The 57,671-nt window shown below is 40.0% G+C and carries 50 protein-coding genes and 1 other RNA gene (2 of these 51 cut by a window edge); 32 read left to right on the top strand and 19 right to left on the bottom strand.

The features are described from left to right. Both EQG61_RS06560 and EQG61_RS06555 read left to right on the top strand, forming a co-directional pair. Positions 1 to 302: the final stretch of an acetyl-CoA C-acyltransferase gene (locus tag EQG61_RS06560; protein ID WP_129461119.1), read on the top strand. It extends 877 nt beyond the left edge of the window; the window shows 302 of its 1,179 coding nt (coding positions 878-1,179); its start codon lies off the left edge, out of view; its stop codon occupies positions 300 to 302. 10 nt (positions 303 to 312) lie between these two features. Continuing rightward, on the top strand, positions 313 to 1,080 hold the full coding sequence (locus EQG61_RS06555; protein ID WP_129461118.1) for a C40 family peptidase: 768 nt from the start codon (positions 313 to 315) through the stop codon (positions 1,078 to 1,080). Between the two features lie 34 nt (positions 1,081 to 1,114). Here EQG61_RS06555 and EQG61_RS06550 read toward each other — a convergent pair whose 3' ends face one another. After that, positions 1,115 to 2,425, bottom strand: a complete 1,311-nt coding sequence (locus tag EQG61_RS06550; protein WP_164974900.1) for a tetratricopeptide repeat protein — start codon at positions 2,423 to 2,425, stop codon at positions 1,115 to 1,117. A 70-nt stretch (positions 2,426 to 2,495) separates the two neighbouring features. Further along, positions 2,496 to 5,051 (bottom strand): DNA gyrase subunit A, encoded by a 2,556-nt coding sequence (gene gyrA, locus EQG61_RS06545; RefSeq protein WP_129461116.1) that lies wholly within the window; start codon positions 5,049 to 5,051, stop codon positions 2,496 to 2,498. Between the two features lie 262 nt (positions 5,052 to 5,313). On the opposite strand from gyrA, the gene EQG61_RS06540 reads away from it, so the two are divergent. The 9 genes from EQG61_RS06540 (at position 5,314) to EQG61_RS06500 (ending at position 14,955) form a co-directional block, all read left to right on the top strand. After that, positions 5,314 to 7,857 carry an ATP-dependent Clp protease ATP-binding subunit gene (locus EQG61_RS06540; RefSeq protein WP_129461115.1) on the top strand — a complete coding sequence of 848 codons (2,544 nt, stop codon included), beginning with the start codon at positions 5,314 to 5,316 and terminating at the stop codon, positions 7,855 to 7,857. A gap of 76 nt (positions 7,858 to 7,933) precedes the next feature. Next, positions 7,934 to 9,298 (top strand): 30S ribosomal protein S6--L-glutamate ligase, encoded by a 1,365-nt coding sequence (gene rimK / locus EQG61_RS06535; RefSeq protein WP_129461114.1) that lies wholly within the window; start codon positions 7,934 to 7,936, stop codon positions 9,296 to 9,298. 114 nt (positions 9,299 to 9,412) lie between these two features. After that, a complete protein-coding gene (locus EQG61_RS06530) occupies positions 9,413 to 9,742 on the top strand; it encodes a hypothetical protein (RefSeq protein WP_129461113.1) in 330 nt (109 codons plus the stop codon). Positions 9,743 to 9,747: 5 nt separating this feature from the next. Further along, complete coding sequence (locus tag EQG61_RS06525) at positions 9,748 to 9,951, top strand: hypothetical protein (RefSeq protein WP_129461112.1); 204 nt, start codon at positions 9,748 to 9,750, stop codon at positions 9,949 to 9,951. 10 nt (positions 9,952 to 9,961) lie between these two features. Then, a complete protein-coding gene (locus EQG61_RS06520; RefSeq protein WP_129461111.1) occupies positions 9,962 to 10,471 on the top strand; it encodes a DUF421 domain-containing protein in 510 nt (169 codons plus the stop codon). Positions 10,472 to 10,611: 140 nt separating this feature from the next. Beyond that, positions 10,612 to 11,190 carry a TMEM175 family protein gene (locus EQG61_RS06515; protein ID WP_129461110.1) on the top strand — a complete coding sequence of 193 codons (579 nt, stop codon included), beginning with the start codon at positions 10,612 to 10,614 and terminating at the stop codon, positions 11,188 to 11,190. 6 nt (positions 11,191 to 11,196) lie between these two features. After that, positions 11,197 to 11,559 (top strand): DUF1304 domain-containing protein, encoded by a 363-nt coding sequence (locus EQG61_RS06510; protein ID WP_129461109.1) that lies wholly within the window; start codon positions 11,197 to 11,199, stop codon positions 11,557 to 11,559. Between the two features lie 68 nt (positions 11,560 to 11,627). Next, positions 11,628 to 13,775: a carboxypeptidase-like regulatory domain-containing protein gene (locus tag EQG61_RS06505; protein ID WP_164974899.1), complete on the top strand. Its 2,148-nt coding sequence runs from the start codon at positions 11,628 to 11,630 to the stop codon at positions 13,773 to 13,775. Further along, positions 13,750 to 14,955: an OmpA family protein gene (locus EQG61_RS06500; RefSeq protein WP_129461107.1), complete on the top strand. Its 1,206-nt coding sequence runs from the start codon at positions 13,750 to 13,752 to the stop codon at positions 14,953 to 14,955. The genes EQG61_RS06505 and EQG61_RS06500 overlap by 26 nt, the downstream gene beginning before the upstream one ends. Positions 14,956 to 15,006: 51 nt before the next feature. Here EQG61_RS06500 and hutH read toward each other — a convergent pair whose 3' ends face one another. Further along, complete coding sequence (gene hutH / locus EQG61_RS06495) at positions 15,007 to 16,506, bottom strand: histidine ammonia-lyase (protein WP_129461106.1); 1,500 nt, start codon at positions 16,504 to 16,506, stop codon at positions 15,007 to 15,009. A gap of 418 nt (positions 16,507 to 16,924) precedes the next feature. Between hutH and thrA the strand changes: the two genes are divergently transcribed. The 15 genes from thrA to EQG61_RS06420 all read left to right on the top strand — a co-directional run bounded on the left by thrA (position 16,925) and on the right by EQG61_RS06420 (position 31,374). Next, entirely contained in the window at positions 16,925 to 19,372 is a 2,448-nt protein-coding gene (gene thrA / locus EQG61_RS06490; RefSeq protein ID WP_129461105.1) for a bifunctional aspartate kinase/homoserine dehydrogenase I, read from the top strand. Between the two features lie 10 nt (positions 19,373 to 19,382). Continuing rightward, positions 19,383 to 20,318 (top strand): homoserine kinase, encoded by a 936-nt coding sequence (locus tag EQG61_RS06485; RefSeq protein WP_129461104.1) that lies wholly within the window; start codon positions 19,383 to 19,385, stop codon positions 20,316 to 20,318. 15 nt (positions 20,319 to 20,333) lie between these two features. Further along, positions 20,334 to 21,626 carry a threonine synthase gene (gene thrC / locus EQG61_RS06480; RefSeq protein WP_129461103.1) on the top strand — a complete coding sequence of 431 codons (1,293 nt, stop codon included), beginning with the start codon at positions 20,334 to 20,336 and terminating at the stop codon, positions 21,624 to 21,626. A 228-nt stretch (positions 21,627 to 21,854) separates the two neighbouring features. Further along, a complete protein-coding gene (locus tag EQG61_RS06475; RefSeq protein ID WP_129461102.1) occupies positions 21,855 to 22,913 on the top strand; it encodes a sensor histidine kinase in 1,059 nt (352 codons plus the stop codon). Beyond that, positions 22,906 to 23,583 carry a response regulator gene (locus tag EQG61_RS06470; RefSeq protein WP_129461101.1) on the top strand — a complete coding sequence of 226 codons (678 nt, stop codon included), beginning with the start codon at positions 22,906 to 22,908 and terminating at the stop codon, positions 23,581 to 23,583. Before EQG61_RS06475 ends, EQG61_RS06470 begins: the two co-directional genes overlap by 8 nt. A 181-nt stretch (positions 23,584 to 23,764) precedes the next feature. Continuing rightward, positions 23,765 to 25,741, top strand: coding sequence for a KUP/HAK/KT family potassium transporter (locus EQG61_RS06465; RefSeq protein ID WP_129461100.1), 1,977 nt, complete (start codon positions 23,765 to 23,767; stop codon positions 25,739 to 25,741). Further along, positions 25,728 to 26,009, top strand: a complete 282-nt coding sequence (locus EQG61_RS06460; protein ID WP_129461099.1) for a hypothetical protein — start codon at positions 25,728 to 25,730, stop codon at positions 26,007 to 26,009. Before EQG61_RS06465 ends, EQG61_RS06460 begins: the two co-directional genes overlap by 14 nt. A gap of 15 nt (positions 26,010 to 26,024) precedes the next feature. Beyond that, positions 26,025 to 27,356 (top strand): outer membrane beta-barrel protein, encoded by a 1,332-nt coding sequence (locus EQG61_RS06455; RefSeq protein ID WP_129461098.1) that lies wholly within the window; start codon positions 26,025 to 26,027, stop codon positions 27,354 to 27,356. Positions 27,357 to 27,393: 37 nt separating this feature from the next. Then, positions 27,394 to 28,101, top strand: coding sequence for a hypothetical protein (locus EQG61_RS06450; RefSeq protein WP_129461097.1), 708 nt, complete (start codon positions 27,394 to 27,396; stop codon positions 28,099 to 28,101). A gap of 61 nt (positions 28,102 to 28,162) precedes the next feature. Then, positions 28,163 to 28,546, top strand: coding sequence for an SMU1112c/YaeR family gloxylase I-like metalloprotein (gene gloA2, locus EQG61_RS06445; RefSeq protein ID WP_129461096.1), 384 nt, complete (start codon positions 28,163 to 28,165; stop codon positions 28,544 to 28,546). 422 nt (positions 28,547 to 28,968) lie between these two features. Next, positions 28,969 to 29,292, top strand: coding sequence for a hypothetical protein (locus tag EQG61_RS06440; RefSeq protein WP_129461095.1), 324 nt, complete (start codon positions 28,969 to 28,971; stop codon positions 29,290 to 29,292). A gap of 9 nt (positions 29,293 to 29,301) precedes the next feature. Beyond that, positions 29,302 to 29,877 carry a peptidoglycan recognition protein family protein gene (locus EQG61_RS06435; RefSeq protein WP_129461094.1) on the top strand — a complete coding sequence of 192 codons (576 nt, stop codon included), beginning with the start codon at positions 29,302 to 29,304 and terminating at the stop codon, positions 29,875 to 29,877. A 51-nt stretch (positions 29,878 to 29,928) separates the two neighbouring features. Continuing rightward, positions 29,929 to 30,300 (top strand): DUF2200 domain-containing protein, encoded by a 372-nt coding sequence (locus EQG61_RS06430; RefSeq protein WP_129461093.1) that lies wholly within the window; start codon positions 29,929 to 29,931, stop codon positions 30,298 to 30,300. A 14-nt stretch (positions 30,301 to 30,314) separates the two neighbouring features. Beyond that, a complete protein-coding gene (locus EQG61_RS06425) occupies positions 30,315 to 30,821 on the top strand; it encodes a hypothetical protein (RefSeq protein WP_129461092.1) in 507 nt (168 codons plus the stop codon). Next, positions 30,814 to 31,374 (top strand): hypothetical protein, encoded by a 561-nt coding sequence (locus tag EQG61_RS06420; protein ID WP_129461091.1) that lies wholly within the window; start codon positions 30,814 to 30,816, stop codon positions 31,372 to 31,374. Before EQG61_RS06425 ends, EQG61_RS06420 begins: the two co-directional genes overlap by 8 nt. 23 nt (positions 31,375 to 31,397) lie before the next feature. On the opposite strand, the gene EQG61_RS06415 is transcribed toward EQG61_RS06420, so the two are convergent. Together EQG61_RS06415 and EQG61_RS06410 are read right to left on the bottom strand one after the other, a co-directional pair. Further along, positions 31,398 to 32,081, bottom strand: coding sequence for an SIMPL domain-containing protein (locus tag EQG61_RS06415; protein WP_129461090.1), 684 nt, complete (start codon positions 32,079 to 32,081; stop codon positions 31,398 to 31,400). A gap of 48 nt (positions 32,082 to 32,129) precedes the next feature. Continuing rightward, positions 32,130 to 32,768, bottom strand: a complete 639-nt coding sequence (locus tag EQG61_RS06410; protein WP_129461089.1) for a rhomboid family intramembrane serine protease — start codon at positions 32,766 to 32,768, stop codon at positions 32,130 to 32,132. Positions 32,769 to 32,863: 95 nt separating this feature from the next. Here EQG61_RS06410 and EQG61_RS06405 point away from each other — a divergent pair, with 95 nt between their 5' ends. Then, positions 32,864 to 33,745 (top strand): lysophospholipid acyltransferase family protein, encoded by an 882-nt coding sequence (locus EQG61_RS06405; RefSeq protein WP_129461088.1) that lies wholly within the window; start codon positions 32,864 to 32,866, stop codon positions 33,743 to 33,745. A gap of 43 nt (positions 33,746 to 33,788) precedes the next feature. On the opposite strand, the gene EQG61_RS06400 is transcribed toward EQG61_RS06405, so the two are convergent. After that, on the bottom strand, positions 33,789 to 35,402 hold the full coding sequence (locus tag EQG61_RS06400; protein ID WP_129461087.1) for an ABC-F family ATP-binding cassette domain-containing protein: 1,614 nt from the start codon (positions 35,400 to 35,402) through the stop codon (positions 33,789 to 33,791). 75 nt (positions 35,403 to 35,477) lie between these two features. Beyond that, entirely contained in the window at positions 35,478 to 36,245 is a 768-nt protein-coding gene (locus EQG61_RS06395; RefSeq protein ID WP_129461086.1) for a TlpA family protein disulfide reductase, read from the bottom strand. A 144-nt stretch (positions 36,246 to 36,389) separates the two neighbouring features. Here EQG61_RS06395 and EQG61_RS06390 point away from each other — a divergent pair, with 144 nt between their 5' ends. Continuing rightward, on the top strand, positions 36,390 to 37,802 hold the full coding sequence (locus tag EQG61_RS06390) for a TlpA family protein disulfide reductase (RefSeq protein ID WP_129461085.1): 1,413 nt from the start codon (positions 36,390 to 36,392) through the stop codon (positions 37,800 to 37,802). 38 nt (positions 37,803 to 37,840) lie between these two features. Here EQG61_RS06390 and fsa read toward each other — a convergent pair whose 3' ends face one another. From fsa to ffs, 6 genes are all read right to left on the bottom strand, one after another. Further along, positions 37,841 to 38,497: a fructose-6-phosphate aldolase gene (gene fsa, locus EQG61_RS06385; protein ID WP_129461084.1), complete on the bottom strand. Its 657-nt coding sequence runs from the start codon at positions 38,495 to 38,497 to the stop codon at positions 37,841 to 37,843. A gap of 318 nt (positions 38,498 to 38,815) precedes the next feature. Beyond that, positions 38,816 to 39,007: a hypothetical protein gene (locus EQG61_RS06380; protein WP_129461083.1), complete on the bottom strand. Its 192-nt coding sequence runs from the start codon at positions 39,005 to 39,007 to the stop codon at positions 38,816 to 38,818. Between the two features lie 315 nt (positions 39,008 to 39,322). Beyond that, the gene (locus tag EQG61_RS06375) at positions 39,323 to 40,126 is read right to left on the bottom strand and encodes an SDR family oxidoreductase (protein ID WP_129461082.1); all 804 of its coding nucleotides are present in this window, start codon (positions 40,124 to 40,126) and stop codon (positions 39,323 to 39,325) included. A 102-nt stretch (positions 40,127 to 40,228) separates the two neighbouring features. After that, a complete protein-coding gene (locus tag EQG61_RS06370; protein ID WP_235829036.1) occupies positions 40,229 to 40,600 on the bottom strand; it encodes a VOC family protein in 372 nt (123 codons plus the stop codon). A 26-nt stretch (positions 40,601 to 40,626) separates the two neighbouring features. Continuing rightward, positions 40,627 to 41,625 (bottom strand): enolase C-terminal domain-like protein, encoded by a 999-nt coding sequence (locus EQG61_RS06365; protein WP_129461081.1) that lies wholly within the window; start codon positions 41,623 to 41,625, stop codon positions 40,627 to 40,629. A 39-nt stretch (positions 41,626 to 41,664) separates the two neighbouring features. After that, positions 41,665 to 41,763, bottom strand: an RNA gene (gene ffs, locus EQG61_RS06360) — signal recognition particle sRNA small type. A gap of 87 nt (positions 41,764 to 41,850) precedes the next feature. Between ffs and EQG61_RS06355 the strand changes: the two genes are divergently transcribed. Next, positions 41,851 to 42,894: a glutaminyl-peptide cyclotransferase gene (locus EQG61_RS06355; RefSeq protein WP_129461080.1), complete on the top strand. Its 1,044-nt coding sequence runs from the start codon at positions 41,851 to 41,853 to the stop codon at positions 42,892 to 42,894. Then, positions 42,895 to 43,128 (top strand): hypothetical protein, encoded by a 234-nt coding sequence (locus EQG61_RS06350; protein ID WP_129461079.1) that lies wholly within the window; start codon positions 42,895 to 42,897, stop codon positions 43,126 to 43,128. It abuts the gene before it with no gap. Between the two features lie 226 nt (positions 43,129 to 43,354). Here the strand turns inward: EQG61_RS06350 and EQG61_RS06345 are convergent, their stop codons facing one another. The 4 genes from EQG61_RS06345 to EQG61_RS06330 all read right to left on the bottom strand — a co-directional run bounded on the left by EQG61_RS06345 (position 43,355) and on the right by EQG61_RS06330 (position 54,119). Then, positions 43,355 to 46,375: a DUF7619 domain-containing protein gene (locus tag EQG61_RS06345; protein WP_129461078.1), complete on the bottom strand. Its 3,021-nt coding sequence runs from the start codon at positions 46,373 to 46,375 to the stop codon at positions 43,355 to 43,357. Between the two features lie 406 nt (positions 46,376 to 46,781). Further along, positions 46,782 to 49,673, bottom strand: a complete 2,892-nt coding sequence (locus EQG61_RS06340) for a DUF7619 domain-containing protein (protein WP_129461077.1) — start codon at positions 49,671 to 49,673, stop codon at positions 46,782 to 46,784. An 844-nt stretch (positions 49,674 to 50,517) separates the two neighbouring features. Next, positions 50,518 to 52,404, bottom strand: a complete 1,887-nt coding sequence (gene dnaK / locus EQG61_RS06335) for a molecular chaperone DnaK (protein ID WP_129461076.1) — start codon at positions 52,402 to 52,404, stop codon at positions 50,518 to 50,520. A gap of 848 nt (positions 52,405 to 53,252) precedes the next feature. Further along, positions 53,253 to 54,119 (bottom strand): EamA family transporter, encoded by an 867-nt coding sequence (locus tag EQG61_RS06330; protein ID WP_129461075.1) that lies wholly within the window; start codon positions 54,117 to 54,119, stop codon positions 53,253 to 53,255. A 236-nt stretch (positions 54,120 to 54,355) separates the two neighbouring features. Between EQG61_RS06330 and EQG61_RS06325 the strand changes: the two genes are divergently transcribed. Then, complete coding sequence (locus EQG61_RS06325; RefSeq protein ID WP_129461074.1) at positions 54,356 to 55,780, top strand: L-serine ammonia-lyase; 1,425 nt, start codon at positions 54,356 to 54,358, stop codon at positions 55,778 to 55,780. On the opposite strand, the gene EQG61_RS06320 is transcribed toward EQG61_RS06325, so the two are convergent. Together EQG61_RS06320 and EQG61_RS06315 are read right to left on the bottom strand one after the other, a co-directional pair. Continuing rightward, positions 55,777 to 56,805 carry an outer membrane beta-barrel protein gene (locus tag EQG61_RS06320; RefSeq protein ID WP_129461073.1) on the bottom strand — a complete coding sequence of 343 codons (1,029 nt, stop codon included), beginning with the start codon at positions 56,803 to 56,805 and terminating at the stop codon, positions 55,777 to 55,779. The two genes, EQG61_RS06325 and EQG61_RS06320, sit on opposite strands and share 4 nt — an antisense overlap. Then, positions 56,802 to 57,239, bottom strand: a complete 438-nt coding sequence (locus EQG61_RS06315) for a nuclear transport factor 2 family protein (protein ID WP_129461072.1) — start codon at positions 57,237 to 57,239, stop codon at positions 56,802 to 56,804. Before EQG61_RS06315 ends, EQG61_RS06320 begins: the two co-directional genes overlap by 4 nt. A 106-nt stretch (positions 57,240 to 57,345) precedes the next feature. Here EQG61_RS06315 and panB point away from each other — a divergent pair, with 106 nt between their 5' ends. Continuing rightward, positions 57,346 to 57,671 carry the 5' end (the start) of a 3-methyl-2-oxobutanoate hydroxymethyltransferase gene (panB, locus tag EQG61_RS06310; protein ID WP_129461071.1) on the top strand. The gene runs 493 nt beyond the window's last position, so only the first 326 of its 819 coding nucleotides appear in the window; its start codon is at positions 57,346 to 57,348; the stop codon falls past the right edge of the window.

The following is a 57,671-nucleotide window of genomic DNA, read 5'->3' as shown; positions in this document are numbered from 1 at the left end:
CAAAAGCATTACCTAAAGCTTTGTCAAAAGCAGGAATTGCTATTGACGAAGTTGATTATTTCGAATTCAACGAAGCGTTTTCTGTAGTTGGATTGGCCAATGCCAAAATACTTAATTTGGATAATGAAAAGGTGAATGTTAACGGTGGTGCGGTTTCATTGGGACACCCTCTGGGATGTTCGGGTGCGCGAATTATTGTTACTTTGATCAATGTTTTAGCCCAAAATAATGCAAAAATTGGAGCTGCCGCTATTTGTAATGGTGGTGGTGGTGCTTCAGCATTAGTCATCGAACGATTATAATCCTAGTCTAATGAACAAGTTTGCCATTTGTAATCTTTCCGTCATTCCATTGCGCGCTGAAGCCAGCGATCGCAGTGAAATTGTCTCGCAAGTTTTATTTGGCGAACATTTTGAGATTCTTGAAAAGGACCGTCAATGGTCCAAAATTCGTTTGCAATTTGACCAATACGAAGGTTGGGTCGACAGCAAGCAATACCAAGAAATTTCAAAAGAGAATTATGATAAACTATCCAATGATGCTGTAATTCTTAATGCGGATTTGGTAGAATATGCGATTACTCCTGAGAACCAACTCACTCCGCTGACTTTGGGTGCGTCTTTATCATTTTTACATCATCCTGAAATAAATAGTGCCAATTACAATTTTGAAGGATTGAAAGTCAGTGGGATAAAACCTAAAAATGAATTGATTGCAACCGCATTTATGTATTTAAATGCACCGTATTTATGGGGTGGAAAAACACCTTTTGGCATTGACTGTTCCGGTTTTACGCAAATGGTGTACAAATTAAATGGATATTCTTTATTACGTGATGCTTCTCAACAAGCCACACAAGGCGAAGTGTTGAGTTTTATTGAGGAAAGCGAACCGGGTGATTTGGCATTTTTTGATAATGAAGAAGGGAAAATCATCCATGTGGGCATTATGTTAGAAAATAATTACATCATCCATGCCAGTGGAAAAGTTCGCATCGACCGTTTAGATCATTTAGGCATATACAATGCAGAGCAAAATCGGCATACCCATCGACTACGAGTAATAAAAAAAATTATATAAAAAAAGCGTCCTAAATTTTTAGGACGCTTTTTTATTATTTACTTTCTTTCAATTGCTTTACTTTATCACTTAATTCTAAAAACCTGTAAACTGATAACAAGTTGGTTTTAACTATATCATTTGAAGGATCTAATTGATATGCTTTTTCCAAAATAGGCATTGCTTTATTAAACAAGGCTTGTCTTTCTGCTTTCAACGCTTCATAGCGCTTTTGATCTTTAGCAGTTGTCCCCAATTTATTCATTTCTTCAACCATTTTTGCATCTGGTCTTAAAACAATATCCGATAAATTTAGGTAGGCATTTATATAATTAGGATCGATTTTTATAACTTGATTGTAATATTTCTCTGCTTCAGCGAGTTGATTATTATTTCCACTAGTTACACCTAAATTATATAGCAAAATGTGATCGTTCGGATTTTTATCCAATGCTTCTTTAATTAGCGATTGATATTTTGCAATGTCATTCATTTTAAGATAAACATCGGCCTCAGCAATAATCAAATCCGTATCATTTGGATTTTCCACTCTTGCTTCAGCTAATGCCGCTTTTGCCTCGTTTGATTTTCCTGTTTCAATTAAGATTAACGCGTAATTTCTATAAATCTCACCTTTTCGAGAGGGGATTTTTTCTTCTTTAGGATTGGTGTAATTCCCAAGTGCTACAAGCTTATCACGTACTTCTTTATCGCCAAAAGTTTCAAATTCATTGGTTACTTTATTCTTCGCCAAATATTGTGTTGCTTCACCGGTATATTTAATATCCTTTAATTCTTTAAAATATTTTAAAGCAGATTCGTAATCTTTTGCTTGAATTGCATAATTAGCGGCATAATATAGGTTGTCTGCCACTTTGGTATCCAACAAATAAATGGAATATAAAATCTCAGCAGACTCCTTATATTTTTTTACATTTCCAAAATCAATAGCAATATTTAATAATTGCGGCTTAATTAGATTGATTTTTTCGGCAATGTCATCAGTGTATATTTTTTTTCCTGATTTTTTTTCAAAATCCAGTGTAGATTTTGTAGTATTAGCTAATTCTTTAATTGCAACTGGAGTAGCAACTCGTTTTAATTCATTTTGTAATTGACTGGGGTCAAGAGATAAAATTTCCTTGAAGGGTAAAAAACTTTTATAAAAACTTGTATAAACTTTATCCGATTCTTCTGTCGCTAAACTTTCAAGTTTTGTTAATAAACTCTTGTATTCAGCAACCTCTTCTGGCTTTAATTTATCTTTTCCATACAATTTTTTTAATGCTTTCAACTCGTCTTTTTGTGCAAACGAAACAAGTCCGATCAAAAGTGTTCCGCCTAAAATTACATTTTTGATTTTCATAAATTTTAGTTTAAAATAAAAAGCCATGTTCACTCGAGAGATATCATGGCTTTTACAGTGTTATAATTATTTATTCTTCAGATTCCGAAGCGGTTTCATCATTTGAAATTTCCCCTTCAGTGAAATCGGTTCCTTCCAAATCTTCAATTCCTTCTTCCTCTTCTTCTCGCATTACTTTGGTAACCGCAGCAATGGAATCGTTGTTTTTGATATTAATCAAACGAACGCCTTGTGTAGCACGTCCCATCACACGTAAATCAGAAACCATCATACGAATTGTCAACCCCGATTTATTAATGATCATCAAATCATCTTCATCGGTTACATCACAAATGGAAATCAACTGACCCGTTTTTTCGGTAATATTTAAGGTTTTCACCCCTTTACCACCACGGTTTGTGATACGATACACATCTTCTCCATCGTCATCTACTAATTTGGTTCGTTTTCCATAACCGTTTTCAGTAACCACAAGAATTTGTTTTTCGTTCACTTCTTTCTCGTCGATGGCCACCATTCCGATAACTTCATCCGTTTCACTCGCTAAAGTAATACCGCGAACACCCGAAGCTGTTCGACCCATTGGACGGGTTTTGCTTTCTTCAAAACGAACCAATTTACCCGACTTCACAGCAACCAACACCTGACTGTTTCCAGTTGTCAATTTTGCTTCTAATAGTTCGTCATCTTCACGAATGGTAATCGCATTAATACCATTTTGACGTGGACGAGAATATTGTTCCAATGGCGTTTTCTTCACCTGACCTTGTTTGGTCGCCATAATCACAAAATGATTATTGATGTATTCTTCGTCTTTTAAATCTTTGGTACAAATGAACGCTTTTACCTTATCATCACTCTCAATATTGATTAAGTTTTGAATAGCGCGACCTTTACTTGCTTTCGATCCTTCTGGAATTTCGTAAACACGCATCCAGAAACATTTACCTTTTTGTGTAAAGAATAATAAGTATTGGTGGTTAGTCGCAACAAACAAATGTTCCAAGAAATCTTGGTCACGCGTTGCTGCTGATTTTTGACCCACTCCTCCTCTATTTTGAGTTTTGTATTCAGATAAAGAAGTACGTTTAATATACCCTGCATGTGAAATGGTAATTACCACATTTTCATCGGCAATCAAATCCTCAATACTCACATCACCACCGGCATACACAATTTCTGAACGACGGGCATCACCATATTTATCACGAACTTCAATCAATTCTTCTTTGATTAACTCCATACGCAATTCTTTGCTTGCCAACAAGTCTTTCAAACGTTGAATCAATTTCATGATATCATCATATTCTGCACGTAGTTTATCTTGCTCCAATCCGGTTAACTGACGTAAACGCATTTCAACAATGGCACGCGACTGAATATCCGACAAACTGAAACGCTCCATCAAGCGAGTTCGAGCTTCATCACCGTCTTTTGATCCACGAATAATGGCAATTACTTCGTCAATATTGTCAGAAGCAATAATTAAACCTTCTAAGATATGCGCGCGTTCTTCCGCTTTGCGCAATTCAAATTGCGTACGGCGAACCACTACATCATGACGGTGTTCCACAAAATGGTGAATCAAATCTTTTAAATTCAACATTTCAGGACGACCATTCACTAAGGCAATATTGTTGACACTGAATGAAGATTGTAATTGGGTATATTTAAATAAGGTGTTCAAAACCACATTCGGAACCGCATCACGTTTCAATTCGTATACAATACGCATACCGGTACGATCCGATTCATCACGGATATTTGAAATCCCTTCAATTTTTTTATCATTGATCAAGTCGGCCGTCTTCTTAATCATTTCAGCCTTATTCACTTGATAAGGAATCTCTGTGACAATGATGGCTTCTTTGCCGTTGACTTCTTCAAAGTTTACTTTACCGCGAATTACAACGCGGCCACGACCTGTTTTAAAAGCCTCACGAACCCCTTCATAACCGTAAATCACACCACCTGTTGGAAAATCAGGTGCTTTGATGTGCTGCATTAATTCATCGATTTCGATGTCGTTATTGTCAATGTAAGCTAAAGTTCCGTCAACAACCTCAGTTAAATTGTGAGGCGGCATATTCGTAGCCATACCAACTGCAATCCCTGATGCACCATTAATTAAAAGGTTAGGAATACGCGTAGGCATCACTTTGGGCTCATATAAGGTATCGTCAAAGTTCAACTGGAAATCCACCGTCTCTTTGTCAATATCTGCCATAATGTCTTCTGACATCTTTTTCATACGGGCTTCCGTATAACGCATGGCCGCCGGACTGTCACCGTCAATCGAACCAAAGTTCCCTTGACCATCTACCAAAAGGTAGCGTAAACTCCACTCCTGCGCCATACGCACCATGGCGTCATATACTGAACTGTCACCGTGCGGGTGGTACTTACCAAGGACCTCCCCTACGATTCTCGCTGATTTTTTGTGTGCTCTGTTTGAAAAAACGCCCAAGTCATACATTCCGTACAACACACGTCGGTGAACCGGTTTTAAACCGTCACGAACATCCGGAAGTGCGCGGGAAACGATTACCGACATCGAATAATCGATGTAGGCACTCTTCATTTCGTCTTCAATGTTGATAGGAATTAACTTCTCTCCGTCAGACATATACTAATTTTTTTAATAGTTTTAGGTTCAAATATTCGAACACGCAATATACATCTTTTTACCTTTTTCTGAAGAAAAACACCTTGCTTATTTCGACTTTTTATTAACAAAATCGAGGGTTGAAACAGTTAATAAATCGACGTTAATTCCTTTTTAATATTGCGCTTTTTTTTGTCATTTTACTGACAGGCACTGCCACGGAATGATTTTTGCAAAAGCCAACAAAAATCAGTAGTTTTACTAAACCCATAATCGAATTCCTATGGATGATAATTTTTCACCCCGCGTCAAAGATGTAATCACGTACAGTAAAGAGGAAGCCTTGCGTTTAGGCCATGACTTTATTGGTACTGAACATCTCATGCTCGGTATTTTACGCGACGGAAATGGAAAGGCCATCACTATACTCAATAATCTCTCCGTAGATCTTGACCACTTGCGTAGAAAAGTCGAAGTATTAAGTCCGCCCAATCCGGCCGCAGACCATAGCATTGAAAAGAAAAATCTGCACTTAACCCGACAAGCCGAGCGTGCTCTGAAAACTACTTTCTTAGAAGCGAAAGTTTTTCAAAGTACGTCCATCAGTACTGCACACCTATTATTGTGCATTTTAAGAAACGAAAATGATCCGACAACCAAGTTATTGAATAAGTTGAAAATCGACTATGAAATAGCTAAAGAACAATATTTGCAAATGACTCCAAAAGACGAAGATTTCATGGAAAACTTGCCGAAAAACGAATCATTCAATGAAGATTCCGGCCAAGATGAGGGTATGAAAGGCGACAGCTTTAATAACCCCACCAATAAATCCAATAAAAAATCAAAAACTCCTGTTTTAGATAATTTTGGTCGCGACCTGACCGAATTGGCCGAAGAAGGAAAATTAGATCCTGTAGTAGGACGCGAAAAAGAAATTGAGCGTGTTTCTCAAATCCTGAGCCGTCGTAAGAAAAACAATCCCTTGTTAATCGGTGAACCCGGTGTGGGTAAATCTGCTATTGCAGAAGGATTGGCCTTGCGTATCATTCAAAAGAAAGTATCGCGTATCCTTTTCAACAAACGCGTGGTTACTTTGGACTTGGCCTCTTTAGTGGCTGGAACCAAATACCGTGGTCAATTTGAAGAGCGTATGAAAGCCGTCATGAATGAGTTAGAGAAAAATGACGACATCATTTTATTCATTGACGAAATTCACACTATAGTAGGTGCTGGTGGCGCAACGGGTTCTTTGGATGCTTCCAATATGTTCAAACCGGCATTAGCACGAGGCGAAATCCAATGTATTGGTGCCACAACGCTTGATGAATACCGTCAGTATATTGAAAAAGATGGTGCTTTAGAACGTCGTTTTCAAAAAGTAATTGTCGAACCTACTTCGGTTCCTGAAACGATCACCATTTTGAATAACATCAAAAACAAATACGAAGATCACCATAATGTGACCTATACTCCAGAAGCTATCGAAGCGTGTGTGAAGTTGACCGATCGTTATATGTCGGAACGTTTTCTTCCCGACAAAGCTATCGATGCTTTGGATGAAGCGGGTTCGCGCGTGCACATTACCAATATTGATGTGCCCAAACAAATTTTGGATTTAGAACGTCAATTGGAAGAAGTTCGCGATTTGAAAAATTCGGTAGTAAAACGCCAGAAATACGAAGAAGCTGCCAAACTCCGTGACGATGAGAAAAAGTTAGAAAAAGAATTAGCTATTGCTCAAGAACAATGGGAAGAAGATTCTAAAAACAACCGTGTTCAAGTAACGGAAGATAACGTAGCCGATGTGGTTTCTATGATGACCGGAATTCCGGTGAACCGCATTGCGCAAACTGAAAGCAATAAATTAGCGAGTTTACCCGAACTCCTTCAAGGTAAGGTAATTGGTCAAAATGATGCGGTACTTAAAATTGCGCGTTCGATCCAACGTAATCGTGCCGGGCTAAAAGACCCGAATCGTCCTATTGGTTCGTTCATCTTCTTAGGATCGACCGGTGTTGGAAAAACGCAGTTGGCGAAAGTATTAGCCAAAGAACTTTTCGATTCAGAAGATGCTTTGGTGCGTATTGATATGAGTGAATACATGGAGAAATTTGCCATTTCCCGTTTAATCGGAGCACCTCCAGGCTACGTAGGATACGAAGAAGGCGGTCAATTGACTGAAAAAGTGCGTCGCAAACCTTATTGTGTGGTGCTTTTGGACGAAATTGAAAAAGCGCATCCCGATGTATTCAATATGATGCTTCAGGTTTTGGATGACGGTTATTTGACCGATAGTTTAGGTCGAAAAATTGATTTCAAAAACACCATCATCATTATGACTTCCAATGTGGGCGCGCGTCAGTTGAAAGACTTTGGCCAAGGTGTCGGATTTGGTACCGCAGCTAAAGTAGCACAAGCCGATGATCATTCAAAAGGCATCATTGAAAATGCATTAAAGAAAACATTTGCACCTGAATTCCTAAACCGTATTGACGATGTAATTGTGTTTAATGCGTTAGAAAAAGAAGATATCGATAAAATCATCGAAATTGAATTGGCCAAATTGTATGTTCGCATCGCTGATTTAGGCTACAAATTGAAATTATCTGACAAAGCCAAAGCGTTTATTGCCGACAAAGGTTTTGACAAACAATTTGGAGCACGTCCCTTGAAAAGAGCGATTCAAAAGTATGTTGAAGATACTTTAGCAGAAGAAATTATTACTTCCAAAATTAATTCGGGTGATGAAATCTTCATGGATATTGAAGACGGCTCAGATGAACTAACAGTTACGGTTCAAAAAACTGAAGAACCAACGAATTAATAATTTTATAACCTAAAACACAAACCACGATTGACCGAAATCTATTTATTTCGTTTATTCGTGGTTTCTTTTTATTATGCAAAAACTCATCTTAGGTTCTGAAGAATGGTGTGGATTTCCTGAATTAGGATTACCATCCATTAAAGCCCGTGTCGACTCTGGAGCAAAAACGTCCGCGCTGCATGCGTTGAACATTGCACCATTTCAAAAGGATGGCGAAACATGGGTGAAATTTGACATCAATCCCATTCAAAAAAACCAAAAAACCATCATTCATTGTGAAGCCAAACTGGTCGACAAACGCATTGTTAAAAGTTCGAGCGGCTACCGTGAACAGCGTTATGTCATCCAAACTGAACTAAAAATTGGCGAGGAATCATGGACGGCAGAAGTAACGTTAACCAATCGTGATTCCATGGGATTCCGCATGTTATTGGGCCGTGAAGCAATGAGTGGACGAATCTTGGTCGATCCTGAGCAGAAGTATTTGTTGGGCGAACCTACTCCCGAATATTTAAAAGAAATTTACCTGAAATCGGTTGCACAAAAAACAGGCTTGCGCATCGGACTCCTAGCCAGCAATCCCGAATTGTACAGTAACCGCCGTATTATAGAAGCGGGAGAAGCACGCGGGCATGAAATGCATTTTTTGAACATCAAAGAATGTTATATGAAATTGGATGCGGACAAACCCGAAATTCATTACCGTGGCGGTAAAATACTCGATAATTTTGACGCCATTATTCCGCGTATTCGTCCGAGTATCACTTTTTATGGTTGTGCGTTAACCCGTCAATTTGAAGCCATGAAAGTGTATTGTTTAAATTCGGCGAAAGCCATTACGCAATCGCGTGACAAATTGTATTCCCTGCAATTACTGTTACATCATGGCATTGATATTCCCACAACTGGATTTGCCAATTCGCCTTTGGATACTGATGATTTGATTAAAATGGTGGGTGGAACCCCTTTGATAGTAAAATTATTAGAAGGCACTCAAGGTAAAGGTGTGGTTTTAGCAGAAACCAAAAAAGCCGCTGAATCCGTAATTAACGCATTTAAAAGTTTGAATGCGAATATTTTGGTTCAAGAATTTATCAAAGAAGCCGACGGAAAAGATTTGCGTTTGTTTGTTGTGGATGGAAAAGTGGTAGCGGCCATGCAACGTGAAGCCGCTCCTGGTGAATTCAGAGCCAACATTCACATGGGCGGAACAGCTTCTGTCGTTAAAGTTACCCCCGATGAAAAACGTATCGCCATCAAAGCGGCCAAAGCCATGGATTTAAAAGTGGCCGGGGTCGACATTATTCGTTCGTCGAAAGGTCCGTTGTTGCTTGAAGTAAATTCGTCCCCCGGACTAGAAGGAATTGAAGGTGCTACCAACAAAGACATCGCTGGTGAGATGATTAAATCCATTGAGAAAAGTATTAAATGGAAATAAGCCTTTGAATTTCATTGTTTTCAATTTAATTCCCTAATTTTAAACATTATTCCCTCTTTAATCATGCGAAGTCTACTCTTTTCTTTTTTCTTTATTTTGTTAAGCAGTTCTTTAATGGCGCAGAAAGATTGCAATGCTTATCGTAATGGTAAATTCAAATTAGTGGATGCCGCATCAAAAACGACTTACCTTATTGAGCGAAAAGGCAAACTTCAAACCGAATCAATTGTGGGCACTTCTGATAAATTGGATTTTATTGTGAATTGGATTGATGATTGCACCTACAGTTTGACACCCACTCCAAAAACGCAGGAGTTTCTAAAATCAGATTTAGTTGTTTACACAAAAATTATTGGCATTAATGCAAAAGAATTGGTACTGGTAACCTACATTAAAGATGTTCCCAATTCTGAAATTGAAATGAAAGTACAAATCATCGATTAATTAGTATGAAAAAAAAATATATCCCCTCGTTAATTATTTCATCCAAAGCCACATTGATTCTATTTTTGGGCATCGTTTTCAATTTCACCAATCAACCAGAATCCATGATTATGTTCGGAATTGCTGGTTTTTTGTACTGTGTCGCTTTGATTGTATTTTTTATCATGAATTCTTTAAACAAAGACGGCAAGGAAACGTCGATTTTCTAATTCAAGTTCAATGAATGCATATTTTGACATCATCTTTAGAAGTGTTTGTGTCTATCTTTTCATGATTGCCGCCATTCGGCTCTTTGGCAAAAAAGAATTATCACAACTCAATACGGCAGATGTCATTTTGATTTTATTGATTAGTAATGCCGTTCAAAATGCCATGGTAGGCAGTAACACCGGCTTGATTGGCGGTTTAGTTGCAGCCTTAGCTTTATTTATCATCAACTTTTTTTTCAAAAAATTAATGTTTTACATTCCAGCTTTGAAAAAATTGGTCCAAGACAAACCCGAAATTTTAGTCCATAACGGAACTGTAGAATTCAAAACGTTGGCGAAATTAGGAATAACCCACGACGAACTCATGGAAGCCATCCGTGAACACGGAATCGAACACTACCAGGAAGTGCGTTTAGCCATGTTGGAAATCGATGGGAATATTAGCGTGATATCAGGTGATACACAATTAAAACAAACCAAACACAAAAGGAGAATTCATAAGACTTTGGGGAATGTGTAGTGACAGTGGTCAGTAATCAGTGTTCAGTCATCAGTGGTCAGTAATCAGTGGTCAGTAATCCGTGAACTGTCATTCTAAACTCTAAATTCTAAACTCTAAATTCTAAACTCTAAATTCTAAATTCTAAACTCTAAAATAAAATGAACAAAAACCGATTAGAAGCCTTTAGTGACGGCGTTTTAGCCATCATCATTACGATCATGGTTCTGGAATTGAAAGTTCCCGAAGGCATCGATTGTGCCGCTATTCAACCGCTGCTTCCTAAGTTTTTTGCCTACATTTTGAGTTTTATTTATGTGGGAATCTATTGGAACAACCACCACCACATGTTGCATACGGTAAAACGAGTAACGGGTAGTATTTTGTGGGCCAATTTGCATTTATTATTTTGGCTTTCGTTAATTCCTTTTGTGACGGCTTGGGCGGGAGACAACAATTTTGCCGCCTTCCCGATGATGCTGTATGGTATCATTTTACTTTGTAATGCCATTGCCTACTTCATTTTACAAAATGTCATTATTCACCATCATGGTAAAGAAGAAGCCGCTTTAGCTAAAGCTATAGGCAAAGATTGGAAAGGAAAAGGTTCGGTCATACTGTATGCCTGCGCTATATTATTTGCCAATTCCTATGCTTGGATTGCTGGAACAATCTATATAATCGTTGCCTTAATCTGGTTGGTTCCCGACAAACGAATTGAAAGAATTTTAGAAAATTAAAATCCTATGCCCATAATCACAAAAATAATCCTCGTTGTAATCGCGCTATTACATGCGTACATTTTATGGTTGGAAATGTTTGCTTGGACGACCCGAGCGAAGAAAGTATTCAAAACAATTCCCGAAGATTTGTTTGAAAAAACCAAAGTTTTAGCTGCTAATCAAGGTTTATACAACGGATTTTTGGCGGCCGGACTTTTATGGTCATTAGCCATTTCCGATCCAATTTGGTCCAAAAATGTGGCCTTATTTTTCCTTATTTGTGTATTTGTCGCGGGTATTTATGGCGCGGCAACCGCTTCTAAACGCATTTTTTATGTGCAAAGTGTCCCCGCAATTCTTGGAATACTTAGCATCATTTTAATTTAATTTTTTATTTTTTTTATCCTTTTCCAACCTTTTCAATACTAATGGGCTCTTTATTAAAAAGAGACATTATGAAACCATTCCCTACCCTTTCTTTGGCTAAAATAAGCGTTTGCCTTATTTTATTTTTATGCCAATTTTCATTCGGACAAACCATTCGTGGAAAAATCGAAAGTTCGAATCCCGATGCCATAGCTTCCCTAGAAATTTACAATTTAACTAATAATCATGCAACACTCACTTCAAAAGAAGGCACTTTTGAAATTAAAGGAGATTTAGGCAATTCCCTTCAATTCTATTATGAAGGTGAAAAATACATTGTGAATGTTTCGAACACCCATTTTTGTAGCATCAAAATTGACAAATTAGTTAAGGAACGCGAACAAGATGCCCGCAAAAGTGAAAAAAAAGCGGCACAAAAAAATAAACGCGCCAATCGTAAATACAAACGTTACAATAAAAAACCGCTTGCATTAATTACCAACGACCATGAGCGCTATAAAAATCCCTATAAAAATAGTGTCATCGGACGTATCACAGATAAACATGATGCACTTCCCTTAGTCACTGTGCAAATCAAAGGAAAAACCATCACGGCACAAACAGATTTAGATGGGTATTTCGGAATCGATGCGAAAATTGGCGACATCTTGTTGATTCAATATATTGGTTATGAAACTAGTGAAATCAAAGTAACGCATCCTATTATGAATTTTGTTTTACAGGAAAATACAATGACATTATCTGAAGTCGTTGTGACAAGCTATAGTCCCACTGTAAAACGTAAAATGACCAGCAGTGTCGAACGTATAACTGTAAGTGAATCCGTTGTAAGTGATAAAGAAATGCTCAGTGCTGCTGCCCCATCTACTTCGGGTTCAAGTTCCACAGGTCCAAAGGCGGGCCAACTCACCGCTACTGAAGTTAATGATTTCAGTCATTATACCTATTGGCAAGGACTCACCGAAAGCGAATTGAATCAGTGGAAAAACTACTGGAAAATCTGTCCCACACAGCGGTATTCATTGGTTATAAAAAATGATAAAGGCTTTCCTATTGTAAGTAAAAAAGTTTTCCTAAAATCGGGTGAAACAACACTTTGGGTAAGTCGAACCGACAATACCGGTCGTGCTGAATTGTGGAATACTCCTGAAACTACGAGTATTAATGCAGGGAGCGGACTCCAAATCACGGATGAAAAAGGAACCGTATTAGTTGCGAATGCGAAAGAATTTCACGAAGGTATCAACTCCTACTCCTACGCTACAGATTGTACTTCAAAAGTAAAAATCAATATCGGATTTATGATCGACGCCACGGGTTCCATGGGTGACGAAATCAGCTACTTGCAATCGGAATTGTATGATGTGATTGAAAAAACCAAACAACATTTACCCGAGTCGGAAGTGAAAATGAGCAGTTTATTCTACAGAGATACTAGTGACGATTATGTGGTGAAAAATTTTGATTTTACAGCTAATATTCCGAATGTGATTGATTTTATCAAAAATCAAAATGCGGGCGGCGGCGGCGATTATCCCGAGGCTGTAATAGAAGGTTTAGACAATGCCATCCACCAAATGAGCTGGGAAGATGATGCAACTTCAAAATTACTTTTTGTGGTTTTGGACGCACCACCCCATTATTCAGAAACCAATGTGAAAAAATTACACGAATTGGGCCGTCAAGCCGCTGAAAAAGGGATTCGCATAATTCCGCTCGCGGCCAGTGGAATCGATAAATCCACCGAGTATCTAATGCGAGCTTTGGCCTTGGAAACCAATGGAACGTACCTCACGTTAACCAACCATAGCGGTATCGGAGATAACCACATTGCACCTTCCGCAGAAAGCACCAAAGTGGAAATGCTCAACGAATTACTGTTGCGAATTATTCAGCAATTTGGTGCAGTCAATCGTTGTGATCAAAAAGAAGAGGATTTTGCACAAAATTCAATCCTGAACGAACAAAGCGCCAAAGACAAATCCATAACGTTTACCTATGCGCCCAACCCAACAACTGATTTAGTGACTATTCGCATTGACGTTCCTGCCCATGAGGTCTTTTTATTTGACACTACAGGAAAATTGATTTTTTACAAAACCGATAAAGCTACGGAATATACGCTTGATCTTACTGGTTTACCCAATGCGGTTTATTATTTAAAAGTCGCCACTGAAGAAAAAATCTTCTATGGAAAAATTATTAAACGAAGTTAAGCTACATCCCATGAAATATCTTTTTTTCTGCTTACTCCCTAGCATACTATTTCAAGCTTGGGCTCAAAATAACACCCAGCAATCAGCAGTGATTGTCTACTTTGACACCAACCAATTTCGGTTAACGAATGAACATCGGCAACAATTGGATTCGCTTTTTCCGTTTGATAAAGGCACCGGATTAAAACATGAATTTCTTGTTACAGGCTACACCGACGAAACGGGTCCGCTATCCTACAACGAATGGCTTTCAGAACAACGGGCGTGTGCGGTGTCGGACTATTTGGAAACCAAAGGAAGTCAAGCCGATTTTCAATGCATTGTGAATGGAAATGGTATTTATTCGGAAGTAGAAAATAATGCGCACCAACGCAGAGTAATGGTCGAACATAGACGCATTCGAGGTTGTGGTCTATTAGAAGAAAGGGTCGATACGATTGATTTTGCTCCGCCCTATTTTAAAAACATTGCGGCCTATTTTGATACCAAAAACATGATTCGCGATCGCGTTTTTGCCATCGATACCAACGAAAATTTAATCAAAACGGCAGGAATGTATTTGTTCGAGCCCAACGAGGAACAATTTAAAACTTTAGCACCCAACACCGTCGCTCGCTTTTGTTTTCCTTTGGCAAAAGGCAAAAAATTTGATCCCGATATGAAAGTGTGGCGTTTGGTTCTCAATGAAAAAGGCGAAAAACGATGGGAGGAAACAACGGTACCTGTGCGTTTTAATCCGGATTCCAATTGCTATGAAGTCGGTATGAATTGTATTTATTTGCCCGGAGAACGCGGGTTAAACATTGATAAAAACCGACCATTTTCCGAAATGGAAATCGAAATTTCGTTTTATAAAAATGTTGCATGTTTGGATGTCGAACTCACAGATGCTGATTTTTCAGCTGTGGATGAGAACAGGAACCATAAAATTTACCAATTTATTGGGTTGACAACGCAAGAAACGGGTTATTTCAAAGGGAAATTTAGAAAAAATGGCCTTGAACACGAATTGAGTTTTCCGCTAACGAGTTGTACCAAAACAGAACATCCCGACGGAAGAAAAGCCTATTATCTCTCAGAAAAAAGCCATTTTTGGGTGGATGGAAAAGAGTTCAACGGACCCCGAAATCTTTGGCAACGCATTGGAGATTGGTTTCGAAAAAAAGAAGATCCTTTGTAAAAGGAATCAGGTTTCTTCCGAAAAAGTGGAAGAAACCTGAAATCTTTGGTTTTATTCTATATCAATGACAAAACTTCTTAAAAACGCCACCGATTTTTCAATATCGTAATGTAAAATGCGGTCCACTTCTACCAGAGGCACTTCTTCACGGTACGATTTCAAGAAACTTTCTAAAAATTCACTGCTGCGAAGTGGTCTTCTGAATTCAATCGCCTGCGAAGCATTCATTAATTCGATGGCTAATATTCGCTCCAAATTGTCCACAATGCGTAAAGCTTTAGTGGCGGCATTGGATCCCATACTTACGTGATCTTCTTGTCCATTGCTGGAAACAATACTATCAACCGAAGCAGGTGTCGCCAATTGTTTGTTCTGACTCACGATACTCGCCGCCGTGTATTGCGGAATCATAAATCCGGAATTGAGTCCGGGATCATTCACCAAGAAAGCGGGCAATCCACGTAAACCGGAGATCAATTGGTAGGTACGGCGTTCCGAGATGTTTCCAATTTCGGCCAAGGCTATTCCCATAAAATCCAACGCCAAAGCCAACGGTTGACCGTGGAAATTACCTCCAGAAATAATTTTGTCGCTTTCGCGGAAGATATTCGGGTTATCGGTCACCGAATTGATTTCGGTTTTAAACACTTTTTTCACATAATCCAAGGCATCTTTACTCGCCCCATGCACTTGTGGAATACAACGGAACGAATACGGATCTTGTACGTGTTGTTTGGGTTGCCCAATGATTTCGCTGCCTTCCAACAAATCGCGCATGCGTTCTGCCGTGGTCACTTGCCCTTTGTGCGGTCGAACGTAATGAATCAAGTCATCAAAAGGTTCGATACGACCGTCAAAACCCTCCAAGGAAATGGCAGCTACAACATCCGCTAAGTAAGTATATTTTAGAGCTTTTAGAAGTACATAACAACCGTAAGCGCTCATAAACTGGGTACCGTTCAACAACGCTAATCCTTCCTTGGATTGCAAAACGATGGGTTCCCATCCTCTGTTTTGCAACACTTTAGCCGCAGGTTGGCGGAAACCATCCACATAAACTTCGCCTTCACCAATCAAGGGCAAACACAAATGGGCTAAGGGTGCTAAATCACCACTGGCGCCCAACGAACCTTGTTCATAAACAATGGGAAGGATATCGTTATTATAAAAGTCAATCAAGCGTTCTACCGTGGCCAATTGCACACCGGAGTGTCCATAACTCAACGATTGTACTTTCAATAAAAGCATCAATTTGACAATCTCATGTGGTACTTCGGGGCCGGTTCCACATGCATGCGACTTCATCAAATTCACCTGTAACTGGGATAGGTTTTCGTTCGAAATTTTCACATTGCACAACGAACCAAAACCGGTATTGATTCCGTAAATGGGTTCGCTTTGTGCCGCCATCTTGGCATCCAAATACTCCCGACACTTGATAATACTCACTTTGGCATCTTCGGATAACGCTAAGGTTTTTCCTTGATAAACGATTTCATGAAGTTGTTCCAGCGTTAATACTTCTGAACTGATGTAATGAATAGTGTCCATAATTGCTTGATTTGTGCCCAAAATTCAACAAACCCAAGAGAATATGCAACTAAATACCCTACATTTTTTTAGCATATCCTTAAATTCTTCAGTTTTAAAAATCAAATCTTGAAAAATCAGTTTTCGATAACGATGTAACACTATCATATTCGCAAAAGTATCGAGCAAACTTTGATATTAAATGCAATGTTTTAACTTTGTCTTTATGAAATTAGCATCGAAAACAACGTTTTATACTTTTTCAGCCACAACTTCGGCTGTTGTTTTCTATGGCACAACCACCACCACGACCCCATAAGGGGTTCATTGTACACATATCGTCCTTTCGCGGATGCTTGATAAAAGCATGCCAACTCTTGTATTCAAAACAAAATCATTGTTATCAGTTCCCCTAAAACTTGAAACCTAAAACCCTATCATGAAAACACTTAAATTCGGCGGAACCTCAGTAGCCAACGCCGCCAACATACAAAAATGCCTTTCAATTATTTTAGAAAAAGCCAAACACGACCGTTTAGCTGTGGTGGTTTCTGCTTTTAGTGGAGTAACCGACTTACTGTTGCAAGCTTCAGAAAAAGCAGCTGCAAAAGACACGGGTTACCGCTTACTGTTTCAAGAAATTGAAGGCAAACACAAAACGGCTATTGACGAACTAATTCCGGCAGTGGAACAAGCAGAAATTATTGCGTCTGTACAATCGGAATTACAACAACTTAAAACCTTATTGGACGGCTGTTATTTGTTGGGGGAAAGAAGTCCGAGAACCACCGATGCCATTGCGGGTATGGGCGAACTCATTTCCGCACAAATTATAGCCAAAGCACTGCAACTCCAATTGCCGGAAAGCAACTTCAAAGACAGCCGGGAGTTGATCGTTACCGATGCCAATTACGGCAAAGCCCAAGTGAATTTTGAAACAACCAATACTTTAATTAAGGATTACTTTTCATCATCCAATCAAAAAGTTACACTATTACCAGGATTTATTGCGCGCGACAAAAACAACAATACCACAACATTGGGTCGTGGCGGATCTGATTATACCGCAGCCATAATTGCCAATGGTATTCAAGCCAATGATTTGGAAATTTGGACCGATGTAAACGGGATGTTTACCGCCAATCCAAAACTGGTCAAACAAGCCCAACCTATCGCAACCATCTCCTATCAAGAAGCAATGGAATTGTCGCATTTTGGTGCCAAAGTGCTCTATCCACCAACGATTCAACCTGTATTGAAATCCCAAATTCCGATTTGGATCAAAAACACCTTTGAACCCGATGCAGAAGGCACTTTCATATGTGCCCATCCTGAAGGCGTAACTAACCCCATCAAAGGCATTTCTCATATCGATAAAATTGCTTTGGTAACCTTGGAAGGCTCCGGAATGATTGGCGTTGCAGGTTCGTCCAAACGTTTATTCGAAGTATTATCCCGCGAACAAATCAATGTAATTTTCATCACCCAAGCTTCATCGGAACATTCAATTTGTGTGGGGATTCAAACGCAAGATGCCTCAAAAGCACAAACTGCAATTAACACTGAATTTGCACTAGAAATTGCCCAAGGCAAAATAGATGCTTGCCAAGTGGAAACTGAACTTTGCATTGTCGCTTTAGTGGGTGAAAACATGAAAAATCATCAGGGTATTTCAGGGAAAATGTTTAGTACTTTAGGAAAAAACAACGTCAACATTCGCGCCATTGCCCAAGGTGCTTCCGAACGAAACATATCTGTAGTGATCAATGAAAAAGATGTCAAAAAAGCATTGAATACATTGCACGAACGCTTTTTTGAAGATAATCTGAAGCAGTTGAATTTATTTGTGATGGGCGTTGGCAATGTGGGTGAAAAGTTTTTGGATCAAATTCACCAACAGAAAAAGTTTTTAAAAGAAAATTTGAAACTGAATGTGCGCGTGGTCGCTTTAGCCAATTCCAAGAAAATGGTTTTTGAAGAAGAAGGAATTGCTTTAAAAGATTGGAAATCTGCACTCGAACAGGGAGTACCAGCAGATGCAAAACAATTTATCGCTAATATAAAATCACTCAACTTGCGTAACAGTATATTTGTGGACAATACCGCCAATGAATCGGTAGCGATGTTGTACGAACATTTTCTAAAAGAATCCGTAGCTGTTGTAACCTGTAATAAAATTGCGTGTTCGTCGGATTATCCGCATTACCGCAAACTCAAAGACTTGTCCCGTCAATACAATGCACCCTTTTTGTTTGAAACCAACGTAGGTGCCGGATTACCCATTATTGACACCTTAAAACACCTCATCGCCTCCGGAGATAAAGTGCATAAAATTCAGGCTGTTTTATCGGGGAGTTTGAATTTTATCTTCAATAATTTCAGTTCGACCTACAGTTTCCATGATGTAGTAAAAGAAGCGGGCATTCAAGGATTTACCGAACCCGATCCTAAAATCGATTTAAGTGGTGTGGATGTTGCCCGGAAAATACTTATTCTCATTCGGGAAAGTGGGTATCAAATGAATATGGAAGCTATTGACAACCGTTGTTTCTTACCGGAAGCCTGCATGCAAACGACCAACAATCCCGATTTCTTTGCCTCATTGATCCAACATGAAGCGCATTTCAATGCATTATTGGATGAAGCCAAAGCCAAAGACTGTCGCATCAAGTTTGTCGCCGAATTTGACCAAGGAAAAGCTTCGGTAGGATTGCAGTTTATCCCCAAAGAGCATCCGTTTTATAATTTGGAGGGAAAAGATAATATTGTCTTATTTTACACTGACCGTTATGTCGACCAACCCTTGTTGATTAAAGGTGCGGGCGCTGGAGCTGCGGTTACGGCTTCTGGAATTTTTGCTGATGTAATCCGAATTGGTAATTTTTAAATAAAAAGTGATGACCGAACTCAAACTCTTTGCTCCCGCTTCGATTGCCAATTTGAATTGTGGCTTTGACGTCATTGGTGTTTGCTTGCAAGCCATTGGAGATGAAATGATTTTTCGAAAAGTAACTGAAAAAGGATTGCGAATAACCAAAATCACAGGCGCTACTTTGCCTTTCGAAATCGATAAAAATGTTGCCGGAGTTGCCGCACAAGCCGTATTGGATGAAGTGGGCGAACCCGATTTTGGAATTGAAATCGAAATCCATAAAAAAATCCGAGCCGGAAGCGGCATTGGCAGTTCGTCGGCAAGTGCCTCAGGAGCTGCGTTTGGAATCAATGCACTTTTGGGGTATCCGCTTTCCAAAAAAGAATTGCTTAATGCAGCGATGAAGGGCGAAGCCATAGCAAGCGGCTGTGAACATGCAGATAATGTCGCTCCTTGTATGTTGGGTAATTTCACCTTAATTCGCGGTTACGGTCCGTTGGATGTGGTCGAAATTCCTGCCCCCAGTGAATTATATGCCGTTGTACTGCACCCGCAAATTGAGTTAAAAACTGCCGATGCACGGGCCGTTTTGGAACCCACTATTTCCTTAAAAGCGGCCATTACCCAATGGGGCAATGTGGGCGGACTGGTTGCCGGACTCTGCACTCAAGATTATGCGTTGATTGGACGTTCGTTGCAAGATGTGGTCATCGAACCTTTGCGAAAGGGACTCATTCCGTTTTTTGACGAACTCAAGTCGGCCGCACTACTCAGTGGTGCCTTGGGAGCGGGTATCTCAGGAGCCGGACCTTCTGTTTTTGCCTTGTGCAAAGGTATTTCCCAAGCGGAAAAAACCGCCTTTGCCATGAGTCAGGCCTATTTGGAGACCGGAATTGCTTTTGACATCCACATTTCAGCCATTGATACCGAAGGCGTACGTATTATTGAATCCATTGCTTAACCTGAAACTTCCACCATGAACTACTACAGTCTCAACAATCCCAACCATAAAGTATCGTTTAAAGAAGCCGTGATTGCGGGTATTGCTCCCGATCGCGGACTCTATTATCCCGAACAGATTCCAACTTTATCACCCGAATTTATTGCCAACTTAGAGCAGTATTCCCGTGAGGAAGTTGCCTTTCAAGTGATGGCGCCTTTTGTGGGTGAAAGCATTCCAGAATCGGAATTACGGCAAATCATAGCAGAAACACTGTGCTTTGATTTCCCGTGTGTGGCGGTACATGAAAATACTTATAGTCTAGAACTGTACCACGGTCCGACCCTCGCCTTCAAAGACGTGGGCGCCCGATTCATGTCGCGTTGTTTGGGCTATTTCAACCGAAATTCTGAGGAAAAAGTAACGGTTTTGGTAGCTACTTCTGGTGATACTGGTGGTGCAGTAGCCAGCGGATTTTTGGGAGTAAAAGGCGTCGATGTCGTCATTCTCTACCCTTCGGGAAAAGTGAGTGATATTCAAGAACGGCAATTGACAACGTTAGGACAAAACATTCATGCACTCGAAGTGGATGGCGTTTTTGACGATTGCCAAGACATGGTGAAAACGGCTTTTTTGGATACGGATTTAAAAGGTTGTGGACTCACCTCAGCCAATTCCATTAATGTGGCGCGATGGTTGCCACAGATGTTGTATTATTTCTTTGCGTGGCAACAAATGAAAAAGCACCAAAAAGAAATCATCGTATCGTGTCCAAGTGGTAATTTTGGAAATATATGTGCTGGTTTATTGGCTAAAAAAATGGGATTGCCGATTACCCACTTTGTAGCCGCCACCAATGTTAATGATACCGTACCCGAATTTTTACAAACCGGAAATTATATTCCAAAACCTTCAAAACCGACTATTTCCAATGCCATGGACGTGGGGAATCCGAGTAATTTTGTACGGATTCAAGCCATGTATGATCACAGTCTAGAAGCTTTATTGAACGACTTTTCCTCCTACTCCTATACCGACGAACAAACACGTGCTGTTATGCAAACCATCTATTCCCAAACGGGGTACATTGCCGAACCTCATGGTGCTGTGGGTTATTTGGGATTGCAGCAAGCCTTAAAAAATCATCCCAACGCGATAGGTTTGTTTTTGGAAACCGCGCATCCTGTTAAGTTTTTAGAAGAAGTAGAAAATACGTTATCGATTCAATTGCCATTGCCCGAAGCTATTGCCCAGCTCTTACCCTTGGAAAAGGTAAAAACACGTATAGCAACGTATGCGCAATTGAAATCTTTTTTATTAAATAGATAATTTCTTAAATACACAAAACGTAGATACAGCCCCCGACCTGCCTGCCGGCAGGCAGGTAGAGCCGATATCCTCGAAGCGTAGCGGAGAGACCTGCCTGCCGGCAGGCAGGTAAAGGCGAAAGCGGGACCATTGCGCCTTTGAAAACCAGGCTTGTGCTGCCAAAAAATATTCATTAATCGTGCCTTAAAATTTACTTTTTCTTTATATCCAAGTCCGTACCTTTGTGGGATGCAAACCAAACCATGGATCAAGCAATTGGGTACTGGCGTAGTCTTACTACTGTTGGTTTGTTTGCCGTGCTTTATTTTTCGGGACGTTTTGGGCTATCGCGTGGTCGCCTTGCTTTTGCTGATGACGGTTTCAATTATGGCTATGACCTTTGAAATCATTCCTATTTTGATCATAGCTGCATTAAGTGCTTTAGTCTGGAACTTCTTTTTTATTCCGCCTGTCTTCACATTTCATATTACAAGCCCTGAAGATATTTTACTTTTTTCCATGTATTTTGTAATTGCATTGGTCAATGTGGTATTTACACGACGTATTCGAAAAATACAAATACAAAACCAAGAACAAGCTGAAAAAGAACGCACCTTAACCTTGTACTCGACTTTCTTTAACTCACTTTCGCACGAGTTGCGTACACCGATAGCCACGATAATCGGTTCGGCAGAAACCTTGCAACAGTTAAAAGAAAAATTAGCTCCCCAAGAACAAACTGATTTATTGCAGCAGATTGAGTCGGCCGGACTTCAATTGCATTTGCAAGTGAATAATATTTTGAACGTAAGCCGTCTTGAATCGGGTTTGCTTGCGCCAAAAATGGAATGGTGCGACATCAACGATATCATACACGGAACGTTACAACATCATTTTCCCGATCAAAATAGAATACATTTTACTCCGAACGAACAGTTGCCGTTATGTCAAACAGACGCGGGATTGTGGGATCAAATTGTGTTGAACGTTGTGAAAAATGCGCTACTCTATACACAAGGAAACGTTTACATTGAAGTAGCCATTTCAGATGACCTATTAGAAATCAGCATAACCGATGAAGGTTCGGGTGTTCCTGAAGCACATTTGGAAACCTTATTTGAAAAATTTTACCGATTACCGCACACCCAAACGGGAGGGACGGGATTGGGATTGTCGATTGTCAAAGGCTATATTGAAGCATTACAAGGTTCGGTAAAAGCCCAGAACCGCAGTGACCGTTCGGGATTACAGCTATTGATGCAAATCCCAGTAAAAACCAATTATTTGAATCAATTGAAAAATGAATAACGCCCGTATAGTAATCATTGATGACGAACCCCAGATTCGGCGCTTGTTGGAAATCACTTTAGAGAATAGTGGTTACAAGGTTATTTTGGCAGAAAATGGTAAGCAAGGGATTCTCCTGGCAGCAAATCATACGCCCGATTTGATTTTATTGGATTTGGGTTTGCCGGATATGAATGGCCATGAGGTCTTGAAGGAGCTCCGACTTTGGTACAACAAACCCATTTTTATCCTGTCAGCGTTGGATCAAGAAGCGGATATTGTGAAGGCGTTGGATAATGGGGCGAATGATTACTTGACCAAACCCTTTCGCACGGCCGAGTTGCAAGCCCGTATTCGGTCGGCTCTTCGCAGTCAGCAAACCAACAATGGAACGACTGTATATACTTCGGGCGATTTAGAAGTTGATCTCACTGCGCATACCGTTAAAAAGGCTGGCGAAGGAATCAAACTCACCGCCACTGAGTTTTCTTTATTAGTGTTGTTGCTAAAAAACGAAGGTCGGGTACTCACCCATCAATACATTTTGAAAGAAATCTGGGGCGTAGGTGCCCAAACGGAAACCCAGTATTTACGCGTATTTATTGGAACCCTTCGCAAAAAAATTGAAACCAACCCCAACCAACCCGAACATATTTTGACGGAAAGCGGTGTGGGCTACCGGTTTGTTTAATAGTTATGAGTTATGAGTTATGAATTATTAGTAAAAAGTGCATTCATAATTCATAATTCATAATTCATAATTCATAATTCATAATTCTCTTTTCTTTATAAAATCTTTACACCCATCCCTTCTTTCTTTAGATTTTACCGATAGATAGCGAGCGAACTTTGCCTCATCAAAGTTTACTATTATGAATTCAAAGCATTCGCTTACGCAAAAAGTTACCTTGGCCTCGGTTTTAGTGGCGCTCGGAATAATTTATGGGGACATCGGAACGAGTCCACTCTACGCCCTTCGCGCTGTCATGGGCAATCGAAAAATCGAAGAAATACTCGTTTATGGTGGTGTTTCGGCCATCTTTTGGACCCTTACACTTCAAACCTCCATCAAGTACATTTGGCTCACCTTAAAAGCCGACAATAATGGAGAAGGCGGGATTTTCTCTCTTTACGCCTTGGTTCGTCGCTATGGTAAAAAACTCGTGATTCCTGCTATTTTAGGCGCAACAACGTTACTGGCGGACGGAATAATCACGCCACCTATTTCTGTAGCATCAGCTGTAGAAGGATTGGGTATGGTGAAAGGCTTGGAAAATACAATTGTCGCTGGTAATTCCTTGACCATTGGAATTGTTATCTTGATTCTCTCTCTACTCTTTTTCTTCCAACGGTTTGGCACACACATTATCGGACGTTCGTTTGGACCCGTGATGTTGGTTTGGTTTAGTATGTTATTCCTATTGGGAATTCACCAAATCACGTATCATCCCGAAATTTTAAAAGCGTTAAACCCCTACTATGCCTATGAAATGTTGAGTCAGTATCCCGCGGGGTTCTGGTTGTTGGGTTCGGTTTTCCTTTGTACCACGGGAGCCGAAGCCTTGTATTCCGATTTGGGGCATTGTGGCTTGAAAAATATTCGCATCAGTTGGGTTTTTGTCAAAATCAGTTTGGTAGTGAATTACTTAGGACAAGCTGCTTGGATGATGCATCAAAAAAGTGCTTTTCTAGACGGGAAAAATCCGTTTTATGAAATTGTCCCCGATTGGTTCTTGGTGCCGTCGATTATTATCGCAACCATGGCTACCGTCATTGCCTCCCAAGCCTTAATCAGCGGTAGTTACACGCTTATTAATGAAGCCATGAACTTAAATTTCTGGCCTCGAGTGGCGGTGCGTCAACCATCTGAAATGAAAGGACAAATTTATATTCCGTCTGTGAATACTGTCTTGTGGTTTGGTTGTGTCTTGATGATCTTGTATTTCCGTTCTTCCGAACACATGGAAGCGGCATACGGATTCTCGATAACTATTACGATGATGATGACAACGGTTTTACTCGGTTATTTCTTGTATTACCGATTGAAATGGCAACGTTGGCAAGTAATCGGAATTTTAACATTATTCAGTATTGTGGAAACGTCCTTCTTTATTGCCAATGTGGCGAAAATCAAAGAACGTTGGATGTTTTTATTCTTCGAATTGGGCATTTTCTCCGTGATGTACATTTGGTACGAAGCCCGAAAAATTCACAACCGCTATACGCGTTTCTCTGAATTGGGTCAATACAGTAAGATACTTTCTGAATTATCCGAAGACGATAGTATTCCGAAAACGGCTACGCATTTGATTTACCTTACCAAAGCCGACCGTCGTCACCAAATTGAAGACAAAATCATCAAATCATTATTTGGCAAAAAACCCAAACGGGCTGATGTATATTGGTTTTTACATATCAACCGAACCAATGATCCGTATACGATGACGTACAATGTGACCGAATTGGTGGATGATAAAGTGATTAAAGTGAATTTGAATATTGGTTTCCGTATCCAACCTAAAACCGAATTGCTCTTCAAGAAAATTGTGCAGGATTTAGTGCAATGCCAAGAACTCAACCTGCACATTCGCCCTGACGGTTCGACCAAATACAACAGCGAACCTGATTTTAAATTTATTGTCATTGAGAAATATTTATCTGTGGAAAATGAATTCAAAATTCGTGACAGCATTTTATTGAATAGCTATTATTACCTGAAACACATGGGAATTAGCGATGAAAAAGCCTTTGGATTGGACAAAAGCGATGTGATTATAGAAGATGTGCCATTGGTCTACCAACCTGCCGCACCGTTTGAACTTAATCGTGAAAAGCATGGAAACCGATAAATCAAGAGTCTTGTATGATCAACTGGATCAATTGACGGATTTAAAAGTCCAAATCGAATTGCAATCGGGGGAAAAATTATGCGGCGTTTTCACCGGATTTTATCACGGAACACGGCATTTTGTAGAGCGTTGGGACTTTCATGAAGTGGATCCATTACAACCCACGCCTTCCGTTTTGTCCCTTGCGCAATCGGAAGGCATTACACTAAAACACGAAGATTTATATTCTGTTTTTTTATTTGAAAATCAAACACATATCTATTTATAATTCAATTCATTATTTATGAAAATAAAACACATACTAGGGAGTTTATTGTTGACATTATCCATCCAAGCACAAACGGATTCTACCAAAGTACCTTTTGAAAATTACAACCTCCGTTGGATCAACGGTCAGAACCGTCAACAAGACTTTCCCTTACAATTAAAAGACAAAAACGGAGAAACCATCGTTACGGGTGTCGTGTATTTGGATGGGTATTTTAATTATAATTTTAACCGACCTAAAGACAATACCCAAACGATTTCTGCGGTTACGGGTCGGGCCAACGAATTTAGTATTGCACTTGCAAGTATTGGATTGGAAACCAATTATAAAAACGCTATCGGTCGATTGTGGTTACAAACGGGAAGTATGTTGCATATCATTCAAGAAACCGACGGCTCAATTGCTCGTGGACGCAATACAGGTACTGGAAATTTAAAATTCATTCGCGAAGCCGCAGCTGGCTATCACTTTGATGTAAATTATGGATTGAATGTTGAAATGGGGATTTTTATGAGCTACATCGGATTGGAGAGCTACATTACCCAAGAAAATTGGAGCTACCAACGCAGTATGGTGTGTGACTTTACGCCGTTTTATTTTCAAGGGGCTCGTGTGCAATATTTTCCAACCAAAAATTACCGCACCGAATTGTGGTTACTCAACGGATGGCAATCGTACAACAGTTGGAGCAAAAGTCCGGGCATTGGAAATTCAAATTATTATCGTCCTCATGAGAACATTCAGTTAGTCGCCAATTTCTATTTGGGTCGTGACAGTCGTAATCCCGATGGCAGTTTATCGGATGTGGTGCGATTTCACCATGATAACAGTATCGTGTACCGCTATTACCATCCTGAAAACAAAAAACACGGAATTACCCAAGCCGCCTTTAGCATGAACAATCATTACGGCTTTCAAAATGGACCTGGTGTTTCAGGCAAATCCAATTTCATGACGGGAAGTTCGATAGCCCATCGCATTTGGTGGAACAATAACCGCTTGGCATTAACCACTCGAGCGGATTATGTGACCAATCCCGGAAGTTATTTGGCCTTTACACCCGCACAAACCAACAGTACACTACCCAATGGTTATGAAATAGCGATGGCCAATGGAGAAAAATTACGAATGTTTCAAACCAGTGCGACTTTGGATTGGATGCCTTCCGATAGTGTGACTTTCCGTTTGGAATACGACTACCGTCAGTCCAATGTGCCTTATTTTGCAGGTCGTGGCGGTACAACTTCGCCCACAGGATTTACTACCGACCCAATTCCAGCGGATTGGAAAGCCGATTTGCGCAAACAAGAACATCGGTTGATCTTGGCGATGAACTTCCGTCTGTAATACTAAAATGAAAAAGTCGGAGTTGTAATTAAAAACAATGATGCATTTCCGACTTTTACTTTTATGCTTTCCGTTATGGGTAAGTTGCCAAAACAATGCTACCCAAACTGTAGATTCGAATGAATCAACAAAAAGTACTTCTCCACTTCAAGCCCCGACAAAGTCGAATGTTTCGTATAATGAATTGAAAAAAGAAGCGACTGCAATTAAAGCAAAGGCGCAAAAAGAAACGGATTTTACCAAACAGTCGGATGCCTTTACCCAGCAGCTCTATCAAAAACTCATTCCTTGTTGGATTGGAACACCATGGTCATTTGATGGCCATCCTGAGTTACCCGGAAAGCAACCTGTAGCGTGCAGTTATTTTGTCTCCACTACCCTTCGTGATGTTGGCGTTCCTATCAATCGCTACAAAATGGCACAAATGGGTCCGATGGAAGAAGCCCAACTGTTAAGCGGTGGCCAAACTATTATTACTTTAACGTTTACTACTAAAGAAGACGGTATTACTCAATTGCAATCAAAAATTCCCGAGGGCATTCATTTTATTGGATTTGGTACCATTCACGTGGGATTTTTGTATCGAAAGGGAAACCAAATGGCTTTTATTCATTCCTATTATAAAAATAACGTTGGAGTATTATTCGATCCGATTGAAAACTCACCACTATGGAATGTTTGTACTACTTTTTATGTTTATCCGCTTTCGGGCAATCCTGATTTTATCAAACTTTGGTTAAAATAAATGCCTATTTATTCAGAAATATAGAACTTTGTTCTTCCTTTATTTGACCTAAAAAAAACTCATGTTTTCATCCATTCACCACATAGCCCTAATTGTTTCTGATTACGAAAAATCCAAAGCATTCTACACGGAAGTTTTAGGACTAGAAATCATCCAAGAAGTGTATCGCGAAGAGCGTCAATCGTATAAATTGGATTTGGCATTGAATGGTGTATATAGTATCGAACTCTTTTCATTTCCCGATTACAAACCGCGTGCGAGTCGGCCCGAAGCGTTAGGATTACGCCATTTGGCCTTTGCCGTTGAAGATATTGAAGCAGCAATAACTCGCTTGCAACTGTTTCAAGTGGAAGTCGAACCTTTACGAATCGACGAATACACGGGTAAAAAATTTACCTTCTTTTTTGATCCCGACGGATTGCCTTTAGAGCTTTACAGCATTTAGTAGAACTTTTTTTGTAGGATAATTTTCGTTAGTACCCCTTTTATACTTCTGATCGGATGTAAAATAGGATTTTACCCCCTTTTTGTATTGATATTATTATTGAGACGAAATCGATTTAAAATACTAAAAATCAATAAATTAAATACATAAATAGGATTTTTTCAAACACTTAGATAGGAAAAATACTTTTGAAAAATAGGAAAAACCCTAGTGATTAAATTTTTCATTCGTTGTAATCTTGTAACGGCAATGACAAACATGAAAGACAATTCCATTATTCATACGTAAGCCAAATTCGATTTATACGCCTTTAGTGCAGTCAAAAGGGTCTCCGGACCCTTAGGCTGTGCCACCTTAAAAGAAAAAATGCCCCTCCCAAAATTACCTGCTATTTTCCTTAACTAATAGAATTATTCATCGATATGTCAGGAGATTTATGTGTATTGATTAACGGCGGTATATTGGGTATGTTAGGACAAGGTTTACGACTTGCTTACATCCATTATCGTTGGGTAATGGTTCGAAAAGATGAAAATTACTTTTGGACAAAATGTAACCCCATCAGTTGCTTAGTCGTGAGTTTTTTAGCGGGTTATGCTGCCATGTATATTTTAAAAGAATACCAAGAAGTGAGCCATACTTTAGCTATTGTTTTACTGAGCGGCTATTTTTCTCCAATTCCTTTCCTACTTATTTTACGGTTATTGAAAAGAAAACGAAATAAAACCAATGTAAAATTTTCTTAACGTCAAGCTATGTTTCCAATTTCACCTCTTTTTTTGACCAACCACAATCGCCCAGGAAGAAAATTAAGCGAACACAAAGCCCTAATTTTGCACTGCACAGCGAAAGAACGAGAGGGAGCAGATGCGTTAGCCATGCGGAATTATTACAATGAGAAGCATTATATTGATCGACAACTTATGTATGCTTCTCCACATTTTCTAGTTGATGATACACAAATCATTCAATGTCTACCCGAGGATGAAGCGGGATTTCATGTAGGAACTGCCTTTTACAACTATACGCCGCTTGCCCGAAAATTAATGGGTAAACAAAAATCAGCAAATAATGTGACGATTGGAATCGAAATGTGTGTAAATAGAGATGGAAATTTTGACATCACTCTTGAACAAACCATTGAACTCACCCGTTATTTAGCCCATAAATACCATATTGATCGAACACATATTCTTCGTCATTACGATATCACTCGAAATGAATGTCCCAAAATGTTATTGGATCCCATGTCGTGGAATAAATTTTTAGATCGAATATTTCAAACACAACCAATATCCCATCCAGCTATACATACCCAATTTAAGTTTTAAAATCTCTAATTTCATTTACAAAAGTGTATTTTAGAGCTAAATTTAAATTATATGTCCATTTCAACTGAACATCATGATGCAAAAATTGCCGCCATGCAATTTGCCTCTGTTTATCCCCATTATGTAGCCAAAGTCGTCAAAAAAGGACGTACAGAAACGGAATTACGCACTGTCATCTCCTGGCTTACAGGATATACCGACCAAGTCATTCAACAAGCCATTTCCGAAAAAATCAATTTTGAAACCTTTTTTAATCAAGCGCAACTGCATCCCAATGCCCATTTAATAAAAGGCGTGATTTGTGGCTACCGTGTGGAAGAAATTGAAAATCCGTTGACCCAAAAAGTACGCTATTTGGACAAACTAGTGGATGAATTGGCCAAGGGTAAAAAAATGGAACAAATATTGCGTAGCCCAATATAAATCAGTCTATCACTATGAAAAAAGCAATACCATTTATATTTATTTTTTGTCTTGTATTCGCATACAATTGTCAGGCCCAATTAAAAACACCTACCAATGAAGTAACTCTATTCAGTTTTCAAACGGCATCTGGCAAAATAGTTACAATCAACAAAGCCAAAGATGATTCCTTTCTAGTGTATCGATTTGGAGATGTAAAGAAAATTGACTTCGAATTTCCCCAACAAAAAGACAGTACCAGTTTCAAAAAGTTTACGTATTCCAATTGGATCCGCGGGAGTGGCAATACAAAATCAGCACTCGATTTGAAATACTTAACTTTTGAAAACGAAGGATACAAATACATTGTGTATGCTATTTATTTTGAAGAAGACAATTCACACTCCATTGGCGTTCGGGTGATGAATCTTGCCACCCAAGAAATCACGGATATCAAAGGAAAACGTAATACGCAAAAAGGTTCGCTCGACGCTTTTAGAGACGAAGACCGAATCAATCAAAGTAATGCTGCTTATGACTAAATCCCTACTTTTATTCTTCCTAGGTTTTGGATTTTGGAGCGCCGCACAAAACGGAACTCCTAAGGACACTATAACACAAGTCGTTCAATTTGACATCAAGAAAATGATTTTGGGCGACATGAATGGGGATACTATCATTGACACGGCCTTTGTCAAAATGCCGCATTATACCAATGAAGAAACTTGGGGCGATTGTCGAGGTGGCGGATGTGAAATCGAGATTTCATTTTCCTATACGCCTGCAAAAATTCAATTATCCAATGCGGTTGACGCCGGTGTAGAAGCCATTGGCGATGTGAATCACGATGGATTTCAAGAAATAATTGTCGTACCCGGTTGGATTATTGGCTGTTGGGGCCAGTACCGATTTTACACTGAAAAAGATACGCAATGGAATGAATTTGGTCGGGCGAACCGTTATATCTGTGAAGAAGAACCCTATGCTAATTGTATAGTTAAACGTACCAAGGATTACCTCACGGTTGAGGAAGATATCATAAAAAACGGCGACCAAGCCAAACAAAAGAAAAAACTGAAAATCCCCAAAAAGTAAAAAGCCTCTTGCGAGGCTTTTGTTTATTCTAATCGAAAACTGATGGTAATGGAAGAACTGACTTCAATTAAACCAATGGCTAAAGTTTCCTGCGGTGCATCTGCTGCAAAATTGGCAAATCCATTTGTTGTTTTCAACATCGGGAAAAACTCGCCTCCTGTTTCATTTATCGTAATCGCTTTACCCACTTTTTGATTTAAGGGTGCTACATAATCTTGAGCGCGTTTCAAGGCATCTTGAGTGGCTAACTTTCGGGCTTGTGAACGCAACTCTTCAATTTTAGTAGATTTGAATTCGACTCCAGAAATCGAATTGATCCCGTTATCCAGCAACCCCAACGTCAATTCGTCGTATTTGCTCAAATCCCGTAAGGTAACGGTGAGTGTCTGACTCGCTTGATAGGCATATTTCTTTTTGGATTCGTCGTAATTACGTCCCAATGAAACATCAGAGGTTTGGTATTCCGTTCCAGCGATACCGAATTTCTTTAAAAACTTGATGACTTTATCCACCGCTTCATCGTTAGACTTTTTCACTTCCGCCACATCTTTACCGGTATTTTCAACACCAAAAGTGATTACGGCATAATCGGGTGCGACTTTTACTTTCCCTTGACCCGAAACCGTGATTTGCGGTTCTATTTTTGATTCTTGTGCCTGGAGCAAACTAACCGTTGCCATACATAAGGCGAAAACTAACTTTTTCATGGATGTTTTATTTAAAGGTTTTATAATCGCTGACCAAAAGTTGTGCCATTACAGCTTCCCCATACGCAGTAAAACGAACATAATCGCAATGGGAACAAGTAACCCAATGACCAACAACGGGTTGAGCAGAAACAATTCAGGGGCTTTCATTAACGTAAATGCCAAACCGCCAATGGCTCCACCAAAATGGGCATCATGGCCAATATTGTCAGATTTGGCCCGCATTCCATAAATGGTAAACAGCAAATATCCAAAACCAAATAGGTAGGCAGGAATTGCATAAGGAATAAAAAACAAATAAATGCCCCCTTCAGGATTTAATAAAATTGAAGCATAGATTATTCCGGACACCGCTCCCGATGCGCCCACTGCCGTATAACTGGGATGGTCGCGGTGCATATACAAACTCAGCATATTGCCAAATACCAAACTCGCTACATAAATTAATAAAAAGGTAAGGGTTCCGAAATTAAGAATAACTACGGGTGCAAAACTGTACAAGGCAATCATATTAAACGCCAAATGCGGAATGTCTGCATGCAAAAACGCGGAAGAAAACATGCGCACCTGATCACCGGCACGAATACTTCCTACATGAAATAAATACTGATGAAAAAAGAGGCGGTCTTGAAAACCCCGATAACTCATGATGACATTCAGCGCAATGAGTACATACAAAACCCACATAATCCTTAAAATAAAATGAAACGAAGCGTGTATATGATTTGTTAAATCAACGCGAAAGATACGCGATTCCGTGTATATTTGCACAAATTTTTTGCATGCAATTACTGGCTTACCTTCTCGTTTATCCCATCATTTGGCTCATCGCACAATTGCCTTTTCGATTGCTGTATGTGTTTTCCGATGGAATTTACATTCTAATGTATCGCATCATTGGATACCGTAAAAAAGCGGTACGCAAAAATATTCAGTTGGCATTTCCAACATTGTCCGATTCCGAACGATTAATCATTGAAAAGAAATCCTACCGCCATCTGTGCGATATGTTTCTCGAAATGATCAAAACCCTATCCATTTCACAAAAGGAAATCGAGAAACGGTTTACCTACACCAATTTGGAAGTGTATACCGATTTAGAAAAAAAAGGAAAAAGTATTGCCTTACTGTGTGCGCATTACGCCAGTTACGAATGGGTTATTTCCATGAATCACCACATCCAATTCAAAGGATTTGCCATCTACAAGCGCATCAACAATCCGTATTTTGATCGCTTGGTAAAAAATATTCGCTCGCGTTTCAAAGCGTATTTGATTACGACCAAAGAAACCAAACCCACCATCGAAGCCAATGCCAAAAATGGCGTACTCAGTTTGTATGGTTTTGCCAGTGACCAAACGCCGCGTTGGAGTGAAACCAATCTTTATTGGCACCACTTTATGGGCATTGAAACGCCTATTCATTATGGAGCCGAATCCTTAGCCAAGCAATTTGATATGAACATGATTTATTTGCGGGTAAAGAAATTAAAACGAGGCTATTACCAAGGAACGTTTGAAGTACTTTCGGAAGATGTACACAGCGAACCCGATTATAAAATCTCGGAACGGTTTATGGCAAAAGTCGAAGAGCAAATACGCGAACAACCGGAATATTATATGTGGACCCACAAACGCTGGAAACACAAACGTAGAAAAGAATAAAAACAAAAATCCCGAAGTCGCAACCTCGGGATTTTTTTATGTTCTAGTACATTTTTGCACGTAGCTCTTTTACTTTCGGATCATCCAAATAATCATCAAAGGTCATGTAACGATCGATCGCACCGTTTGGCGTTAATTCCAATACGCGTGTCGCCACTGTTTGTGCAAATTCGTGGTCATGTGTCGTAAACAACACCGAACCTTTAAAGTTTTTCAACGAGTTGTTAAATGCTGTAATCGATTCCAAGTCCAAGTGGTTGGTGGGTTCGTCCAACATCAATACATTGGCACGCAACATCATCATGCGAGACAACATACAACGTACTTTCTCTCCCCCTGACAATACATTACATTTTTTCAAAGCTTCTTCTCCTGAGAAAATCATTTTCCCTAAAAAGCCACGAACGTAAACTTCATCGCGCTCTTCTTCGGTTTTGGCCCATTGGCGTAACCAATCTACTAAGTTGATATCCGATTGGAAAAACTCGTGATTGTCATTCGGTAAATAGGACTGAATCGTAGTCACTCCCCACTCATACGTTCCTGCATCAGCAGTCAAATGACCGTTTAATATTTCATAAAAAGCAGTGGTTGCACGGGAATCTTTTGAAAACACCACAACTTTATCACCTTTTGCCATGTTCAAATCCACATTCTTAAACAACACTTCGCCATCAATCGATGCGGCCAAGTTTTGAATGTTTAAGATTTGGTCACCCGCCTCACGCTCTTGGTCAAAAATAATGGCTGGATAACGACGACTCGACGGTTTGATTTCGTCCAAGTTCAATTTCTCCAACATCTTCTTACGGGATGTCGCTTGCTTTGACTTCGCCACATTCGCACTAAAACGACGAATGAACTCTTCCAACTCTTGTTTCTTCTCCTCGGCTTTTTTGTTTTGTTGGGCGCGTTGTTTTGCGGCTAACTGACTTGACTCGTACCAAAAGGTATAGTTCCCCGAATAGTGGGTAATTTTACTAAAATCAATATCTGAAATGTGCGTACATACCGCATCCAAAAAGTGACGGTCGTGGGAAACCACAATCACCGTATTTTCATAATTCGCTAAGAAATTCTCCAACCAACCGATGGTTTCAAAATCCAAGTCGTTGGTCGGCTCGTCCATGATCAACACGTCCGGGTTGCCAAATAACGCCTGTGCCAAAAGCACACGCACCTTCAACTTCCCTTCCATTTCCGCCATTAACGTATAATGGAAATCCGCACTGATTCCTAAGTTGGACAACAAGGCCGCCGCATCACTGTCGGCGTTCCATCCGTTCATTTCGTCAAACTGAATCTGCAATTCGCCAATGCGGTCCGCATTTTCATCCGAATAATCGGCATACAACGCATCCATTTCTGATTTAATGGCATGCAAGACTTTATTTCCCATCAATACCGTTTCCAAAACCGTATGATCGTCAAACATATTGTGGTTCTGATTCAAAACCGACATCCGCTTACCCGGTTCTAAGATGACACGACCCGATGTAGGGTCCATATCGCCTGCTAAGATTTTGAGAAATGTAGATTTTCCGGCTCCATTGGCACCGATGATTCCGTAGCAGTTGCCTTGCGTGAATGAAGTATTCACTTCGTCAAACAAAACGCGTTTTCCAAACTGTACCGATAAATTGGATACTGTTAACATGTATCGAGGTTTTATTAAATTCGGTGCAAAAGTAAGCAAATGCCCCGACTTAACCCCTCTTTTTTGGTTGTTTTTTTACGAGCGCAAATAGGTTTGCAACACCCATTTCAAGGCGTCAACGGAACCCACTACCTTGATGATTTTTCCTTCTTTATCCAAGAGAAAATGCGTCGGGAAAGCATTTAAACCTAAGGTGATGTTCATGAAGTCTTTTGTATTTGGAATTACTAAGTAATCCAATTTCTTTTTAGCTAAAAATACCTTGAGTTGTTCCGGACTGTCTTCGGCCAAACTGAGGAAAACTACATCCTTGCGCAAATTGGAATACTCTTGAACCAAAGCATTCACTTCCGGAAATTCTTTCACACAAACTGGACAATGAATGTACCAACATTTGATTACCACATAATTGCCTTTCAAGCTCTCATTGGTTATCCGTTTTCCCGACAAATCTACAGCATCCAAAAGAGGAAAATCCTGCCCTTCCATTTGCACTTGCCGAATGCCGTTGAACCCCAATTCACTCAATATCGCTCCCACACCCGGATTGGCATCTTTGGGCATCGGAAAAAGTCGGTACTGCTGCGGTTGCCCGGGATCGGCAATACACACAAAGGTTCCGGTTTCTAATTTTTGCATAAATGCCAAGCGTGAAATGGAAATCCCATTTTCATCCAAAGCTTCAAAATTGGAATACAAGGCCATTTGGGTATCTTGGTACTGCTGCCATTGTACAAAATTGCGACACAACGCACTTATGTTCAAATCCTTATACACCAAGTCGGTTTGGGCTTGCACACCCAACATCAATAAGAGCAATACAATGGTTATTCGTAGCTTCATTCTAAATTAATCTCTCAATTTTCAAATGTAAATCAAATTTTGTAGTATCGCAATCGGAATAGGATTAAAACTAAGTTTAACTAATGGTTAACAGAATAATATACCATTACTAAATACTTTTGTTGATAACAATAGGGATAGTAAATGAATTGTAAAATTGCCTCAACATATTTATGCTTGACAACAGCCTTGTTTGCGCTGTTTACTTCCTGTAAAAAAAGTGAATTTGCTGCAGATAACTACACTGCCTATTTTGGTGGCGAAGTAGAGAATCCGCAAAACCGCTATGTATTGTTCTGTCAAAACAATCAGGTGATTGATACCATCCCATTGAACAAAGACAATACCTTTTTCAAAAAGTTTGATTCTTTAGCTCCCGGACTGTATTCGTTCAAACACGAACCCGAATACCAATACGTCTATTTCGATAAAAACGATTCCCTTCGTGTACATATCGATTCCAAAGATTTTGACCAATCGATCGTATTCTGTGGTCGTGGCGATCAAAAAAACAATTTCTTAATGGAAATGTTTTTACGCAATGAAAAGGAAAAAGACCACATGTTTGAAACGTTTGATTATGATGTAAAAAAATACAATGCTTACATCCAAAAAGTCAACTCAGACAACCAAAAATTCTATACATCAAAAAAAGAAGAAATCAATTGGAGTGACGATTTTGATGTGTATGCCAAAGGAATGTACCTCTACCCGCATTACACCCGCAAAGAAATCTATCCCATGATTCACAAAATGCGTACGGGGAATGATGTAAGTGACCAACTTCCGAAAGACTATTATGACTTCCGAAAAACCATTGATTTTAGCAATGAGAAGTTAACCGACTTCAACCCGTTTGTCATGTACCTCAATTTGATGCTCAACAATGTGGGTTCTATTCATTACCACAACCACTTTACCGAAGTGGATTTGGCACTTAAAACCAACATCAACAAACTCAAAATTGCGGATACACTTATTAAAAACGAAAAGGTCAAAAATATTGTGGTGAACAGTATTGCCTTTCAATACTTGTTGGAAGACCAAAATATGGTCAACAACCAGGAATTTTTAAAACACTACTACAAAATTTCAACCGACAAGAGTAAAAAGAATGAAATCTTAAAACTGGGTAAAGCCATCAGTTTACTTACCGATGGTAAACCCTTACCCGAAGTTCGCGTACAAACCCTAGAAGGTAAGTCTATTTCGTCGTCTGACCTTATTCAGAAAAACACCATTCTCTTTTTCTGGAGTGACAAATTGAGTTCACATTTGTTGGCTGCACACAAAAAAGCCATCGAACTCCAAAAGAAATACCCGAATTATGAGTTTGTGGCGATTAATTTGGACCGCGATTTTGATACTTGGAAAAAAGCGTTGGAGAAATATGACTTCGGACCCATACGTCAGTACCACTGTAGTAATTTCGAAGACATCAAAAGCAAATGGGCGATTACCAAAGTCCACCGCACTTTAATCATCAACAAAGACAAAACCATCAAAAACGGATTTACCAACATGTTTGACATCCGATTTGAAGAAGACCTAAAATAAAAAAGCCCCGATGTTCTCGGGGCTTTTTCGTATCACTATTATTGATTTCCTTTTTGATAATCGGCAATAAACTGAGCCAAACCAATATCAGTCAACGGGTGTTTCAACAAGCCTAAGATGGCTGATAACGGACCCGTCATGACATCTGCACCAATCTTCGCGCAGTTCACAATATGCATCGTATGACGCACTGAAGCTGCTAAGATTTCGGTTTCATACCCGTAGTTATCGTAGATCTCACGTATCTCCTGAATCAAGTTCAACCCGTCGGTCGAAATATCATCCAAGCGACCCACGAATGGCGACACATAAGTGGCACCCGCTTTGGCAGCCAAAATCGCCTGACCCGCTGAAAACACCAAGGTCACGTTTGTTTTGATGCCTTTGTCTGAGAAATATTTACACGCGCGCACGCCGTCTTTCGTCATCGGCAATTTCACTACAATCTGTGGATGAAGGTCGGCCAATTGTTCGCCCTCACGCACCATACCTTCATAGTCAGTAGCATTCACTTCGGCACTCACATCACCTTCAACGATGTTGCAAATGTCCACATAATGCTTCAAAATATTGTCCGTTCCCGTAATCCCCTCTTTCGCCATTAACGAAGGATTGGTCGTTACGCCATCCAAAATCCCTAATCCTTGTGCCTCGCGAATGTCATTCAAATTCGCCGTGTCAATAAAAAATTTCATAAAAATATAGTTATAATCGTTGTGTTTCGTTGAACAATAATTTTTGGGGCGCTACCCCTCCATACTTCCGGGGTCGGGCTGTCGGGAGTCGCTACCCTCATCCTTCGGGTGAGCTCCAACAATCCCTCCATCCCTAGCGCAACCGCGTGCAAAAATACAACACCTGTTTTGATTGAGGAAATATTATTGGAATTTAGAGTTTAGAGTTTAGATTTTAGAATTTAGATTTTAGAATTTAGAATAACTGCAACTAATCACTTACGACTTATGACTTACGACTTTTCGACTGATCACTGTTCACTGTTCACTGTCCACTGCTTACTGCTCACTACCACCACCCGCTTTTAATTCATCCAAATCTTTTTGAATTTGATCCAATCGCTCAAGAATTTCATGTTGGGTTTTGTTATACTTAGCCACATTGTCAACAAATCGAGCGAGGGTTCGAAAAAAATACCAAAGCACCGCAAGTACTACTAAACCAAATGCAAATCTGAGAAGCTCATCCATAAAGTCATATGTATTTAATTGTAAATAAAAGTACGCAACTCGTTTTGATTGAGGAAATAGTATTGAAGTTTAGATTTTAGATTTTAGATTTTAGATTTTAGAATAACTGCAACTAATGACTTATGACTTACGACTTATGACTTACGACTTATGACTTATGACTTACGACTTATGACTTACGACTTATGACTTACGACTTATGACTTACGACTTTTGACTTACGACTTACGACTTACGACTTACGACTTATGACTTACGACTTACGACTTAAGTAATACTGAGACTGAGACTGCGACTGCGACTGCGTCTGTTCACTTACATTTCATAATGCTTCATCAACATCCGCTCATACACCCGATCCGGTAAAACCCGTTTCAAGACAATCGAGAACCGTTGCATAAAGGCACCAATCTTATAATGCAATTTAGGCTGTTTGGCCTGCATAATCGTATATATCGCTTGCGCCATTTCCAGCGGATTACTGCCCGAATCCACATGTTCGTTCATCGCTGCTAAGGTTTTACCATAGGTGGCTTCATAGGCCGAACCCGCAACCACAGGCGCATGATACCTTCCTGCGGCAATATTGGTCGCAAAATCACCAGGGGCCACATTGGTAACCTGAATCCCAAATCCTTTGACTTCCATGCTCACCGCTTCGGTGATTAATTCCAACGCCCCTTTGGATGCTGAATACACACCGCGGTACGGCAATCCCATATAGCCCGCAATAGAAGTAATATTGATAATCAAACCCGAACGCTGTGCCCGCATGTGGGGCAACACTGCTTTCATCACTTCAATCGGACCGAATACATTGGTTTCAAAATTGTTTTTGATTTCTTCGGCGGGAATTTCTTCTATCGGACCCGTAATGCCCACACCCGCGTTGTTGATCAACACATCAATGCGACCCGCTTCGGCAACCAATTGGCGTACTGCCGCTTGTATGCTTTCGGGGTGGCGAACATCCAAGGCCAATAATTTGATTTTGCTGTCGGTGACACGCTCGGGGTTCCGACTCGTACCGTAAACCGTACAGCCTTTTTCCTGTAAAAACTCCCCGATCGCCCGACCAATGCCCGATGACCCTCCCGTGATGAAAACTATTTTGTTCATTGAATTTTAGACTTTAGACGTTAGAAGTTGGACTTTAGACGTTAGACTTTAGACGTTGGACATTAGAAATACTGTGACTGTGACTGCGACTGCGACTGCAACTTACACCGTCCCGGTGATGTCCTGCCCAAATTGCAACATATAACTGTTGTTATCATAAATCGCAAACTCCCGCATGCCCCAGTCAAAGTCTTCCATATCGTAGGCGACTTTCACCTTGTCTTTGATTTGGTGCCAAAGGGTTTCCACATCATCTGTTTTAATGTAAAAAGTGCCCGAAAAATAAGGCCGTTCAAAAGGCGTACTCTCATTCGGACGCGCGATCATGATTTCGCATTCGTCCTTACTGATGGCAGCCCAACCCCATTCTTCACTGTAATTGCCCAAATGGAATCCTAAGATTTCGCAGTAAAAAGAAACCGTAGCTTCCAATTCGCGCGTCCAAATCATGGGGACAATGGGTTGAAATTTCATAGAATCGTATTTTTTGCTAAAGATATTTATTTTAACTGAATTCCGAGACCCGGAGTAGTCGCCAATTCGATCTTTCCGTTGACAATAGTCGTACCCGTGGCAATGTCATTGGCAATCAAATTGGAGCCATCCAAATCGGCAAAATCACACAACGGCGCCAATACTGCACCCGCTGAAATCCCTACCGTCGATTCGGTCATACACCCCAACATCACTATGAAGCCCATCGCTTTGGCGGTACGCACCATTTCGAGCGCGGGTGTGAGTCCGCCGCACTTCATCACTTTGACATTCACACTAGGGTAATGTGGTTGCAAAACAGCCAAATCACTCCCATGCTGGGCATCTTCATCCGCCATCCAACGAATCGCGTCGGTTGCCCTCAAATGCTTATAATTTTCATAGCCCACCGCCATGGGTTGTTCGGCATACAGTATTCGTTCGATACCTTGAATATCCGCCAAAACCGCACAATCCGCAGGTGTAAAACTCGCATTGGAATCCAAAGAAAACGTAAAATCAGAAGCTAGTAGTTGCTTAATTGCCGACACATCCAAGCCGTTACATTTTACTTTAAACTTGTGCCAAGCCGACGCCCGCATCTTTTCCAATTGGGTGGCTACAGGTGCTACGGATATCGTCCAACTCGACACCGGAAGGGTGGTTGTCGGAATCGCATTCATTTCGATAAACGACCGTTGTTCCAATTTCCCAAATAAATCCCAATAGGCGCAGTCGAGTGCCGACTTGAGAAAATCAGGCAACTGCAATTGCGTTAGAAACGTATAAAAATCACACGGATGGTGGATGCCAAAACCTTCTATGGCTTTTTGATGGTAGTGAAGCAATTGATCAAATTGCAATAGGTCGATTTGATAATAGGTAATCGCCGTACATTCGCCATAGCCTGTTGAACCCGCATGCGACAGTTGGACGAGTAATGCTTCTCTAAATTGGTAATTCCCGTAACTGATGGAAAAGGTTTCCTTGAGGGGCAGTTTTAGGATATGCCATTGAAGAACCATAAAATTGTAAGGGAATTGAAGAAAGGAAATTTCAAAAAAAAATGGCAAGCGACCTACATCGCACCGCTACAACCGCATACCTTTGCTATGTTCCCATCCTGGAGGATTTTGCAGGAGCTGGTCGTGTAGGACTTGCCGCTGCAAAGATACATTCTTTTTATTTTTTTGCAACATCTTAACACCATAAATAATACATTTGTAAACACGTTTACGACAAATTTTAGCATGAAAGCATTTAAATACTTCACAGTCATTTTATTAGCAGGAATCACCGTGACCAGTTGTGCCCCAACCGAAACCGGATTCCAAATCGACGAAACCAAAATCAAAGCCACTTACACCCAGGGAGAGACCGTAAACCCAGCGATTGCGAACCCGAATAACCTGAAAATTGACAGTGTCGCTTTTGCCCTAAACAACAAACGCCTCGGTTCGACAAAAGGAAATGCCGCCTTTTCCTTCCCGTTAAACGAAGAAAAATTAGGTTACCAAGAATTAATCGCTACCGTATACAGCGAAGGCAAACCCACAGCCGACACTACCCGTTTGGAATTGGTCTCAAAAATCCAACCCAAGTTTTTAAAATACACCATCGTCAACACCTATCCCCACGATATTACCTCCTACACCCAAGGCCTACAGTTTTACAACGGCGTGTTGTATGAAGGTACCGGTCAGTATGGCGAATCCAAGTTGTTGCGCACCGATTTCAAAACCGGGAAAGCCGACTTAAATGTCAACCTCCATCCCAAGTATTTTGGAGAAGGGATTACTGTTTTAAACGGCAAAGTGTACCAACTCACTTGGCAAGAAACCACCGGATTTGTATATGACGTGACCAACTTTAAAAAGTTAAAAGAATTCCAATACGACAAACAAATCGAAGGTTGGGGATTAACCAACGACGGTACAAACCTCTACCAATCCGACGGTTCAGAAAAAATCTATACCCTTGACCCTGAAACCTTAAAAATTACCGGAAGCATCAATGTCTATTCCTTAGATTCCAAAGTAAAAGAGTTGAATGAATTGGAGTGGGTAGACGGAAAAATCTACAGCAACGTATACCAACAAAAAGCCATTGTAGTTATTGATCCCAAAACAGGAGCGGTAGAAGGCGTGTTGGACTTGTCCGGTTTGGAAACCAAAATCACCAAATTACCCGACACGGACGTACTTAACGGTATCGCCTACAACCCTGCGACCAAAACGTTTTTTGTAACGGGGAAAAACTGGGACAAACTATTCGAAATCAAAATCACCGAGTAAATGCCCACCTCCCAACATATGCCGAAATCGTGCAGCGAGAATTGGCTCGAACTCAATCCGGAGGAACGGGCACGGTTTTGTACCCTCTGCCAACAAAATGTCTTTGACGACCACAACCCCACCCCAGAAGAAATTGAAGCCTTCAATGCACACTGTGCCCGCTTTCAAGATCAAGCTCCAGTTTCAAAAGGTGTTTTTGCATTCGTGAAACGTTTGGTGAAAAAGAGACGTTAGACTTTAGACTTTAGTCCAATTTCACTCACGCTTCTTGCTTCTTGTAGCACAAAGTTTCACAAGGTTGGGCACAATGTTTTACAAAGATTTGAGTCATAAGTCGTAAGTCCTATTTCACCCACGCTTCTTTCTTCTTTCTTCTTGCAGCGCAGCGGTCTTGCTTCTATCTTCTTTCAACGGTTTTTCCACTAAAACTGAGCCTCTCAGCTTCTCAGAAACTCAGAAACTACTTCTTCACCATCTTAACCACTTCACTTCCCTGCTCGGTCGTTACTTTCACCAAATAGGTTCCTGGTGATAACGCACTCACATCAATGCCTGAAGCTGCGGGATGCATGTTCACTTGCATCAACTGTCCTTGGATGCTGTAAATTGAAACCGATTGGATGGTGATATCTTGAGCATTGGCAAAAACCAACTGCGTGTCTACTGGGTTTTGTGCTAAAGCAAAAGCACTGTTGGGTGTTTCTTGTAAGCCTAAACTTTGAACCAGCGTTGTAGCTGTATTGGTCAGAATTGGATAGTTGTAATCAAAGAAAATATTGGCCGAGTTGCTGAAGGTATCGCCGGAGACCAGCGTACTCTTCGTTTTGATTTTAAAGGCAACATATCCGTCATTATTAGCGTCGTCAAACGGTAAATTGATGTTTTCAAACACAAACTCCACGCGGTTGTTTTGCAAAATACGCGTACGGAACGGATGACTACCCAATTGCGGAATTAAAGTCGTAATATCGAATTTATTGGTATCAATCACATCAGTAACGATGATGTTTTGCGCGGCAAAGTTTCCTGTATTTTCAAAACGAATCACATAATGCACATATTTCCCTACGTGATCTGTACCCACTACTCCACCTTCCAAACAGGTTTTATCATTCGGGTCATAGGCGTTCACTACATTTTGAACTAAATTCATATAATTATCGGCTATGGTTTGATCTGTCGCACCTAGAACATTGCTGTAATAGGTCAAAGTATCACCACCATTTAATGCTGGCGTGGCCGTTGGCGTATTCAATAGGAAATTCAATTGGATAGTACGCGTTTCAAATGGCAATAAATTGGTAAACGCCCAGTTGAGTGTGGATGCCGTTTGCGAACTCACTGCGGGAGTGGCCGTCACCAAACTCGCCACCGTATTGGGGAAAGTCAAACTCGCCGTACCCGATTGCGTGGTATTCCCTTTGTTTTTGTAGACCAACATATACTTCGCGTTAAAACCAGGTCGGGCGGGATTCAACGGCAGTAACGTTATCTCCAAGTCGTTTTTCACTCCATTGGCCGTCATACAAAAGTCACGAGTGGCCGGACTCGCCGTAGTGGGGAAATTCACCGAACCCGTTGCCGGACTCAAATTAAAGTAAGTGGGATTTTCTAACACGGGCGTGATGGTATAACTTCCCGCATTGGACGAAAAACCATAAGCACCTACCCCACTGGTAAAACCTGTTTCAGTCGTAGTACCATTTGATACATTGACACGAACATTCGATGCCAACACATCATTTGCCGCACATCCGTTTGCATTTTGATCAAAACGTAGCGTACCGTTGGTTTGGTAAACCGTTCCTCCTGTCGCAAACGTACAATACGAATTGGTAAAACAGTTCGTGTACCCGTATTGCGTAATACGCGATTGAATCGCTGTAATTTCATTATCATCTCCACAAATGGATTGGAGATTGGGACAATTCTGAAAAATTAGATTATTTAAAATAGAATTCAATCCATTTTTTAAATTAAGTGAAGTAAGATTGGGATTATCGGAAATTGATAAAGTTGTAACCGAAGTCGCACTCAAATCAAGAGTATCTATTAGTGAATTATTTAATCCCAGTCGTGCTAAGTTTTGACAATTAGCAACATTCAAATTACTAATCGGACAACCATCTAACAATAAAATGTATAAATTTTGAATATTTGAAGCATTAAAAGATGATAAAGTAATATTATTTCTTAACGAGATTGAAAATGCCTGACTCGCAGCATTTAAATTTTGAATATTTGCAGTAGTTACACCACAATTTTCAAAAACAACAGTCAAATTACTGACAGATGGATTAAATGAATAATTTACAGGACCATTTATAGGAGTATTTTTTATCCAAAATGAATATAAATTTTGAAAATTCTGTATATTATTGGTATTAAAATATAATGAATTTGGATTACCCTCGTAATAAAAATCCTTTAATGTTAAATTATTACTCAAATCTAGAGGTAAAGTTAATGGACAATTAACTACGCTTAATTTCCACAATCCAGTCAATCCATCCGTGTTTAAACTTGTAATATTAGTAGTTGAAATTTCAACTGTTCTAAGTAATGGCGCGGAAACTGGAAAATCAATTATACTTAATTGAGGATTATTTGTAACAATAATTTCACTGATAATACTTGAATTAGACAAATTAATTGAATTTAAAGTTAAATTATCAAATGATTTAAAATATTTTAAATTAATAGCAGAAGATAAATCAATTTCACTTATAGTATTTTGATAAAAATAAAAATTGTCTAAAAGTGTTAAATTAGAAAAGTTTGAAGTAGAAATATTATTATTTGATAAAATAATATTTTTCATGCTTGTATTTGAAGATAAATTTAAATTAGAAATTATTTCATTATCCATAGAAAATCTTTCTAATATTGACATAGAAGAAACATCAAGTGAATTTATTCCATTGTTATACAACGATAAATTTTTAATATTAGGGTAATTTACTCCGTTGAATGTATCAATGTTACAATTCGAGAAAGTTAATCCAACTAATGATGTGTAGGTAGTTAAATTTGGAAGTTGTTGACTAAAGTTAAAACCATAAAATCCAAATGTTATTATATTTGAAGGAATTATTAAATCAGGATGTGGAAAATTCTGAAATACAGTACCAGAAACAACTAATGTTGTCAAATTTATTAATTGTGGATAATTGTATGATGATACTGGATTTTGAGCGAAATTCAAACTTTTTAGTGTTGTAAAAAATTGTATCCCCTCTAAATTTGAAATGGAACCATTAGAAATATTTAATTCTCTTACAGTTAACGCTTCACTTTGCTGAATTTCCCCGTCATTATTTGAATCGATTTTTATTGCATTCAAGCCTGTTCCTATTGCAATATTATTACTAGTGCTTGCTTGTAACAACTTCGCTTTAAAATTCGCATCCGGGAAGTTAATGATTTGAGCAGTGGCTGTAAACGCAAACAAGGCAAAGCAAAGGGCGTAGAAGTTTCTCATCGTATTGGTTTTTAAATTTTTACAAAAAAAAAAAAAAAAACAGACTGAGCAATAGAATGGGGAGTTTTTTTAAAAAAAGTCGTTAGACTTTAGACGTTAGACGTTAGTACGATTTCACTCACGCTTCTTGCTTCTAGTAGCACAATGTTTCACAAGGTTGGGCACAATGTTTCACAAGGGTTTGAGTCATAAGTCAATTTAGTCGTAAGTGATTTGAGTCATAAGTCGTAAGTCGAAAGAGTCGTAAGTCCTATCTCACCCAGGCTTCTTTCTTCTTTCTTCTTGCAACGAAGTGGTCTTGCTTCTTTCAGCGCAGCGGTCTTGCCTCTTTCAGCGAAGCGGTCTTTCCTCTTTCAACGGTTTTTCCACTAAAACTCAGCCTCTCAGCTTCTCAGAAACTCAGAAACTACTTTTTTACCATCTTAACCACTTCACTTCCTTGCTCTGTCGTTATTTTCACCAAATAGGTTCCGGATGATAACGCACTCACATCAATGCCTGAAGCTGCGGGATGCATGTTCACTTGCATCAACTGTCCTTGGATGCTGTAAATTGAAACCGATTGGATGGTGATATCTTGAGCATTGGCAAAAACCAATTGCGTGTCTATTGGGTTTTGTGCTAAAGCGAAAGCACTGTTGGGTGTTTCTTGTAAGCCTAAACTTTGAATAAGCGTTGTGGCTGTATTGGTCAAAATAGGATAATTGTAATCAAAGAAAATGTTGGCCGAGTTGCTGAAGGTATCGCCAGCAACCAACGTACTCTTCGTTTTGATTTTAAAGGCAACATACCCATCATTGTTGGCGTCGTCAAAAGGCAAGTTGATGTTTTCAAACACAAACTCCACGCGGTTGTTTTGCAATATACGCGTACGGAACGGATGACTACCCAATTGCGGAATTAAAGTCGTTACATCGTATTTATTGGTGTCTATCACATCGGTTACGATGATGTTTTGCGCGGCAAAGTTTCCTGTATTTTCAAAACGAATCAGATAATGTACGTACTGCCCAATTTTGTCTGTCCCCACAACTGCGCCTTCCAAACAGGTTTTGTCGTTCGGGTCATAGGCATTCACTACATTTTGATTGAAGTTTAAGGTATTGTCAGCAGGTGTTTGATCGGAGGCACCTGTTACGGTAGCAACATACGGCAACACATCTCCGCCATTTAATGCAGGCGTAACCGTTGGCGTATTCAACAGGAAATTCAATTGGATGGTACGGGTTTCAAACGGTAGTAAATTGGTAAACGCCCAGTTGAGTGTGGAAGTCGTTTGCGAACTCACTGCGGGAGTGGCCGTCACCAAACTCGCAACAGTATTGGGGAATGTCAAACTCGCCGTACCCGATTGCGTGGTATTCCCTTTGTTTTTGTACACCAACATATACTTCGCGTTAAAACCAGGTCGGGCCGGATTCAACGGCAGTAACGTTATCTCCAAGTCGTTTTTCACCCCATTGGCCGTCATGCAAAAATCACGGGTAGCCGGACTTGCGGTAGTAGGGAAATTCACCGAACCCGTCGCCGGACTCAAATTAAAGTAAGTGGGATTTTCCAATACGGGCGTGATGGTATAACTTCCCGCATTGGACGAAAAACCATAAGCACCTACCCCATTGGTAAATCCCGTTTCAGTAGTAGTACCATTTGATACATTCACACGAACATTCGCCGCTAACACATCATTTGCCGCACAACCATTCGCATTTTGATCGAAACGAATTGTACCATTGGTTTGGTAAGCCGTTCCTCCTGTAGCAAACGTACAATACGAATTGGTAAAACAGTTCGTGTACCCGTATTGCGTAATACGCGATTGAATGGCTGCAATTTCATTCTCATCCCCACAAATGGATTGGAGGTTGGGGCAATTCTGAAAACTTAAATTATTTAAAATAGAATTCAATCCATTTTTTATGTTAAGGGAAGTGATATTGGGATTATCAGAAATTGACAAATTAAAAACTGAAGTCGCACTCAGATCTAGAGTATTTATAAGTGAATTGTTCAATCCCAATCGCACTAAAGTTTGACAATTAGCAACATTTAGATTACTAATCGGACAACCATCTAATAATAATATATATAAATTTTGAATGTTAGAAGCATTAAATGAAGAAAGGTTACTGTTATTACGTAAAGCTAGAGTAAGAGTGGCATTTTGATTTATCAAATTTAAATTTTGTATAGCTGCCGAGGTAATTCCATTGTTATCTAAAACTGCAGTCAATGATGAATTTGTATTAAATGTAAAATTTACAGACCCATTAATTGGTGTGTCCTTTATGGTAAAACCGATTAAACTGTGAAAATTTGGAAGGTTGGAATTATTAAAATAATACATATTAGGCAAACCCGAGTAATAAAAATCAGTTAAATTTAAATTATTTGATAAATCTAACGGTGTAGTAAGTGTATAGGCTTTTAAAGTAAATTTAGATAGATTAGGATAACCCGAAGTAATAACTGAAGTTAAAAGTACATTGTATAAACTTAGAGTAGTTAAATTATTATTGGTTTGGGGCATGCTAAAATTAATCAATAATGGATTATCTTCAATAATTACTGTGTTTAAATTAGTTGAATTCGAAAGATTTACAGTAGTTAAGTTGGGTATATTTTTAAAATATACGTACAACATATTTTGGCTAGATAAATCAATGCTACTTAATGGTTCATTTTGAATTGTCAATGATTTCAAATTAATCATTGAACTAAAATCAATATTTGTTAAGTTATTACCTGAAAGTGTAAAAGTAATTATATTTGGATAACTAACGGCAGTAAAGGAATTTAACCCTGAATTGGTAATATTTAGTTCTGTTAATTGAGTAAAACCTGTTAAATCAGGTTCTTGGGTAAAATTAAATCCTTCCAACCCCAAAGTTTGAATATTGGTTGGAATAACTAAATTAGGATTCGTTATATTCTGGAACACCGACCCCGAAACATGTAAAGTCGTAAGGTTAGTGAGTTGTGGAAAATTATAATTAGAAATGGCATTTTGAAACAAATATAACTTCCGCAAATTTGTAAAATATTCTAATCCTGATAGATTTGTTATTCCAGAATTTGTAATGTCCAGTCTCCAAACATTTAAAGCTTCACTTTGTTGAATTTCCCCATCGTTGTTAGTATCAATCTTTATGTTAAAATTAGAACTATTCATGGCAATATTATTGACAGGTCCAGAACTTAACAACTCCGCTTTAAAATTCGCATCCGGGAAGTTAATGATTTGAGCAGTGGCTGTAAACGCAAACAAGGCAAAGCAAAGGGCGTAGAAGTTTCTCATCGTATTGGTTTTTAAATTTTTACAAAAAAAAAAAAAAAAAACAGACTGGGCAATAGAATGGGGAGTTTTTTTTTAAGTCTTTAGACGTTAGACTTTAGACGTTAGTCCGATCTCACTCACGCTTCTTGCTTCTAGTAGCACAATGTTTCACAAGGTTGGGCACAATGTTTCACAAGTGTTTGAGTCGAAAATCAAAAAAGTCATAAGTCGTAAGTCAATTTTAGTCGTAAGTCATTAGTTGCAGTCACTCTAAACTCATAATTCATAACTCCTAATTCCATTCGCGGTCTTTCCTCTAGTAGCACAATGTTTCACAAGGTTGAGCACAATGTTTTACAAAGATTTGAGTCATAAGTCGAAAAGTTATAAGTCATAAGTCAATTTTAGTCGTAAGTCATTAGTTGCAGTCACTCTAAACTCATAATTCATAACTCCTAATTCCATTCGCGGTCTTTCCTCTAGTAGCACAATGTTTCACAAGGTTGGGCACAATGTTGCACAAGGGTTTGAGTCGTAAATCAAAAAAGTCATAAGTCGTAAGTCGAAAGAGTCGTAAGTCAATTTAGTCGTAAGTGATTTGAGTCATAAGTCGTAAGTCCTATCTCACCCACGCTTCTTTCTTCTTTCTTCTTGCAGCGCAGCGGTCTTGCCTCTTTCAGCGCAGCGGTCTTTCCTCTCAAAAAAAAAAAGACCAAACTTCCGCTTGGCCTTCATTTATTGTTTAGTCTTAAGTCGTAAGTGAAAAGAGTCGTAAGTCTTAATTCCTCTCACGTTCTTTCTTCTTGCAACGAAGTGGTCTTGCTTCTTTCAGCGAAGCGGTCTCACTTCTTTCAGCGAAGCGGTCTTATTTCACTTCCTCAAAATCCACATCTTGGGTTTGGTCACCCGTAGCTTCTTGTTGGGGTTGCGCTTCGTGCGTTTGTCCTTCCGCTTGGGCTTTGTACAATTCTTCCGAAGCATTTTTCCACGCTTCGTTGATTGCGTCTAAAGCCGGTTGGATGGTTGCCAAATCTTTGGTTTCATAGGCTTTCTTCAATTCTTCTAAAGCCGCTGTAATCGTGGATTTGTTGCCTTCTGATAATTTGTCACCGTACTCACTCAATTGTTTTTCCGTTTGGAAAATCATGCTGTCGGCTTCGTTCAATTTATCCGCTTTTTCTTTCGCTAGACGGTCAGCATCTGCATTCATCTCTGCTTCTTTCTTCATGCGCTCGATTTCTTCTGGAGTTAATCCCGAAGAGGCTTCGATACGAATGTCGTGCGATTTACCGGTTCCTTTATCGGTTGCCGATACTTTGATGATACCGTTGGCATCGATGTCAAACGTTACTTCAATTTGTGGTACTCCGCGTGGCGCTGGTGGAATCCCGTCTAGGTGGAAACGACCAATCGTTTTGTTGTCCGCTGCCATCGTACGTTCTCCTTGCAACACATGGATTTCTACACTCGGTTGGTTATCGGCAGCCGTAGAGAATACTTGTGATTTTTTCGTCGGAATCGTTGTATTCGCTTCGATCAATTTCGTCATCACATTCCCCATCGTTTCGATACCCAAAGAAAGTGGCGTTACGTCCAATAACAAGACATCTTTTACATCTCCTGTCAATACCCCTCCTTGAATCGCTGCACCAATCGCAACTACTTCATCTGGGTTAACTCCTTTGGAAGGTTTTTTACCGAAGAATTTTTCTACTTGCTCTTGGATGACTGGGATACGTGTCGAACCCCCAACTAGGATCACTTCATCAATATCCGAAGTCGATAATCCAGCATCTTTCAAGGCTTTGGCTACGGGCTCCATCGAACGTTTTACTAACGTATCCGCCAATTGTTCGAATTTCGCACGGGTCAACGTTTTCACCATGTGTTTGGGTCCGCTCGCAGTAGCCGTGATGTACGGTAAGTTGATTTCCGTTTGTGAAGACGAAGACAACTCGATTTTTGCTTTTTCAGCCGCTTCTTTTAAACGCTGTAAAGCCATTGGGTCTTTGCGCAAGTCAACGCTTTCTTCACTCATGAATTCGTTGGCCATCCAGTCGATGATTACTTGGTCGAAGTCGTCACCACCTAAATGGGTATCCCCATTGGTAGATAATACTTCAAACACGCCGTCACCCAATTCAAGGATGGAAATATCGAAGGTTCCCCCTCCTAAGTCGTATACCGCAATTTTTTGGTCTTTACCCGCTTTATCCAAACCGTAGGCTAAGGCAGCCGCAGTAGGTTCGTTGATAATACGCATCACTTTCAATCCTGCAATTTCGCCCGCTTCTTTCGTTGCTTGACGTTGTGCATCATTAAAGTAAGCGGGAACCGTGATTACGGCCTCTGTAACGGACTGACCCAAATAGTCTTCCGCTGTTTTTTTCATTTTTTGAAGGGTCATCGCCGACAATTCTTGTGGCGTGTACAAACGACCGTCGATGTCTACACGAGGCGTGTCGTTGTCCCCTTTTACTACTTTGTACGCTACAGTAGACGCTTCTTTAGCGCTTTCTGTGTACTTGTTCCCCATAAAGCGTTTGATAGACGCAATGGTTTTGGTTGGGTTGGTTACGGCCTGACGTTTTGCAGGATCCCCAACTTTAATCTCACCCCCTTCAACGAAAGCAATCACGGAAGGTGTGGTTCTTTTCCCTTCAGCATTCGCAATAACTACGGGTTCGCCACCCTCCATTACTGCTACACATGAATTTGTTGTACCTAAGTCGATACCAATAATTTTTCCCATGGTTATAATCTCCTTTTTTAATTCTGTTGGATTGCCCCTCTAGGAGTGGGCAGTGCTTACGCACGATGGGTCTTAGTCAACTATTATGCCATTCCGTCTGCCACTCCTTTTTGGCAGTTTTTATTCAAAAACAACTGACAAGATGACATTTTTAAGCTGCTGAGATGCTGAGCTACTAAGCTGCTGAGCGGAGGGGCTGACAGGATAAATGATTTGAAGATTTGAAATTTGAGATTTGAAATTTGGTCCCGAAACTTCGGGAGGGATTTGAAGTTTGGAATTTTACTATTGAAATTTTAATTACCTGTATAGCTATTTTAGGACGAGTCATCCTTCCTACTACTTCGGACTAACCTCGGACTAACCTCGGATTAACCCCGCACTAACCCCGTGGTTAACTAATGGTATCCTTTAGGTTACCTTTAGGATACCTTTACCATAACCCGTATAAGCAGTTATCAGTAATCAGTAAACAGTAAACAGTTATCAGTAAACAGTTATCTGTGGTCAGTGAACACTGCAATCTGAACACTGCAATCTGTACACTGTACACTGTACCCTGTTCACTGTACACTGTTCACTGTAGACTGTGACTGTGACTTAATCAATGGGTAAAAATACAAACCACATAGTAACATAGTATTCATAGTTAACACTTTATGGTGTTCAACCTTGTGAAACTTTGTGCTTAACATAGTGAAACATTGTGTTACTATTAGTCAATGCAATATAATGCACTGTACCAATACACTTTTAAACTTCTATTTGAAAATGTGAGGATTTGAAGATTTGAAAATGCACGTTCTTAGAACCCAACCTGAAACATTAAACTTGAAACCTCCTAAAGTCTACCCCCTATTAAACACCCCAATCGACACCGCAATCAATCCGTAGGACACGATCTGTGCGAGGTTGATGGATTCGTGGAAGTAAAACAACGCCAAAAAGAAATGAATCAAAGGATTCGTATACATCAAAATCCCGACGGCTGAGGAGTTCATCCCTTTTAACGCATATAAATTTAAAAATAAGGGCACAATGGTAAATACAACCACGATCACTCCCATCAAAATATAAAACAACGAAGCCGTGGGTGTGGGTCCGCTATAGGTTGGAAAAAACGGCAGTAACACCAACGAAGCAATCACCATTTGCACCATCAATACGATGAACTTGTCAAAACGGTCGTTTTTGCGTTGGCTAATCAAATACAAAGCAAAAGACACGGCAATCACCAAACTGTACACCAATCCGTGCAAATCGCCATAAGAAAGGATGCCACAACTCAAAATACAGAGTCCGACCGCCGTCCATTGCCACCAACCCAAGCGTTCTTTCAATATAAAAAAGGCCAAAACGGTAGTGATGATCGGGCAAATCAAATAAGCAAAGGAAGCCGACTGCAAACTGACATGGTTCACGGCGTACATGAACAAAAACCAATTGAACACGAGTAAGAACCCACCCAAAATCGTCAACGTGAGAAACCGCGTTTTATCGGTTATCGAAAGTTCGCGAAACACCTGAATGTTCGCACGTACCAACCGATTCCGGAATATAAAATTGAGAAATACCAGCAACCCCGTGGCATAAAACACCCGGTAAAACAAAATATCCAACGACGGATAATCGTGTAAGGGTTTGAGGGCCAAACTGAAGAAACCCCAAATCACAAAGGCCGAAAAAGCCGCTAGATAGTATTTGTTAATGCGCACGTGAAAAATTTGTGCAAAAGTACACATTTGAAGATGTTGGACACGAGAAACTAACATTTCCTTAAGAGGGCCACTCACTAATCAAATGGCTGTCAGCACGCTAGAATACAACTTGAATTTAGACATTATCAAAAAGAGCTGCTTTCAATTGATAAATTCCTAGCGAAAACGATTTTTCTTGAAAATTTCGCACGACTTTATCCTATATTTGTGTAACCAATAAACGAAACTTACCCATGGAAGAATGCATTTCGGTTTTTGACATGCTTAAAATTGGGGTCGGACCCTCCAGTTCGCATACCCTCGGACCCTGGCGTGCCGCAGAACGCTTTTTGAGTGAATTGCGCGCACAAAACCTGTTTGAGAAAGTCGAACGTGTACAAGTCGACCTCTACGGTTCGTTATCCCTTACGGGTAAAGGGCATGCTACGGATTTAGCCGTGATGCTCGGACTTAGCGGTCAGGATCCTGAATACATTCCGGTGGATCAAATTGATTCGATTATTGCCAACATTCACAATCACCAAGTGCTACAATTAGGGAACGAACTAACGGTTCCTTTTGCACCCGAAACAGATATTCGGTTCAACCGTAATTTTCTTCCCTTTCATTCCAACGGCATTCGTTTTACAGCCTATGCGGGCTTGGCCACTGTGGAAGAAACGTATTATTCCATTGGTGGTGGTTTTGTGGTAAAAGAGGAACGCATTAATGCCAAAAAGAAAAGTGCCATCAAATGTGCTTTCCCCTACCCGATTCAAACGGCAGCCGAATTATTAAACTACTGCCACGAGCAAAACCGCTCCATCTCTGAAATTGTGTATGAGAATGAAAAATCCATGCGCAGTGAGGACGAAATTCACCACGAATTGATGCGCATTTGGAACACCATGCTCGAATGCATGTATATTGGATGCCATACGGAAGGTACATTACCAGGCGGACTTAATGTGCGACGCCGGGCTTATGATATGCATCAAAATTTGATTGGCGAACTTCCCTACAATTCCCCACAAGAATGGCTAGAAGTGATTCGTAAAACCGAAGTTAAATTTCGCCAAATATTAAAATGGGTTAGCTGTTTTGCCTTAGCGGTCAATGAAGTGAATGCCGCTTTAGGGCGTGTGGTTACGGCGCCTACCAATGGTAGCGCGGGTGTTATCCCTGCGGTTTTGATGTATTATATGGTGATTGAAAACCACCAAGCTACGGATAAAGAAATCAAACAATTTTTGATGGTAGCGGGCGAAATTGGTTCCATCTTCAAAAAAGGATCGACCATCTCGGCAGCCATGGGAGGCTGTCAAGCTGAAATCGGGGTTTCCTCGGCAATGGCTGCAGGAGCGTTGTGCGAACTCATGGGCGGTACGCCTGCGCAAGTACAGATGGCAGCCGAGATTGCTATGGAACATCACCTCGGACTCACTTGTGACCCAATTGGTGGATTGGTGCAAATTCCGTGTATCGAACGCAATACCATGGGGGCTATTAAGGCCATCAATGCCGCCGAATTAGCTTTGGAAACCGATGCGCGAAATGCGAAAGTTCCTTTAGACAAAGTTATCAATACCATGTGGGAAACCGCAAAAGACATGAACCACAAGTACAAAGAAACTTCCGAAGGCGGTTTGGCGATTACGGTTGGGCTGTCGGATTGTTAAAACCCCATCACCAAACTACTGGTCAAAAACAACGAATTGGTTTGACCATTCAAGACATTTTCAGTTGCGGATAGATACCGTGCTTCTATTCGGAACTTGCAGTATTTATTGACGATGTAATCCGTGTTTACGGAAGTTCCCCAAGTTTTAAAAGGTAATGGTTGGTCAATCATCACATTCGACTTATCGTGATAATATTCCCCTCGAAGGGCAGTTTGCCAATGGGTATTCCAGGAATATTGGGCGATGAATAAAGGTGCCCACCACGATTTATAACCGTTGGGTGTTTGTTGCCAACCGATATCATACCCTACTACCGTATGCCATTTGGAATTCCATTGGGCATCCCAATACAAATTCTCAAACCAACGCATTCCGGTGTACGTCGCATAGTCTTCCTTTCCGCTGTAACTGCTCCAATTAAACGTGTGTCTTGTATTCGGTTTGTAGGTAATTTGAGTACCAAAAGCGGGTTCGACCGACCGATCGGCCTTATGAATGCGCTGCCAACCGTTGGTCACCAAAGCGCCAAAACTCCAACGGGCATTGGGATTGTAATGGTACCATAATCCGGTCATAAAATACGGCGAATTGTCGGCTAAAATAGATCTTGTGAGTGTCAAGTTGTTGAAGGTAGTTGCCGACTCCAAGCCAATATAACTTGGGAGAATTCCCATTTCTACACTGTGTTTTTTATTGGCATCTAGATAAATCCCTACATAGGCTTCATTCAAATATTTTACCGATTCATTGGCATAATTGTCTTCCACATACGTACCCGCTTGCAGTGCCACTGAAGCATAGAAATTGTCGTAGGTCACTTTGGCTTTCAGCAAAGCAAGATTGACGGCAAACTCGTTATGGCGGTTGTAGTTGTACAAAAAAGGTAACTTTTGTTCGCCTTTGGGAGCATCCAAATCATAGGAATAATAGGTATCTAGGAACCCGCCCCATTCGATTTTTATCGAGTCGTTCTGACTCCAAACGAACAGGGGTAATAAAAGTAAAACGACTAATTTTCTCATGGTCGGCGACGGGTATCAATAATTGAAATAATCGTCCATACACCATTGTTTTTAAACAAAGTAAACACATTGACCCCCGAGTGACTGAGTTTACCGTTAATATAAAATTCATAGGGCGTCCATGCCACGGCCATCGTTCCGTCTACTTGAATGGAATAGCTCAACAAGCGTTCTTCAAATCGCAATTCGGCAGGAAGAGAAACAATGGCTTTGTAAAATTCAGCTGGCGTTTCTACAGTGAATTGATTGCCTTTGGTTTTGGACTCGGTAATGGATTCCAAGCGAAGGGTCGGACTGCATACTTGTTTCATTTTCAAAGAATCTTTTTGATGAAAGCCTTCAAAAAATTGTTGGACGGTTTGTTTTACTTCGGCTTCTTGTGCGAACACAAAACTTCCAAAGAAGCAAAATAGCAGGATGAGTCTGGTTTTCATGATTGGTTATTAATGGGTGGATGACTAGAAAATCCGTTGTTTTCGTAACAAAACTAATCCATTTTAGTATTTTTACAGCGCACAACAACACTAAAATCCGAAAAACATGTCTGTAGCTAAAAAAGATTACAAAAAAATCACCACCAAATCCCTTGTGGATATGAAGGCCAATGGAGAAAAAATTTCTATGCTTACCGCTTATGATTATACCATGGCCAAAATTGTGGATTCTGCAGGTGTCGATGTGATTTTAGTGGGTGATTCGGCGAGTAATGTGATGGCGGGACATGAAACAACCTTACCGATTACATTAGACCAAATGATTTACCACGCTTCCTCGGTAGTGCGCGCTGTTGACCGTGCGCTGGTGGTGGTGGATTTGCCGTTTGGAACTTATCAATCCGATCCGAAAGAAGCCTTGCGTTCGTCCAT

Origin of the sequence: Flavobacterium stagni (assembly GCF_004122105.1) — a bacterium.
GTDB classification, from domain to species: Bacteria; Bacteroidota; Bacteroidia; order Flavobacteriales; family Flavobacteriaceae; genus Flavobacterium; species Flavobacterium stagni.
Note: the sequence above shows the minus strand (reverse complement) of the source record. Positions and strands in the feature narration are given on the sequence as shown.

What these genes read in the sequence shown, in the direction of transcription:
- EQG61_RS06450 (WP_129461097.1), top strand. Translation starts at nt 27,394, where the DNA reads ATGATGCATTTCCGACTTTTACTTTTATGCTTTCCGTTATGGGTAAGT.
- EQG61_RS06540 (WP_129461115.1), top strand. Translation starts at nt 5,314, where the DNA reads ATGGATGATAATTTTTCACCCCGCGTCAAAGATGTAATCACGTACAGT.
- EQG61_RS06430 (WP_129461093.1), top strand. Translation starts at nt 29,929, where the DNA reads ATGTCCATTTCAACTGAACATCATGATGCAAAAATTGCCGCCATGCAA.
- EQG61_RS06365 (WP_129461081.1), bottom strand. Translation starts at nt 41,625, where the DNA reads ATGGTTCTTCAATGGCATATCCTAAAACTGCCCCTCAAGGAAACCTTT.
- EQG61_RS06455 (WP_129461098.1), top strand. Translation starts at nt 26,025, where the DNA reads ATGAAAATAAAACACATACTAGGGAGTTTATTGTTGACATTATCCATC.
- EQG61_RS06500 (WP_129461107.1), top strand. Translation starts at nt 13,750, where the DNA reads ATGGAAAAATTATTAAACGAAGTTAAGCTACATCCCATGAAATATCTT.
- EQG61_RS06345 (WP_129461078.1), bottom strand. Translation starts at nt 46,375, where the DNA reads ATGAGAAACTTCTACGCCCTTTGCTTTGCCTTGTTTGCGTTTACAGCC.
- EQG61_RS06420 (WP_129461091.1), top strand. Translation starts at nt 30,814, where the DNA reads ATGACTAAATCCCTACTTTTATTCTTCCTAGGTTTTGGATTTTGGAGC.
- EQG61_RS06350 (WP_129461079.1), top strand. Translation starts at nt 42,895, where the DNA reads ATGCCCACCTCCCAACATATGCCGAAATCGTGCAGCGAGAATTGGCTC.
- EQG61_RS06395 (WP_129461086.1), bottom strand. Translation starts at nt 36,245, where the DNA reads ATGAAGCTACGAATAACCATTGTATTGCTCTTATTGATGTTGGGTGTG.
- fsa (WP_129461084.1), bottom strand. Translation starts at nt 38,497, where the DNA reads ATGAAATTTTTTATTGACACGGCGAATTTGAATGACATTCGCGAGGCA.
- EQG61_RS06320 (WP_129461073.1), bottom strand. Translation starts at nt 56,805, where the DNA reads ATGAGAAAATTAGTCGTTTTACTTTTATTACCCCTGTTCGTTTGGAGT.
- EQG61_RS06415 (WP_129461090.1), bottom strand. Translation starts at nt 32,081, where the DNA reads ATGAAAAAGTTAGTTTTCGCCTTATGTATGGCAACGGTTAGTTTGCTC.
- EQG61_RS06410 (WP_129461089.1), bottom strand. Translation starts at nt 32,768, where the DNA reads ATGTGGGTTTTGTATGTACTCATTGCGCTGAATGTCATCATGAGTTAT.
- gyrA (WP_129461116.1), bottom strand. Translation starts at nt 5,051, where the DNA reads ATGTCTGACGGAGAGAAGTTAATTCCTATCAACATTGAAGACGAAATG.
- EQG61_RS06550 (WP_164974900.1), bottom strand. Translation starts at nt 2,425, where the DNA reads ATGAAAATCAAAAATGTAATTTTAGGCGGAACACTTTTGATCGGACTT.
- EQG61_RS06475 (WP_129461102.1), top strand. Translation starts at nt 21,855, where the DNA reads ATGCAAACCAAACCATGGATCAAGCAATTGGGTACTGGCGTAGTCTTA.
- EQG61_RS06470 (WP_129461101.1), top strand. Translation starts at nt 22,906, where the DNA reads ATGAATAACGCCCGTATAGTAATCATTGATGACGAACCCCAGATTCGG.
- EQG61_RS06510 (WP_129461109.1), top strand. Translation starts at nt 11,197, where the DNA reads ATGCCCATAATCACAAAAATAATCCTCGTTGTAATCGCGCTATTACAT.
- thrC (WP_129461103.1), top strand. Translation starts at nt 20,334, where the DNA reads ATGAACTACTACAGTCTCAACAATCCCAACCATAAAGTATCGTTTAAA.
- EQG61_RS06405 (WP_129461088.1), top strand. Translation starts at nt 32,864, where the DNA reads ATGCAATTACTGGCTTACCTTCTCGTTTATCCCATCATTTGGCTCATC.
- EQG61_RS06315 (WP_129461072.1), bottom strand. Translation starts at nt 57,239, where the DNA reads ATGAAAACCAGACTCATCCTGCTATTTTGCTTCTTTGGAAGTTTTGTG.
- EQG61_RS06355 (WP_129461080.1), top strand. Translation starts at nt 41,851, where the DNA reads ATGAAAGCATTTAAATACTTCACAGTCATTTTATTAGCAGGAATCACC.
- hutH (WP_129461106.1), bottom strand. Translation starts at nt 16,506, where the DNA reads ATGGACACTATTCATTACATCAGTTCAGAAGTATTAACGCTGGAACAA.
- rimK (WP_129461114.1), top strand. Translation starts at nt 7,934, where the DNA reads ATGCAAAAACTCATCTTAGGTTCTGAAGAATGGTGTGGATTTCCTGAA.
- EQG61_RS06375 (WP_129461082.1), bottom strand. Translation starts at nt 40,126, where the DNA reads ATGAACAAAATAGTTTTCATCACGGGAGGGTCATCGGGCATTGGTCGG.
- EQG61_RS06400 (WP_129461087.1), bottom strand. Translation starts at nt 35,402, where the DNA reads ATGTTAACAGTATCCAATTTATCGGTACAGTTTGGAAAACGCGTTTTG.
- EQG61_RS06505 (WP_164974899.1), top strand. Translation starts at nt 11,628, where the DNA reads ATGAAACCATTCCCTACCCTTTCTTTGGCTAAAATAAGCGTTTGCCTT.
- EQG61_RS06435 (WP_129461094.1), top strand. Translation starts at nt 29,302, where the DNA reads ATGTTTCCAATTTCACCTCTTTTTTTGACCAACCACAATCGCCCAGGA.
- thrA (WP_129461105.1), top strand. Translation starts at nt 16,925, where the DNA reads ATGAAAACACTTAAATTCGGCGGAACCTCAGTAGCCAACGCCGCCAAC.
- EQG61_RS06485 (WP_129461104.1), top strand. Translation starts at nt 19,383, where the DNA reads ATGACCGAACTCAAACTCTTTGCTCCCGCTTCGATTGCCAATTTGAAT.
- EQG61_RS06380 (WP_129461083.1), bottom strand. Translation starts at nt 39,007, where the DNA reads ATGGATGAGCTTCTCAGATTTGCATTTGGTTTAGTAGTACTTGCGGTG.
- EQG61_RS06520 (WP_129461111.1), top strand. Translation starts at nt 9,962, where the DNA reads ATGAATGCATATTTTGACATCATCTTTAGAAGTGTTTGTGTCTATCTT.
- gloA2 (WP_129461096.1), top strand. Translation starts at nt 28,163, where the DNA reads ATGTTTTCATCCATTCACCACATAGCCCTAATTGTTTCTGATTACGAA.
- EQG61_RS06390 (WP_129461085.1), top strand. Translation starts at nt 36,390, where the DNA reads ATGAATTGTAAAATTGCCTCAACATATTTATGCTTGACAACAGCCTTG.
- EQG61_RS06440 (WP_129461095.1), top strand. Translation starts at nt 28,969, where the DNA reads ATGTCAGGAGATTTATGTGTATTGATTAACGGCGGTATATTGGGTATG.
- EQG61_RS06425 (WP_129461092.1), top strand. Translation starts at nt 30,315, where the DNA reads ATGAAAAAAGCAATACCATTTATATTTATTTTTTGTCTTGTATTCGCA.
- EQG61_RS06465 (WP_129461100.1), top strand. Translation starts at nt 23,765, where the DNA reads ATGAATTCAAAGCATTCGCTTACGCAAAAAGTTACCTTGGCCTCGGTT.
- EQG61_RS06460 (WP_129461099.1), top strand. Translation starts at nt 25,728, where the DNA reads ATGGAAACCGATAAATCAAGAGTCTTGTATGATCAACTGGATCAATTG.
- EQG61_RS06370 (WP_235829036.1), bottom strand. Translation starts at nt 40,600, where the DNA reads ATGAAATTTCAACCCATTGTCCCCATGATTTGGACGCGCGAATTGGAA.
- EQG61_RS06525 (WP_129461112.1), top strand. Translation starts at nt 9,748, where the DNA reads ATGAAAAAAAAATATATCCCCTCGTTAATTATTTCATCCAAAGCCACA.
- EQG61_RS06325 (WP_129461074.1), top strand. Translation starts at nt 54,356, where the DNA reads ATGGAAGAATGCATTTCGGTTTTTGACATGCTTAAAATTGGGGTCGGA.
- EQG61_RS06555 (WP_129461118.1), top strand. Translation starts at nt 313, where the DNA reads ATGAACAAGTTTGCCATTTGTAATCTTTCCGTCATTCCATTGCGCGCT.
- EQG61_RS06340 (WP_129461077.1), bottom strand. Translation starts at nt 49,673, where the DNA reads ATGAGAAACTTCTACGCCCTTTGCTTTGCCTTGTTTGCGTTTACAGCC.
- EQG61_RS06515 (WP_129461110.1), top strand. Translation starts at nt 10,612, where the DNA reads ATGAACAAAAACCGATTAGAAGCCTTTAGTGACGGCGTTTTAGCCATC.
- EQG61_RS06530 (WP_129461113.1), top strand. Translation starts at nt 9,413, where the DNA reads ATGGCGCAGAAAGATTGCAATGCTTATCGTAATGGTAAATTCAAATTA.
- dnaK (WP_129461076.1), bottom strand. Translation starts at nt 52,404, where the DNA reads ATGGGAAAAATTATTGGTATCGACTTAGGTACAACAAATTCATGTGTA.